Source organism: uncultured Pseudacidovorax sp., assembly GCF_913773995.1.
Lineage (GTDB): Bacteria > Pseudomonadota > Gammaproteobacteria > Burkholderiales > Burkholderiaceae_C > Xenophilus.
Genome location: NZ_CAJYES010000120.1, coordinates 1 through 47,170 on the forward strand (window position 1 = coordinate 1; position 47,170 = coordinate 47,170).

General features: G+C 70.3%; 44 protein-coding genes and 1 pseudogene. 35 read left to right on the forward strand and 10 right to left on the reverse strand.

Translation table 11 applies throughout. The features are described 5' to 3' along the window. The 4 genes from QZ772_RS11075 to QZ772_RS11090 form a co-directional block, all read left to right on the forward strand. A partial coding sequence (locus QZ772_RS11075) for a phosphotransferase (RefSeq protein WP_295525909.1) occupies positions 1–437 on the forward strand: 437 nt, incomplete at its 5' end. Next, entirely contained in the window at positions 434–817 is a 384-nt protein-coding gene (locus tag QZ772_RS11080) for a DUF6285 domain-containing protein (protein WP_295525911.1), read from the forward strand. The genes QZ772_RS11075 and QZ772_RS11080, both read left to right, overlap by 4 nt. Positions 818–965: 148 nt before the next feature. After that, positions 966–1,736, forward strand: a complete 771-nt coding sequence (locus tag QZ772_RS11085) for an NAD(P)H-dependent oxidoreductase (RefSeq protein ID WP_295525913.1) — start codon at positions 966–968, stop codon at positions 1,734–1,736. Further along, positions 1,733–2,611, forward strand: coding sequence for an acyl-CoA thioesterase II (locus QZ772_RS11090; RefSeq protein ID WP_295525915.1), 879 nt, complete (start codon positions 1,733–1,735; stop codon positions 2,609–2,611). Before QZ772_RS11085 ends, QZ772_RS11090 begins: the two co-directional genes overlap by 4 nt. A gap of 9 nt (positions 2,612–2,620) precedes the next feature. On the opposite strand, the gene QZ772_RS11095 is transcribed toward QZ772_RS11090, so the two are convergent. Beyond that, positions 2,621–2,941, reverse strand: a complete 321-nt coding sequence (locus QZ772_RS11095; protein ID WP_295525917.1) for a 2Fe-2S iron-sulfur cluster-binding protein — start codon at positions 2,939–2,941, stop codon at positions 2,621–2,623. A gap of 123 nt (positions 2,942–3,064) precedes the next feature. On the opposite strand from QZ772_RS11095, the gene QZ772_RS11100 reads away from it, so the two are divergent. From QZ772_RS11100 to QZ772_RS11160, 13 genes are all read left to right on the forward strand, one after another. Continuing rightward, on the forward strand, positions 3,065–4,357 hold the full coding sequence (locus QZ772_RS11100; RefSeq protein WP_295525919.1) for an aromatic ring-hydroxylating dioxygenase subunit alpha: 1,293 nt from the start codon (positions 3,065–3,067) through the stop codon (positions 4,355–4,357). Beyond that, on the forward strand, positions 4,357–4,848 hold the full coding sequence (locus tag QZ772_RS11105; protein ID WP_058641037.1) for an aromatic-ring-hydroxylating dioxygenase subunit beta: 492 nt from the start codon (positions 4,357–4,359) through the stop codon (positions 4,846–4,848). Before QZ772_RS11100 ends, QZ772_RS11105 begins: the two co-directional genes overlap by 1 nt. A gap of 171 nt (positions 4,849–5,019) precedes the next feature. Continuing rightward, positions 5,020–5,850, forward strand: coding sequence for an enoyl-CoA hydratase-related protein (locus tag QZ772_RS11110; RefSeq protein ID WP_295525922.1), 831 nt, complete (start codon positions 5,020–5,022; stop codon positions 5,848–5,850). After that, positions 5,851–6,591 carry an SDR family oxidoreductase gene (locus QZ772_RS11115; protein WP_295525924.1) on the forward strand — a complete coding sequence of 247 codons (741 nt, stop codon included), beginning with the start codon at positions 5,851–5,853 and terminating at the stop codon, positions 6,589–6,591. Further along, positions 6,588–7,538, forward strand: a complete 951-nt coding sequence (locus tag QZ772_RS11120) for an alpha/beta hydrolase fold domain-containing protein (protein WP_295525927.1) — start codon at positions 6,588–6,590, stop codon at positions 7,536–7,538. The genes QZ772_RS11115 and QZ772_RS11120 overlap by 4 nt, the downstream gene beginning before the upstream one ends. Then, on the forward strand, positions 7,535–8,998 hold the full coding sequence (locus QZ772_RS11125; RefSeq protein WP_295525929.1) for a 3-oxoacyl-[acyl-carrier-protein] synthase III C-terminal domain-containing protein: 1,464 nt from the start codon (positions 7,535–7,537) through the stop codon (positions 8,996–8,998). The genes QZ772_RS11120 and QZ772_RS11125 overlap by 4 nt, the downstream gene beginning before the upstream one ends. Before the next feature lie 14 nt (positions 8,999–9,012). Next, on the forward strand, positions 9,013–10,215 hold the full coding sequence (locus QZ772_RS11130) for an acetyl-CoA acetyltransferase (RefSeq protein WP_295525932.1): 1,203 nt from the start codon (positions 9,013–9,015) through the stop codon (positions 10,213–10,215). Beyond that, complete coding sequence (locus tag QZ772_RS11135) at positions 10,212–11,024, forward strand: enoyl-CoA hydratase-related protein (protein WP_295525934.1); 813 nt, start codon at positions 10,212–10,214, stop codon at positions 11,022–11,024. The genes QZ772_RS11130 and QZ772_RS11135 overlap by 4 nt, the downstream gene beginning before the upstream one ends. Beyond that, entirely contained in the window at positions 11,021–11,821 is an 801-nt protein-coding gene (locus tag QZ772_RS11140) for an enoyl-CoA hydratase-related protein (RefSeq protein ID WP_295525937.1), read from the forward strand. Before QZ772_RS11135 ends, QZ772_RS11140 begins: the two co-directional genes overlap by 4 nt. 36 nt (positions 11,822–11,857) lie before the next feature. After that, complete coding sequence (locus tag QZ772_RS11145; RefSeq protein WP_295525940.1) at positions 11,858–13,378, forward strand: 3-hydroxyacyl-CoA dehydrogenase; 1,521 nt, start codon at positions 11,858–11,860, stop codon at positions 13,376–13,378. 58 nt (positions 13,379–13,436) lie between these two features. Continuing rightward, the gene (locus QZ772_RS11150; RefSeq protein ID WP_295525943.1) at positions 13,437–14,753 is read left to right on the forward strand and encodes an FAD-dependent oxidoreductase; all 1,317 of its coding nucleotides are present in this window, start codon (positions 13,437–13,439) and stop codon (positions 14,751–14,753) included. Further along, positions 14,750–16,438: an acyl-CoA dehydrogenase family protein gene (locus QZ772_RS11155; protein WP_295525946.1), complete on the forward strand. Its 1,689-nt coding sequence runs from the start codon at positions 14,750–14,752 to the stop codon at positions 16,436–16,438. Before QZ772_RS11150 ends, QZ772_RS11155 begins: the two co-directional genes overlap by 4 nt. Before the next feature lies 1 nt (position 16,439). Further along, on the forward strand, positions 16,440–17,657 hold the full coding sequence (locus QZ772_RS11160; RefSeq protein ID WP_295525949.1) for a CoA transferase: 1,218 nt from the start codon (positions 16,440–16,442) through the stop codon (positions 17,655–17,657). A 157-nt stretch (positions 17,658–17,814) separates the two neighbouring features. Here the strand turns inward: QZ772_RS11160 and QZ772_RS11165 are convergent, their stop codons facing one another. Beyond that, positions 17,815–18,435, reverse strand: a complete 621-nt coding sequence (locus tag QZ772_RS11165; RefSeq protein WP_295525952.1) for a TetR/AcrR family transcriptional regulator — start codon at positions 18,433–18,435, stop codon at positions 17,815–17,817. A 108-nt stretch (positions 18,436–18,543) separates the two neighbouring features. On the opposite strand from QZ772_RS11165, the gene QZ772_RS11170 reads away from it, so the two are divergent. From QZ772_RS11170 to QZ772_RS11200, 7 genes are all read left to right on the forward strand, one after another. Continuing rightward, complete coding sequence (locus QZ772_RS11170) at positions 18,544–19,800, forward strand: FAD-dependent oxidoreductase (RefSeq protein ID WP_295525955.1); 1,257 nt, start codon at positions 18,544–18,546, stop codon at positions 19,798–19,800. Positions 19,801–19,885: 85 nt separating this feature from the next. After that, on the forward strand, positions 19,886–20,725 hold the full coding sequence (locus QZ772_RS11175) for an ABC transporter ATP-binding protein (RefSeq protein ID WP_295525958.1): 840 nt from the start codon (positions 19,886–19,888) through the stop codon (positions 20,723–20,725). After that, positions 20,722–21,567, forward strand: coding sequence for an ABC transporter ATP-binding protein (locus tag QZ772_RS11180; protein WP_295525961.1), 846 nt, complete (start codon positions 20,722–20,724; stop codon positions 21,565–21,567). The genes QZ772_RS11175 and QZ772_RS11180 overlap by 4 nt, the downstream gene beginning before the upstream one ends. Beyond that, a complete protein-coding gene (locus QZ772_RS11185; RefSeq protein ID WP_295525963.1) occupies positions 21,560–23,419 on the forward strand; it encodes an AMP-binding protein in 1,860 nt (619 codons plus the stop codon). The genes QZ772_RS11180 and QZ772_RS11185 overlap by 8 nt, the downstream gene beginning before the upstream one ends. Positions 23,420–23,430: 11 nt before the next feature. Next, positions 23,431–24,303 carry a branched-chain amino acid ABC transporter permease gene (locus tag QZ772_RS11190; protein ID WP_295525965.1) on the forward strand — a complete coding sequence of 291 codons (873 nt, stop codon included), beginning with the start codon at positions 23,431–23,433 and terminating at the stop codon, positions 24,301–24,303. Next, a complete protein-coding gene (locus QZ772_RS11195) occupies positions 24,303–25,349 on the forward strand; it encodes a branched-chain amino acid ABC transporter permease (protein ID WP_295525967.1) in 1,047 nt (348 codons plus the stop codon). The genes QZ772_RS11190 and QZ772_RS11195 overlap by 1 nt, the downstream gene beginning before the upstream one ends. A gap of 38 nt (positions 25,350–25,387) precedes the next feature. Further along, positions 25,388–26,545 (forward strand): ABC transporter substrate-binding protein, encoded by a 1,158-nt coding sequence (locus QZ772_RS11200; protein ID WP_295525969.1) that lies wholly within the window; start codon positions 25,388–25,390, stop codon positions 26,543–26,545. A gap of 64 nt (positions 26,546–26,609) precedes the next feature. Here the strand turns inward: QZ772_RS11200 and QZ772_RS11205 are convergent, their stop codons facing one another. Next, positions 26,610–27,206: a TetR/AcrR family transcriptional regulator gene (locus QZ772_RS11205; protein ID WP_295525971.1), complete on the reverse strand. Its 597-nt coding sequence runs from the start codon at positions 27,204–27,206 to the stop codon at positions 26,610–26,612. Between the two features lie 217 nt (positions 27,207–27,423). Here QZ772_RS11205 and QZ772_RS11210 point away from each other — a divergent pair, with 217 nt between their 5' ends. Genes QZ772_RS11210 through QZ772_RS11225 form a run of 4 tightly spaced genes read left to right on the forward strand, consistent with a single transcriptional unit; the run spans position 27,424 to position 31,167 of the window. Next, on the forward strand, positions 27,424–28,584 hold the full coding sequence (locus QZ772_RS11210) for an acyl-CoA dehydrogenase family protein (protein WP_295525973.1): 1,161 nt from the start codon (positions 27,424–27,426) through the stop codon (positions 28,582–28,584). Between the two features lie 8 nt (positions 28,585–28,592). Further along, positions 28,593–29,756, forward strand: coding sequence for a CaiB/BaiF CoA-transferase family protein (locus QZ772_RS11215; RefSeq protein WP_295525976.1), 1,164 nt, complete (start codon positions 28,593–28,595; stop codon positions 29,754–29,756). Continuing rightward, entirely contained in the window at positions 29,753–30,304 is a 552-nt protein-coding gene (locus tag QZ772_RS11220; RefSeq protein WP_295525978.1) for a DUF2889 domain-containing protein, read from the forward strand. Before QZ772_RS11215 ends, QZ772_RS11220 begins: the two co-directional genes overlap by 4 nt. Continuing rightward, a complete protein-coding gene (locus QZ772_RS11225) occupies positions 30,301–31,167 on the forward strand; it encodes an enoyl-CoA hydratase-related protein (protein ID WP_295525981.1) in 867 nt (288 codons plus the stop codon). Before QZ772_RS11220 ends, QZ772_RS11225 begins: the two co-directional genes overlap by 4 nt. Positions 31,168–31,246: 79 nt before the next feature. Here QZ772_RS11225 and aroQ read toward each other — a convergent pair whose 3' ends face one another. The 6 genes from aroQ to QZ772_RS11255 are packed head-to-tail and all read right to left on the reverse strand — an operon-like array spanning position 31,247 to position 35,661. Continuing rightward, positions 31,247–31,696: a type II 3-dehydroquinate dehydratase gene (gene aroQ, locus QZ772_RS11230; RefSeq protein WP_295525983.1), complete on the reverse strand. Its 450-nt coding sequence runs from the start codon at positions 31,694–31,696 to the stop codon at positions 31,247–31,249. 19 nt (positions 31,697–31,715) lie between these two features. Continuing rightward, positions 31,716–32,537, reverse strand: a complete 822-nt coding sequence (gene aroE, locus QZ772_RS11235; protein WP_295525985.1) for a shikimate dehydrogenase — start codon at positions 32,535–32,537, stop codon at positions 31,716–31,718. Further along, positions 32,534–33,790, reverse strand: coding sequence for a CoA transferase (locus QZ772_RS11240; RefSeq protein ID WP_295525988.1), 1,257 nt, complete (start codon positions 33,788–33,790; stop codon positions 32,534–32,536). Before QZ772_RS11240 ends, aroE begins: the two co-directional genes overlap by 4 nt. Further along, positions 33,787–34,266, reverse strand: coding sequence for a MaoC family dehydratase (locus tag QZ772_RS11245; protein WP_295525990.1), 480 nt, complete (start codon positions 34,264–34,266; stop codon positions 33,787–33,789). Before QZ772_RS11245 ends, QZ772_RS11240 begins: the two co-directional genes overlap by 4 nt. Before the next feature lie 25 nt (positions 34,267–34,291). Further along, positions 34,292–34,705 carry a VOC family protein gene (locus QZ772_RS11250; protein WP_295525993.1) on the reverse strand — a complete coding sequence of 138 codons (414 nt, stop codon included), beginning with the start codon at positions 34,703–34,705 and terminating at the stop codon, positions 34,292–34,294. Between the two features lie 26 nt (positions 34,706–34,731). Continuing rightward, positions 34,732–35,661 carry a ketopantoate reductase family protein gene (locus QZ772_RS11255; RefSeq protein ID WP_295525995.1) on the reverse strand — a complete coding sequence of 310 codons (930 nt, stop codon included), beginning with the start codon at positions 35,659–35,661 and terminating at the stop codon, positions 34,732–34,734. Between the two features lie 102 nt (positions 35,662–35,763). Here QZ772_RS11255 and QZ772_RS11260 point away from each other — a divergent pair, with 102 nt between their 5' ends. The 5 genes from QZ772_RS11260 to QZ772_RS11280 all read left to right on the forward strand — a co-directional run bounded on the left by QZ772_RS11260 (position 35,764) and on the right by QZ772_RS11280 (position 42,897). After that, complete coding sequence (locus tag QZ772_RS11260) at positions 35,764–36,672, forward strand: LysR family transcriptional regulator (RefSeq protein ID WP_295525997.1); 909 nt, start codon at positions 35,764–35,766, stop codon at positions 36,670–36,672. A gap of 153 nt (positions 36,673–36,825) precedes the next feature. Beyond that, positions 36,826–37,356, forward strand: a complete 531-nt coding sequence (locus tag QZ772_RS11265; RefSeq protein WP_295525999.1) for a FecR family protein — start codon at positions 36,826–36,828, stop codon at positions 37,354–37,356. Beyond that, positions 37,353–37,976: an OmpA family protein gene (locus QZ772_RS11270; protein ID WP_295526002.1), complete on the forward strand. Its 624-nt coding sequence runs from the start codon at positions 37,353–37,355 to the stop codon at positions 37,974–37,976. The genes QZ772_RS11265 and QZ772_RS11270 overlap by 4 nt, the downstream gene beginning before the upstream one ends. Positions 37,977–37,984: 8 nt before the next feature. Further along, a complete protein-coding gene (locus QZ772_RS11275) occupies positions 37,985–40,006 on the forward strand; it encodes a CHASE2 domain-containing protein (RefSeq protein WP_295526004.1) in 2,022 nt (673 codons plus the stop codon). Positions 40,007–40,089: 83 nt separating this feature from the next. After that, positions 40,090–42,897, forward strand: coding sequence for an ATP-binding protein (locus QZ772_RS11280; protein ID WP_295526006.1), 2,808 nt, complete (start codon positions 40,090–40,092; stop codon positions 42,895–42,897). Positions 42,898–42,925: 28 nt separating this feature from the next. On the opposite strand, the gene QZ772_RS11285 is transcribed toward QZ772_RS11280, so the two are convergent. Beyond that, on the reverse strand, positions 42,926–44,455 hold the full coding sequence (locus QZ772_RS11285) for an iron-containing redox enzyme family protein (protein ID WP_295526009.1): 1,530 nt from the start codon (positions 44,453–44,455) through the stop codon (positions 42,926–42,928). Between the two features lie 306 nt (positions 44,456–44,761). On the opposite strand from QZ772_RS11285, the gene QZ772_RS11290 reads away from it, so the two are divergent. Together QZ772_RS11290 and QZ772_RS11295 are read left to right on the forward strand one after the other, a co-directional pair. After that, positions 44,762–45,988, forward strand: coding sequence for an MFS transporter (locus QZ772_RS11290; RefSeq protein WP_295526011.1), 1,227 nt, complete (start codon positions 44,762–44,764; stop codon positions 45,986–45,988). A 31-nt stretch (positions 45,989–46,019) separates the two neighbouring features. After that, positions 46,020–47,170 (forward strand): annotated as a pseudogene (locus QZ772_RS11295) (ATP-dependent DNA helicase); the annotation flags it as partial.

The window sequence follows — 47,170 nt, forward strand, 5'->3', positions numbered from 1 at the left end:
GGCCGCCCGCGGTGGCACCGATGCTGGTGCATGGCGACCTGCGCAACGGCAATCTGGTCGTGGGGCCCGAGGGCCTGCGCGCCGTGCTCGACTGGGAATTGGCCCACCGCGGCGACCCCATGGAAGACCTGGGCTGGTTCTGCGTGAACGCCTGGCGCTTCGGCGGCACCGGCCGGCCCGCTGGCGGCATCGGCACGCGCGAGCAACTGTTCGCCGCCTACGAGGCGGCCGGCGGCGCGCGGGTGGACCCGCAGCGCGTGCGCTTCTGGGAAGTGCTGGGCAACCTCAAGTGGGGCGTCACCTGCGATGCCATGGGCCTGGCCTGGCGCAGCGGGCAGGACCGCCGCATCGAACGCCTGGCCATCGGCCGCCGTGCCACCGAGGTCGAGGCCGATCTGCTTCAACTCATCGCGCCCCGCGGCGCGGCTTCATCATGAACCTGCCTGCCCAGCCCGAGGAGATCCTGGCCGCGGCGCAGTCCGCCATCGAGGCGGCGGTGCGCCGGGAGGAGGGCGCGGGCCGATCCGACTTCGACCTGCGCGTGGCCGCGCGGCTGCTGGGCGTGCTCCAGCGCGAGCAGCGGCAGGGCAAGGCCGCGGAAGCGGACGAGCGCGCGGGCCTCCTGCGACTGCTGTGCGCACATGGCATGGCCAATGACGACATGGCGGGCGGGGCGTCGCTGGACGCGCTGCGGCAGCGCCTGTGCGACGGCATGGCCGATGACCGGCTGGCGGTCGACGACCCGTCGCTGCTCGTCCATCTGTGGCGAACCACCCTGGCCCGGCTGGCCATCGACAACCCGGCCTACCGGTGGTGAAGCCGTTGGCCGCGCCGTTCTTTTGATAAACCGACGCGTCGGGTTATAAACGAGGGCGTCGTGCGATTCGCAGCCTGACGCCGCAGCGTGCAGCGCGGCGCGTCGCCTCTCCCTGTCCCCACGCCGAATCCCGTCCAGGAGCCCTTCCGTGAACGTGCTGATCGTCCATGCCCACCCGGAGCCGCGCTCCTTCAACCGTGCATTGCTGGACACGGCCGTGCGCACGCTGGGCGGGCAGGGCCATCAGGTGGTGGTGTCCGACTTATATGCCATGGGCTTCAACCCGGTGGCGGGCCCCGGCGACTTCAGCGAGCGCCGCTTTCCCGATGCCCTGCAGTACGACCGCGAGCAGAAGCAGGCGTCGCAGCGCGGCAGCTTCGTGCCCGACATCCAGCAGGAGATCGACAAGCTGCTGGCCTGCGACCTGCTGATCCTGCAGTTCCCGCTGTGGTGGTTCTCGGTGCCCGCGATCCTCAAGGGCTGGATCGACCGGGTCTTCGTCAACGGGCTGGTCTATGGCGCAGGCGGCAAGCGCTTCGACCAGGGCGGGCTGCGGGGACGCCGGGCCATGCTGTCCTTCACCACCGGCTGCTTCCCCGCCATGATGGACAGCGACGGCCTGCTGGGCGAGCGCGACGTGATCCTGTGGCATCTGCAGCATGGCGTCTTCGGCTACAGCGGCCTGCAGGTGCTGCCGCCCTTCGTGGGCTGGGCCATCCAGTACAGCGACGAGGCCCAGCGTGCGGCCTATCTCGATGCCTATGCGCAGCGGCTGCGCGGGATCGAGGGCGACAGCCCCATGCCCACGCATCCTCTTGCGGATTTCGGCCCCGACTGGCGGCTCAAGCCGGAAGTCGCGCCGCGCACGGCCGGCCACCGCCGCGCCGCCGCCGCGCCCACGACGAGGCCGGACCTGTGAGCGCCACTGTCCCCGTTCCCGATCTGGCCGACCGACTGCAGCTGCGCGCCGCCGGACCCGGCCGCTGGCGCAACCTTCATGGCGACGCCAACCAGAACGGCCGCGCCTATGGCGGCCAGCTGCTCGGCCAGGCGATGCATGCCCTGCTCATGGAGATGCCGGCCGGCCGTGCGCCCACCATGATGCAGTTCCTCTTCCTGCAGGGCGCCATGCCCGCGCAGCCCATCGTCTTCGAGGTGGCGCGGCTGCAGGAAGGCAAGCGCTTCAGCGCCTGCCATGTGCGCGGCACGCAGGGCGAACGCACAGTGCTCGATGCCCATGCGACCTGCGCCGCCGCCATGGAAGGGCCCTCGCACCGGCTGGACAGTGCCGCGCCGCCTGGCGAGCAGCCGGCGATCCTGCCCACGCTCGAGGACATCCCGGCTGCCACGCGCGAGGCCCTTGCCCGCATGGGCGGCTACGGCCGAGGCTGCGATGCCGCGATCGATTCCCGCATTCCAGAGATGGAGCGCCAGCTCGATCCGCAGCGCGCCGGCCCGCAACTGCGCTACTGGCTCAAGGCGCCGCAGCCGCTGGGCGACGATCCGGCCGTGCAGATCGCCGCCTTCGCCTATCTGTCGGACTGGTGGCTCAACGCCTGCATGCTGTTGCCGCACCTGGGGGAGGCGGGCGAGCGGGCCATGTACATCTCAAGCCTCAACCATGCGCTGTGGCTGCACGCCCCGCTGCGCGCCGACGACTGGCTGCATGTGCAGACCGCCTGCGTGCATTCGGCCGGCGGCCGCGGCCTGGCGGTGGCGCAGTACCACGATGCCGACGGCCGGCATGTGGCCACCGCCACGCAGGACTGCCTGATGGCCTTCGCGGGGCGTTGAGCCGGCCTTTCAGACCTGCTCGTCGGGCAGTTGCACCCGCAGGCCTTCCAGCTCTGCCTGCATGCGGATCTGGCAGCACAGCCGGCTGGTGTCGCGCAGATCGGGCACACCCTCCAGCATGAAGGTCTCGGTCTCGGTGCGCGCGGGCAGCAGGGGCAGGAAGGCCGGGTCCACGTAGCCATGGCAGGTGGCACAGCTGCAGGCCCCGCCGCAGTCGCCCAGGATGCCCGGCACGCCGTGGTCCACGGCCACCTGCATCAGGCTGCGGCCCACCGGCGCCTCGACGGCATGTTCGGCACCTTGGGGGTCGATGAAAACAACGGTGGGCATGGGGCTTCGTCCTTGGTGAAAGTCGCTGAAACGGGGTTTGACATAGTCCGTCTCGTCGGACTATTATTCCATCAACGCAGTCGCCGGACAACACACATCCACATCGAACGGAGGAACCCTGGCATGGACCCTTGCGCCCACGTGATTCCCATCACCCCTGCGACCGCCGCCCCCGTGCCGCGGTGGGACCAGCTCGTGCGCGAAGGCCACGTGCACGGCTCGCTCTACACCGACCCGGCCATCTACCAGGCCGAACTGGAGAAGATCTGGTTCCGCACCTGGGTGTACGTCGGCCACGAGAGCGAGATCCCCAACGCCAACGACTACGTCATGAAGTCCATCGGGCCCGAGCCGGTGCTCATGACGCGCGACCGCACGGGCCAGATCCACCTGCTGCACAACCGCTGCCCCCACCGCGGCAACCGCGTGTGCATGACGGAGCAGGGCAACGCGCGCTCCTTCACCTGCCCCTATCACGGCTGGACCTTCGCCAACGACGGCGCACTCAAAGGCTGGCCCTTTCCCTCGGGCTACGAGGGTGTGGACCGCAAGGACCATGGCCTGGGCAAGGTGGCCCGCGTCGCCAGCTACCGCGGCTTCGTCTTCGGCTCCATGGCAGCCGAAGGCCCCAGCCTCGAAGAGCACCTGGGTGCGGCCATGAAGTCCATCGACGCGCTGTGCGAAACCTCGCCCGAGGGCGAGGTGCAGGTGACGGCCGGCTTCCTCAAGCACAAGGTCAAGGCCAACTGGAAGTTCCTGGTCGAGAACGAGACGGATGGCTACCACCCGTCCTTCGTGCATGCCTCCATCTTCGAGGTGGCGCAGAGTGGCATCGGCTCGCTCTACAGCGCGGAGTCGACGGCGGTGTCGCGCGACTTCGGCAACGGCCACACCGAGAACGACCTGCGGCCCGAGTTCCGCAAGCGCGACGAGCCCATGTCCTGGTTCGGCACCACGGCCGACCGGCTGCCCGACTACGCCGCGCGCATGAACGCGGCCTATGGTGAGGAGAAGGCGCGCCGCATCATGATCGACGGCACGCCGCACATCATGATCTTCCCGAACCTGTTCATCGCGGAGATACAGATCTTCGTGCTGCAGCCACTGTCGGTGAACGAGACCGTGCAGCACGTGACCGCGCTGCAGTTCAAGGGCGCGCCCGACCTCAACCGCCGCATGCGCCAGCAGACCATGGGTTCGGTGGGGCCGGCGGGATTCCTGCTGGCCGACGATGCCGAGATGTACGAGCGCACGCAGATGGGCGTGCAGATGCGCAATCCCGAGTGGCTGTTCCTGGGCCGCGGCATGCACCGCGAGCGCCGCGACGCGGACGGCTTCCTGATCGGCGACAACACCGACGAGGTGCCCAGCCGCGGCATCTGGCGCCACTACCGGCAGATGATGGAGGCCGCGTGATGCCGATGAGCCCCGAAGCGCGCGCCGCGCTGGAAGACGTCACGCAGTTCATCTACCGCGAAGCCCGTCTGCAGGACGAGCACCGCTACGACGACTGGGAAGCGCTGTGGACCGACGACGGCGTGTACTGGGTGCCGGCCAACGGCGACGGCGGTGACCCGGAGCAGGTCATGTCGATCATCTACGACAACCGCTCGCGCATCGCACTGCGCATCCGCCAGTACCACACCGGCAAGCGCTTCAGCCAGACGCCGCAGTCGCGCCTGCGCCGGCTGGTGTCGAACATCGAGGTGGAGCAGGACGATGGCCAGGAGCTGTCGGTGGGCTGCAACATGCTCATCTTCGAGAACCAGACCCGCGGCGACGTGCTCTGGGCCGCGCGCACCGAGTACCGGCTGCGCCGCGTGGACGGCACGCTGCGCATGGTGCGCAAGAAGGTGAATCTGGTGAACAACCAGGACGCCCTGTACTCGATGGCCTTTCTCGTCTGACATGAACCCACCCCGTTTGGACTTCCTCACTGCGTGTGGAAGTCCCATCCCCCTCAAGGGGCGCACCCGGCGGCCGGGCAAAGCCCGTTCCGCGGGTGCACTGACATGGCCTGCTCCGCGGCCATTCGACGGATAACTGACGCGCCATCCATGGCGGACACGGAGACAAGCATGAACACCCCGACCCAACCCGGCCCCGAGCGGCTGGTGGCCGACGGCCCGGTGCTGCTGAGCCTGCATGCGGATGGCGTGGCCCATTTGCACCTGAACCGGCCCGACGCAGCCAACGGCCTCAACGTGGAGCTGCTGCGCGCGCTGCACGATGCGGTGCTTCGCATCCACGGCGACGGCCGCGTGCGTGCCGTGCTGCTGACCGGCGAGGGCAGGCACTTCTGCGCGGGCGGCGACGTCCACACCTTCCTTGCGAAGGGTGAGGCGCTGCCGGACTACATCCGCGTGGCGACCGCGCTGCTGCAGCTGGCCACGGCCGCGTTGATCCGGCTCAATCCGCCGGTCGTCGCCGCTGTGCATGGCTTCGCGGCGGGCGGGGGCGGCATGGGCCTGGTCTGCGCCAGCGACTTGGTGCTCGCGGCCGAGTCGGCCAGGTTCCTGGCCGGTGCCACCCGCGTGGCCATGGTGCCCGACGCCGGCGTGTCGGCGACGCTCACGCAGCTGGTGGGCTTCCGGCGTGCGATGGAGATCCTCATGCTCAATCCGACGCTCACCGCAGCCGAGGCGAAGGAGATCGGCCTCGTCACGCGCGTGGTGCCCGATGCCGAACTGCAGGACGCCGCCTGGGCCCTGGCCCGCGAGCTGGCGGCGGGCGCGCCGGCTGCGCTGGCCAACACAAAGCGCCTGCTGTGGAACGGCATCGGCCAGGGCGTGGAAGCGGCCATGCCTGAAGAGAACCATGCGCAGGCCTTCCTCTCGGGCATGGCCGATGCGCGAGAAGGCCTGGCGGCCGTGATCGAGAAGCGCGCGCCGCGCTTCACTGGGCGCTGAATGTCGGGCACCACCGCAGCGCGGCGACGCGCACTGGTGACCGGCGGTGCCCGCGGCATCGGCGCGGCCATCGTCCGGCGTCTGGCGGCCGACGGGCTGGAGGTCTGGTGCGCCGACCTTGACGCCGATGCAGCCCGGGCGCTGGCGGCCGAGACAGACGCCAAGGCCTGCACGCTCGACGTCTGCGACTTCGACCGCGTGCATGCGGCACTGGCCGACATCGGCCCGCTCGACGTGCTGGTCAACAACGCGGGCGTGGACCAGCATGCCTTCTTCACGCAGACCGCGCCCGCCGACTGGCGCCGGCTGCTGGCCGTGAACCTGGAGGCCGTGCTCAACACCACCCATGCCGTGCTGCCTGGCATGCAGGCCCGCGGCCACGGCCGCATCGTCAATGTGGCTTCCGAGGCGGGCCGACTGGGCTCGCGCGGCGGCTCGGTCTATGCGGCCGCCAAGGGCGGGGTGATCGCCTTCACCCGCTCCATCGCACGCGAGAACGGCCGCAAGGGCATCACCGCCAACGTGGTGGCGCCGGGCCCCATCGACACACCGCTGCTGCGGCAGGCCGTGGCGGCGGGCGGCGATCGGCTGATGGATGCCATGACGCAGGCCACGCTGCTGGGGCGCCTCGGCAGCGCGGAAGAAGTGGCGGCGGCCGTGGCCTTCCTGGCATCGGAGCAGGCCAGCTATGTGACGGGCGAGGTGCTGGGCGTCTCGGGCGGCATGGGGTGCGGGGCATGAGCGGCGAACTGCCTCAGGCCACCGACGACGGCGCCGTCGAGGCCGTCATCGCCAAGGTGCGCGCTGTCTATGGCCGCTGGCGCCGCGACACGCCCGTGGCGCAGATGCGCGCCGATTGGGACCAGCTCTTCAGCGCCACCGGCGACGCGCGTTTCACGCCCGTGCAGGCCGACGGCGTGCCCTGCGCCTGGATCGCCGCGCCGGGCGTGCGCGAGGACCGCGTCATCGTCTACTTCCACGGCGGCGGCTTCCAGGTCGGCTCGCTGCAGTCGCATCGCGAGCTGATGGGCCGGCTCTCCGCCGCGGCGGGCGTGCAGGTGCTCGGCGTGGACTACCGGCTGGCGCCGGAGCAGCACCATCCCGCGCCCCTGGAGGACGCCCTCACCGTGATGCGCTGGCTGGGCACGCAGGGCCTGCCGCTGCCGCACATCGCTCTGGCCGGCGACTCCGCGGGCGGCGGGCTGGCGCTGGCCACGCTTCTGGCGTTGCAAGGTCTGGGCGACGAGCGCCCGGTCGCCGCCTTCGTCATGTCTGCCTGGACCGACCTGGCCGCCACCGGCGAGAGCTACGAGACGCGCAAGCAGGCAGACCCCATCCACCAGCGGCCCATGATCCAGGCCATGGCCCGCAACTTCCTGGGCCCGCAGGCCGATGCGCGCGACCCGCTGGCCTCGCCGCTGTATGCCGATGCGGCGGCGCTGGGCCGGCTGCCGCCCCTGCTGCTGCAGGTCGGCGACCGCGAGACGGTGCTGAGCGACTCCGTCGAATTCGCGCAGCGCGTCAATGCCGCGGGCGGCCGAGCCGTGTGCCAGGCCTGGCCAGGGATGGTCCACGTGTTCCAGCAATTCCCGAACGAGCTGCCCCAGGCGCGCGCTGCGCTGGCGGAGGGCGGCCTCTTCCTTGCCGCCCACCTGGGCGGCGCTTCCACCGGAGACATCGCCTCATGATCGGAATCACCGCCTACGGCGGCTACATCCCGCGCCTGCGCCTGTCGCGCCAGGCCGCGGCCCAGGCCAATGCCTGGTACGCGCCGCAGTTCGCCGGCCGCAAGGGCATGCGCGCCTTCGCCAATTGGGACGAGGACAGCATCACGCTGGCCGTGGCCGCCGCGCGCGATGCGCTGGGCCCCGCCACCCAGCGCGACCGCGGTCGCGTGCGCGCACTGCTGCTGGCCTCGGACACGCTGCCCTTCGCCGAGCGCCTCAACGCCGGCGTGGTGGCCGGTGCGCTGGCGCTCGACGAGGACATCGAGGCGCTGGACCTCGGCGGCACGCAGCGCGCCGCGCTCTCGGCCTTCACCCAGGCCGCGGCCCGGGTGCGTGCCGGCGGCGGCGACACGCTGGTGCTGGCCGCCGACAACCGGCGCACCCGCGCGGCCAGCGCGCAGGAGCTGGACTATGGCGATGCCGCCGCCGCGGTACTGGTGGGAACCGAGGACGTGCTGGCCGAGTACCTGGGCGCCGGCACCGTCACGGCCGACTTCGTGGACCACTTCCGCGCCACCGGCGAGGAGGTGGACTACCACTGGGAAGAGCGCTGGGTGCGCGACGAAGGCATCGCCAGGCTGGTGCCGGCCGCCGTGAAGGCGGCGCTGGCGCAGGCCGGCGTGACTGCGGCCGAGGTGGACCATTTCCTCTTTCCCAGTACCTTCGCCAAGATGGACCAGCAGCTGGCCAAGGCCTGCGGTATCCGCGCCGAAGCGGTGGCCGACAACCTGGCCGACAGCGTGGGCGACAGTGGCGTGCCGCACGGCCTGTTGTTGCTGGCGCGGGTGCTGGAGAAGGCCACGCCCGGCCAGTGCATCGTGCTGGCCCAGTTCGGCAGCGGCGCGCAGGCGCTGGTCTTCCGCGTGACCGAGGCCATCCGCAGTTTTGCGCCTGCCCGTGGCGTCTCGCGCTGGCTGGCGCGTGGCGTGGAGGAGCGCAACTACACCCGCTTCCTGTCCTTCAAGGGCCAGCTCCAGCTGGAGCGCGGCATGCGCGGCGAGGCCGACCGCAAGACGGCACTCTCCACCGCCTGGCGCCACCACCAGGCATTGCAGGCGCTGGTGGCCGGCCGCTGCGAGGTGACGGGCAGTGTGCACTTTCCGCCTTCCCGCCTGAGCTACGACGCCACGCCGCTTCAGGACACGCAGAAGCCCCATCCGCTGGCGGACCGGCCGGCGCGCATCCTGAGCTGGTCGGCCGAGTACCTGTCCTGGCATCCGGCGCCGCCACACCACTACGGCCAGATCGACTTCGAGGGCGGCGGCCGCATCCTGATGGACTTCACCGACCTGGAGGTGGGCGAGGTCGATGCCGGCACCGCCATGGAGATGGTCTTTCGCATCAAGGACATCGACGAGCGCCGCGGCTTCACGCGGTATTTCTGGAAGGCCACGCCGGTGCGTGGCGAGACGCAGGCTTGAGGAGCACGGACACCATGGCACAAGGCATCAAGGACAAGGTCGCCATCCTCGGCATGGGCTGCAGCAAGTTCGGTGAGCGCTGGGACGCCAGCCCCGAGGACCTCATGCTGGAGGCCTACAACGAGGCCATTGCCGACGCCGGCATCGCGCCCGAGCAGCTGGGCGCGGCCTGGTTCTCGACCCACATGGACGACGTGGGCACCGGCCGCGGCGGCACGCCCATGGGCATCGCGCTGCGGCTGCCCAACATCGGTGTCACGCGGGTGGAGAACTTCTGCGCCGGCGGCTCCGAGGCGGTGCGCGCGGCCGTCTACGCGGTGGCGGCTGGGGCCTGCGACATCGCACTGGCGCTGGGCGTGGAGAAGCTCAAGGACACCGGCTACGGCGGCCTGCCGATGGCCACCGTCGGCACCTACATCCCGCAGTGGTATCCCAATGCGGTGGCGCCGGCCAACTTCGCGCAGCTGGCCACGGCGTACCGCGCCAAGCATGGCGTGGATGCCGCGCTGCTCAAGCGGGCCATCTCGCATGTGTCGATCAAGAGCCATGCCAACGGTGCCAAGAACCCCAAGGCCCATCTGCAGAAGCCGATCACCGAGGAGCAGTGCCTGAAGGCACCGACCATCGCGGCACCGCTGGGGCTGTTCGACTGCTGCGGCGTCTCGGACGGAGCGGCGGCCGTGATCGTCACCACGCCGGAGATCGCGCGCAGCCTGGGCAAGACCGACCTCGTCACCTTCAAGGCCCTGCAGATCGCCACCTCCAACGGCTGGGAGCTGCAGTCCAGCGAATGGGACGGCAGCTATGTGCACACGGCCCGCGTCGCTGCTCGCCGCGCCTATGCGGAGGCCGGCATCGCCGATCCGCGCACCGGCATCAGCATGACCGAGGTGCACGACTGCTTCTCCATCACCGAGCTGGTGACCATGGAGGACCTGGGCCTGTCGGACGAAGGCCGCGCGGTCTATGACGTGCTCGACGGCGCCTTCGATGCCGACGGCCGCGTTCCCTGCCAGATCGATGGCGGGCTCAAGTGCTTCGGCCATCCGGTGGGCGCGAGCGGCATCCGCATGCTCTACGAGATCTACCTGCAGCTGCAGGGCCGGGCGGGCGCGCGCCAGTTGTCCAACCCGAAGACAGGGCTGATCCACAACCTGGGCGGGCAGCCGTCGCAGAACGTCTGCGCGGTGTCCATCGTGGGTCTGGAGGGCGTGTGACCGGGGAGGCAACGGCGGGCACGCCGGTCGTGCTGCTCGACCATCCGGCGCCCCACGTGGCGCGGCTGCGCATCAACCGCCCCGACAAGCGCAACGCCATCGACCACGCGGTGCGCCAGGGCTTCATCGACCACCTCACGGTGCTGCTGGCCGACCCGCAGGAGCGGGCGCTGGTGCTGGGCGGCGTCGAAGGTGTCTTCTCCGCGGGCGGCGACATCCCCAGCATGGTGGGCCTGTCCGAAGGCCAGGCGCGCGAGCGCATGCAGCACATCCATGGCCTGTGCCGGCTGGTGGCCCACGCGCGCATTCCCGTGGTCAGCGCGATGGAAGGCGTGACGGCCGGTGCCGCCGTCGGCCTGGCGCTGCTGGGCGACCGCATCGTCATCGGCCGCGGGGCGCGGGTGCTCTTTCCCTTCCTCAAGCTGGGCCTGGCACCCGACTGGGGCCAGCTGCTGACGCTGCCGCGCCGCGTCGGCCTGCCCGTGGCCCGGCGCCTGCTCAGCGACGGCCATGCCGTCGGTGGCGAAGAGGCAGTGCGCCTGGGCCTGGCGGATGCGGTTCACGACGATGACCGGGTGATGGCCGAGGCCGTGGCCCTGGCCGCCTCGCTGGCCCGCCTGCCCGGTGAGGCCTTCGCCCGGATGAAGCAGCGGCTGCACCATCCTTCCGCGTCGCTCGACGAGGAGCTGCATCGCGAAGAGGCCGACCAGGCCGTGTGCCTGACCGGCGAGGACTTCCGCGAGGGCTACGACGCGTTCGTGAACAAGCGCAGCGCCGACTTCATCGGCCGCACCGGAGCCGCACGATGAGCACCGATGCCAATGCCGTGAATGCCGGCGCCGAACTCGTCCTGCGCAGTCGTGAAGGCGCCGTGGGCCTGCTCGTGCTCAACCGGCCCGACAAGCGCAATGCGCTGGACCTGGCCATGCGCGCCGCCATCGCCGACGCCATGCGCGCGCTGGAGGCCGATGCCGAGGTGCGCGCCATCGTCATCACCGGCGGCGACCAGGTGTTCGCCGCCGGTGCCGACCTCAACCTGCTGGTGGACAAGGGCGCGCAGGACGTCGCCGGGCTGGACCTGGGCCAGTACTGGGCACCCGTGGCCCAATCGCGCAAGCCCGTGATCGCGGCCGTCGGTGGCTTCGCGCTCGGCGCGGGCTGCGAGCTGGCGCTGATGTGCGACTTCATCGTGGCCGACGCCACCGCGCGGCTGGGCCAGCCCGAGCTGGCGGTGGGCATCATGCCCGGCGCAGGCGGCACGCAGCGGCTGGTGCGCAGCGTGGGCAAGCAGGTCGCGAGCCTGATGTTGCTGACGGCCGAACCGCTGACCGGTGAGCGCGCCTTCCAGCTGGGGCTGGTGGCCGAGCTGGCGCCCGAGGGCCAGGCGCTGGCGCGGGCGATGGAACTGGCGCGCAAGGCCGCACGCCTGCCGCCCAAGGCCGTCGAAGCCACCCGGCGCGTGCTGCGCCAGGGCGCCGACCTGCCGCTGGACGCCGCGCTGGCGCTGGAGAACCGCGAGTTCCTGCTGCTCTTCGACACCGAGGACAAGACCGAAGGCATGCGCGCCTTCCTCGACAAGCGCAAGCCGCAGTTCAACGGCCGCTGAAGGCTGTCGTCACCCCCCCCTCGCGTTCATCGTTCAATGGCCACGTCATCAAACACCACCACGATCGGCGTCGTCGGCGCCGGCACCATGGGCCGCGGCATCGTGCAGCTCTTCCTGCAGGCCGGCCACACCGTGCGCTGCCACGACGCCCAGCCGGGCGCGGCCGCCAAGGCCGTCGACTACGTCGACGGCATGCTCGCCCGCGCCGTCGAGAAGGGCCGCATGGCGGCGGCCGACCACCAAGCCGCGCGCGGCCGGCTCCATGCCTGCAGCGCGCTCGAAGAACTGGCCGACTGCACGCTGGTCATCGAGGCCATCGTCGAGGACCTGGAGGCCAAGCGCAGCCTGTTCCGGCAACTGGAATCGTTCGTCGCCGACGACGCCATCCTGGCCAGCAACACTTCCTCGCTCACGGTGGCCGAGATCGCCGCCGCCTGTGCCCGGCCCGGGCGCGTGGCCGGGCTGCACTTCTTCAACCCGGTGCCGCTGATGAAGGTGGCCGAGGTCATCGCTGCGGTGCGCACGGCGCCGGCCGTGGTGCAGCGCCTGTGCGCGCTCACCGAGTCGGCCGGCCACCGCGCGGTGGTCACGGCCGACCAGCCGGGCTTTCTCATCAACCATGCGGGCCGCGGCCTCTATACCGAGGGCCTGCGCATCGTGGAAGAGCAGGTCGCCAGCCCCGCCGACGTGGACGACGTGCTGCGCGAGGCGCTGGGCTTTCGCATGGGGCCCTTCGAGCTGCTCGACCTGACGGGCCTGGACGTGTCGGCACGGGTGATGGCCTCGATCTTCGAGCAGTTCCAGCACGAGCCGCGCTTCCGTCCCTCGTCGCTGGTGCCGCCGCGGGTGGCGGCCGGACTCTTCGGCCGCAAGAGCGGGGAGGGCTGGTACCGCTATGAAGAGGGCCAGCAGCAGCGGCCGAAGGTGCGGCCGGTGCCGGACTTGCCGGCCGGCCTGGCGGTGTGGGTGGATCCGCAGGCCAGCGGTGCAGAAGGGTTGCGCGCGCTGGCCGAGGCCGCGGGCGCACGCGTGCTCGCTCACCCGGCCGATGCCGACCTGCTGCTCCTGCAGCCCTGGGGCGAGGACGCCACCACCGCCGCACTGCGCCGGGGCCTGGATGCCGCGCGCTGCGTGGCCGTGGACCCGCTGCCGCCGCTCGCCCTGCGCCGCACGTTGATGCTCACGGCGGTCACCGCACCGGCGGTGCGCGATGCCGCCCATGCCCTGCTCGCGGCCGACGGCACGACCGTCACCGTGATCAACGACAGCCCCGGCTTCATCGCGCAGCGGGTGATGGCGACCATCGTCAACATCGCCGCCAACATCGCGCAGCGCGGCATCGCCAGCGTGCCCGACCTGGAAGACGCCGTCCGCCTGGGGCTGGGCTATCCCCGCGGCCCCCTGGGCTGGGGCGACCACCTGGGCGCGGGCCGCCTGCTGCAGGTGCTGCAGGCGCAGCTGGCGGCCACGGGCGACCCGCGCTACCGCCCCGCCGCCTGGCTGCAGCGCCGCGTGGCGCTGGGCCTGCCCCTGACCACCGCCGAGGCGCGGCGCTGAGCCGGCCGGCACAGCCAGGCACGCCCATTCACGCAGAACTTCCCGAGGAGACAAGACCATGACCCAACCCCATTACGACGCCATCGTCATCGGCGCCGGCGCAGGCGGCATGAGCGCCGCTGCTTACCTGGTGGCCGCCGGCCGCAAGGTGCTGATCGTGGAGTCGCAGGACCGCCTCGGCGGCCGCGCCTCCAGCGAGGAGATCGACGGCTTCATCGTCAACCGCGGCGCCATCGCCATCGAGCGTGGCAGCGGCTTCGAGCAGACCTTCGACCTGCTGGGTGTGCCACTGGATGTGCGCGAACCGCAGCCGGCCACCGTCTTCCGCATCGACGGCAAGATCATCGACCCGAGCAAGGGTGGCGGCTGGAACCTGATCATCGGCGGGCTGACCAAGGCCGCCGCCAAGATCGGCGCCACCTTCGGCGATGTGCGCAAGGGCAACACCGAGCTGCCCGAAGAGGCGCTCAGCACCGAGGAATGGCTGCGCAAGTTCACCAGGAACCAGACGGTGCACCGGCTGTTCCGCAACCTGTGCGCCGCCATCTGGGCGGCCAATGCCGACGAGCTGCCGGCGCGGGCCTTCCTCACCTACTTCTCCTTCAAGGGCGCCTTCAAGCGCTTCGGCTTCTGCCCGCGCGGCACCATCGGCCTGTGGAACGACCTGGGTGACGCCATCCGTGCGCGCGGCGGCGAGATCTGGCTCGACACGCCGGTCACGCGCATCCATGTCGAAGGCGGCCGCGCCATCGGCGTGGACGTGGTACGCAACGGCCAGACCCAGCGCGTCGATGCGCGCGTGATCATCAGCAACATCGGCCCGGCGGCCACGGTGCCGCTGGCGGGCGAGGCCGCCCTGGGTGCGGACTATGTGGCCAAGGTGCGCCGCGTGCTGCGCCCGGCCGCCAACATCGTCGTCAACTTCGCCACCCGCGAGCGGCTGATCGACCTGCCGGGCCTGGTCACCTTCGCCAACACGGAGCGGTTGTGCAACATGGGCGAGCTGACGGCCATGTGCCCGGAGATGGCGCCGCCCGGCTGGCACCTGTACGTGGCCTACGTGGTGCCCAAGCCCGCGCTGGGCGACTTCGACGAGAAGGCCGAGACCGAGCTGGGACTGCAGGACCTGCGCAACGAATTCCCGAGCTTCAAGGACGCGAAGATGCTGTCGATCCGCGTCATGCGCGGCGAGTGGCCGGCCCAGCGCTCCTGCGCCGGCTACGACCTGCCGCAGGAGACGCCGCTGCCCAATCTGTGGAACGTGGGCGACGCCGTGAAGGACTACGGCGGCGGCGGCACCCAGGCCTGCGTCGACACCGGCCGCGAGGCCGCGCACAAGGCCCTCGCGGTGCTGGGCGTGGGCGGGCCCGCATGACCGGCGCGCAGTTCCCGCACCCGCATGCGGCCGAGGCCCGCGACGTGCTCACGCACCTGCGCCGCACCTTCGACCAGTCCGTCCGCAACCTCGCCGAGCAGTGCCTGGAGTCCGGCCGCCTGAGCGCCGGCCGCCTCGATGCCCACCAGATCGCGGCCTTCGAGCTGGCCTGGGCCGGTGCCGAGCTCCTGGCCGCCGAAACCGCCATCGCCTCGCTGGCCGCGCAGGCCGATCCGCTGGAAGCCCAGCTGGCGCTGGTCTTCGCCACCGACGCCATCGTCGCCCTGCTGGACCGCCTGGACGTGATCGCCGCCGAAGCCGGCATGGCGCCCGATGCCGTCGATGCCCTGCGCAGCCTGCCTGCCTGGCGCGCATTGCGCGCCGCAACGGGCAGCGCCGCCGCCCTGCGCGCGGCCGGCCGCGGCGTCGTCGAAGCCCAGGGCCTGGTCGGCGAGGTCGCGCTCGACGAGCCGCATGCCCTGGCGCAGGACGCCTTTCGCCGCTTCGCCGCCGAGGTGGTGGCGCCGCAGGCCGAGGCCATCCACCGGCACGACCTCACGGTGCCCGAATCGCTGCTGCAGCCCATGCGCGAGATGGGCGTCTTCGGCCTGGCCATTCCCGAATCGCACGGCGGCAGTGCGCCGGACGACCGCGAGGACACGTTGCTCATGGTGGTGGTGACCGAGGCGCTGTCTGAAGGCTCGCTGGCTGCGGCCGGCAGCCTGATCACGCGGCCCGAGATCCTGACCCGCGCGCTGATGGCCGGCGGCACCGAGGCGCAGAAGGCGCACTGGCTGCCGCGGCTGGCGGCAGGCGACTCGCTGTGTGCCATCGCCATGACCGAGCCCGACTGCGGCTCGGACCTGGCAGCCTGCCAGCTCAAGGGCACGCGCACCGAAGGCGGCTGGCTGCTCAATGGCGCCAAGACCTGGTGCACCTTCGCCGGCAAGGCCAGCGTGCTGATGGTCGTCACCCGCACCGATCCCGACCGCGCGCTCGGCCACAAGGGCCTGTCGGTGCTGCTGGCCGAAAAGCCCGCCTTCGACGGCCACAGCTTCGAGGCGCAGCAGCCCGGTGGCGGCAGGCTCAGCGGCCGGGCGATCCCGACCATCGGCTACCGCGGCATGCATTCCTTCGACCTCGCCTTCGAGGACTACTTCGTGCCCGATGCCAACGTGGTCGGCGGCGAAGCAGGCCTCGGCAAGGGCTTCTACTACACGCTGTCGGGCATGGTCGGCGGCCGCATGCAGACCTCCGCCCGTGCCTGCGGCGTGATGCGCGCTGCGCTGCGTGCGGCCGTGCGCTACACGCAGGACCGCAAGGTCTTCGGCGCCCCGCTGGCCGACCTGGCCCTCACGCAGGCCAAGCTGGCGCGGATGGCCGCGCGGCTGGCGGCCTGCCGGCGCCTGGCCTATGCGGTGGCCCGCATCGTGGACACGGGCGAGGGCCGGATGGAGGCCAGCCTGGTCAAGCTGCTGGCCTGCCGCTCGGCCGAGCTGGTCACGCGCGAGGCGCTGCAGCTGCACGGCGGCATGGGTTATGCCGAGGAGACGGCGGTCAGCCGCTACTTCGTCGACGCCCGCGTGCTGTCGATCTTCGAGGGCGCCGAGGAGACGCTGGCGCTCAAGGTGGTGGCCCGCAGCCTGATGGAACGCGCGCTCGGCCTCGGATCATCAGGAAACTGACATGAGCAACAGCATCCTCGCCGGTCTGCGCGTCGTGGAGGCCGCGGCCTTCGTGGCCGCGCCGCTCGGCGGCATGACGCTGGCGCAGATGGGCGCCGACGTGATCCGCATCGATCCCTTGCACGGCGGCCTGGACCATCGCCGCTGGCCGGTCACGGCCGACAACACCAGCCTCTTCTGGTGCGGCCTGAACAAGGCCAAGCGCTCGGTGGCGCTGGACCTGGCCTCGGCCGAAGGGCGCGAGATCGCCATGGCCCTGGCCTGCGCGCCGGGCGAGGACGCGGGGCTCTTCCTCACCAACTTCCCGGCGCGCGGCTGGCTGACGCACGAGGCGTTGCGTGCGCGCCGACCGGACCTGATCCAGCTCACGCTCACGGGCGACCGGCATGGCGGCTCGGCGGTCGACTACACCGTCAACGCCCGCCTGGGGCTGCCCCACATGACCGGCCCCGTCGACGCCGAAGGCGTGGTCAACCATGTGCTGCCGGCCTGGGACCTGATCACCGGCCAGATGGTGGCCGTGGGCCTGCTGGCCGCCGAGCGGCACCGCCGGCGCACCGGCGAGGGCCAGCATGTGAAGCTGGCGCTGGAGGACGTGGCCCTGGCCGTGATGCAGCACCTGGGCTTCATCGCCGAGGCGCAGCAGGGCCAGCCGCGCGAACGCCACGGCAATGCGCTGTTCGGCGCCTTCGGTCGCGACTTCGTGACGGCCGATGGCCAGCGCGTGATGGTGGTCGGCCTCACGCTCAAGCAGTGGCGCGCGCTGGTCGAGGCCACCGGCTGTGCCGACGCGGTGGCGGCCCTGGCCAGCCAGCGCGGCGTGGACCTGGACCGCGAGGGCGAGCGCTTCCGCGCCCGTGAAGAACTGGCTGCGCTGATCGGCCCATGGATCGCGGCGCGGCCTTTCGCCCAGGTGGCCGCGGCCTTCCAGCAGCATGGCGTGTGCTGGAGCCGCTACCAGGACGTGGCCGCTCTGGCGCGCGATCCCGAATGCTCGCCGGCCAATCCGCTCTTCACCCGCGCCGCGCAGCCCGGTGTGGGGGAGATGCTGCTGGCGGGTCTGCCGCTGGACTTCGGCGCCGCGCCGCGCCAGCCGGCCCGGCCGGCGCCGCAGCTGGGCGCGGACACCGAAGCGGTGCTGTCCGAGCTGCTGGGCATCGACGCCGCCTGCTTCGGCCGCCTGCACGACCGGGGTGTCGTGCAGCAGGTCAGGGGCTGACACGGCCGTGATTCGAGGCAACTGAGGAATACGGCCTCGAAGGCCTGGCCTTGCTGTGGGACTGCCCGATCCGTCGCCGCGTGCGCAGCATTCACATCTGCATCGTGCGCGACGCCCAGCTGTGCCGCGACGAAGCCTACATGGAGACCTCGGTGCTTCAGGCGTTGATGGGCCTGCCTTCGGCGTCGAGCTGAACGAAGCCCACCGTCCACAGCGCCGACACCCGCGCGGCCAGCTCGCGCGGCGGGATCTGGCCGCTCTTGCGGTACCAGGTGAAGGTCCAGATCATCATGCCGAAGAGCAGCAGCGAGTAGGGCTTGCGCGCCTTGGGGTCGCGCATGACGGTGGGGTTTATCTCGCCGAGCAGCTGCTCCAGCAGGTCGGCCAGTTCCACTTCCATGACGCGGATCTGCTCGCGCTCGGCGCGCGGCAGGAACTTGAGGTCGGCCATCAGGATGAGGTGTTCGCTGCGCGAGCGGGCCGCGCCCTGCACGAAGCTGTCGATGAAGCGAGCGAAGCGTTCCTCTGCCGGCAGCGGCAGGGCCACGATGGCCCGCAGCTCGGCGGTCTGCTGTGCGATGTGCTCGTGCACGACGGCGAAGAGCAGGTCCTCCTTGCTGGGGAAGTAGTGATACAGGTGGGACTTGGAGGCGTTGCAGGCCTTGGCCACATCCATCATCGTGGCCTGGTCGAAGCCTTTGCGGGCAATCAGCGCAGCCGCCTTCTCCAGGATGGCGCGCTTCTTGTCCTCATAGTCGTCTGCACGGGTGCGTGTCACGTTGCGTGTCCTTCGCCGGTTGTCTTGCCACTTGTTGACCCAGTCGATATATTAGACCGACCGGACGGACTATAAGGCGGCCGCATCGACGCGACGCCCAGGATGAACATGGAGACAGCACATCAAGCGCACTGGGATTTGATCGTGATCGGCGCCGGCCATGCCGGCAGCGAACTGGCTGTGGCCACGCGTCAGGCGGGCTGGGCCGGCAGCATCCTGCTGCTCGGCGACGAGCCCGGCCTGCCCTACCACCGGCCGCCGCTCTCCAAGGCCTATCTCGGCGGCGAGATGGATACCGACGCCCTGGCGCTGCGACCCGATGCCGCCTATGAGCGGGCAGGCGTGGTGCGCCGCAGCGGCGTGCGCGTGGTGGCCATCGACCGGGCCCGGCACGAACTGGTGCTGGCCGACACGGGCGAGCGGCTGCATTACGGCAAGCTGGCGCTGTGCACCGGCGGCCGACCCCGGCCCTACCGCTGCGAGGGCATCGATCCCGCGCGTCCGCCGTCCAACCTGCTGTACCTGCGCACGGCCGCCGACGCGGACCGGCTGCGCGCCTACGTCGAGCCGGGCGCCCGGCTGGTGGTGGTGGGCGGCGGCTATGTGGGCCTGGAGGTGGCGGCCTCGGCCACCAAGGCCGGCATGCAGGTGACGGTGCTCGAGTCGCAGCCCCGTGTGCTGGCGCGTGTGGCGGGTCATCGGCTGTCGCAGTTCTACGAGGACGAGCATCGACGGCACGGCGTGGACATCCGGACCGGCATGCAGGTGCGCGCGGTGCAGTGCAGGGACGGCGCCATCACCGCGCTGGAAGGCGCTGATGGCGAGCGCATCGAGGCCGACGTGGTGGTGGCCGGCATCGGCATGGAGCCCGAGGTGCAACTGGCGGTCGAGGCGGGCCTCGCCGCGGCCGACGGCATCCCGGTGGACGCGCACGGCCAGACGGCCGACCCCGACGTGTTCGCCGCGGGCGACTGCACGCGGCATGTGCACCCGGCCTACGAGCGGGATGTGCGCATCGAGTCGGTGCCCAACGCGCTGGAGCAGGCCCGCGCCGTCGCCGGCTGGCTGGGCGGCAAGCCCAAGCCGTACACGGCGATCCCGTGGTTCTGGTCGGACCAGTACGACCTCAAGCTGCAGATGGCCGGCCTGTCGCAGGGCCATGACCAGTGCGTGCTGCGCGGCGATCCGGCGACACGCAGCTTCTGCGCGTTCTACCTGAAGGGCGACCAGCTGCTGGCCATCGACGCGGTGAACCGGCCCGCCGACTTCATGCTCGTGCGGCGCGCCATGGCCCAGCCGCTGACGGTCGATGCGGCACGTCTCGCGGACGAGTCGCAGCCGCTCAAGCCGATGCTGCAGGCTTGACTTAGGTGTAAGCCCCAAGTGGTGCAGCAAGTCCCAATGCGCAAAATCGCGCCCAATTGATAGTCCGACTCGTCGGTCTAATTATATGGATTCAGATCACAACAACTCCACCCCGGCGGCCGCCGCGCCGCCCGCGCTGGCGATCCGCAGCCTGCAGGTCGTCTACGGCGGCGCCATCGAGGCCGTGCGCGACGTGTCGCTCGAAGTGCGCCCGGGTCAGATCGTCGCGCTGCTGGGCTCCAACGGCGCCGGCAAGTCGACGGTGCTCAAGGCCGTGTCGGGCGTGCTCGATGCCGAGGACGGCGAGATCGACAAGGGCAGCATCGAGCTCTTCGGCCGCCCGATCAAGCAGGCCGGTGCGCCCGACATCGTGCGCCAGGGCATGGTGCAGGTGCCCGAAGGCCGCCGGCTGTTCGCCACGCTCACGGTGGAAGAGAACCTGATGGCCGGCGCCCATACGCGCAGCACCGCCGAACTGGCCGAGGCCCGTGAGCGCGTGTTCCGCCTCTTTCCGCGACTGGTGGACAAGCGCAGCACCGTGGCCGGCTACCTCTCGGGCGGCGAGCAGCAGATGGTCGCCATCGGTCGCGCCCTCATGAGCCGGCCGCGCGTGCTGGCGCTGGACGAGCCTTCGCTCGGGCTGGCGCCGCTGGTGGTGGCCGAGATCTTCGACAGCGTGCAGCGGCTGCGTGCCGACGAGGGCGTGACCATCCTGCTGGTGGAGCAGAACGCCAGCCGCGCCCTCGCCCTCTGCGACTACGCCTACATCATGGAAAACGGCCGTGTGGTGCTCGACGGCACCGGCGAGCAGTTGCGCCGCAACGCCGACGTGCGCGAGTTCTACCTCGGCCTGTCCTCCGGATCTGGCCGTACACACATGAAAGACGTCAAACACTACAAGCGCCGCAAGAGGTGGCTGTCATGAGCGCCCACACGGTCGCTCCCGCGGGCACGCGCGCCGCAGGCAGGCCGGGGGTCCCTGCTGGCTTCGATATCCCTGTGCTGGAGGCACGCAACATCTCCAAGCGCTTCGGCGGCGTCAAGGCCGTCAATGACGTGAGCCTGCGCGTGATGCCCGGCGAGATCGTGAGCCTCATCGGCCCCAATGGCGCCGGCAAGACCACCACCTTCAATCTGGTGAGCGGCGTGCTGCCGCCCAGTGCCGGGCAGATCCTGTTCGAGGGTCGCGACACCGCGGGGCTCAAGTCCTCCGACTTCGCGGCCCTGGGCATCGGCCGCACCTTCCAGAACCTGGCACTGTTCCGCAACGGCACGGTGGTCGAGAACCTGCTGGTGGGCCGGCACATCCACTTCCGCTACAGCATCCTGGAGTCGCTGGTCTTCTGGGGCCGGCCGCGGCGCGAGGAGATCGCGGCCCGCGAGCGGGTGGAGCAGATCATCGAGTTCCTGGAGATCGAGGAGCTGCGCGACAAGCCCGTCTCGCAGCTGGCCTACGGCCAGCAGAAGCGGGTGGAGCTGGGCCGCGCGCTGGCCTGCGAGCCCAAGCTGCTGCTGCTCGACGAGATCGTGGCCGGCATGAACCGCGAGGAGAAGGAGGACATTGCCCGCTTCACCCTCGATATCCGCGACGAGTTCGGCATTGCCGTACTCATGATCGAGCATGACATGCAGGTGGTGATGGACCTGTCGGACCGCATCTACGTGCTGGACTTCGGCGCGCTGATCGCCGAGGGCACACCCGAGGAGATCGCCGCCGACCCGCAGGTGCTGAAGGCCTACCTGGGCGAGGAGGGCGGCCATGCTTGACCATGCCACCCTGTTGAACGGCGAGGGCACGCTGCCCGCACTGCTGCGCCACCGCGCGCAGGAGCGGGGCGCACAGGTCGCGCTGCGCGAGAAGGTGCAGGGCGTCTGGCGTGGGCGGACCTGGGCTGACTACTACCGCGACGCGCGCCGCACCGCACTCGGGCTGATGAAGCTGGGCCTGCAGCGCGGCGACCGCATCGTGATCGCGGCCGAGGACGTGCCCGAGTGGTTCTATGCCGACCTGGGGGCGCAGATGCTGGGCGTGCAGGTGGTCGGCATCTACCCCACGAACCCGTGGGCCGAGGTGCTCTATATCGCCGGCCACTGCCAGGCGCGGGTGGCCATCACCGGCGACCAGGAGCAGACCGACAAGGTGCTGGAGGCCATGCAGCAGGGCGATGGCCTGCCGCATCTGCAGCACATCTTCTGCGTCGACATGAAAGGCATGCGCCGCTACGAGCCGGGCCGGCCGCATGCGTTCGACCACCTGATGGCGCTGGGCGACCAGCTGGCGCAGGAGGACCCGCTGGCCGAGCAGCGGCTGGACCGCAGCATCGACAGCCTCGTGCCGGACGACGTGAACATCCTGGTCTACACCTCCGGCACGACGGGCCCGCCCAAGGGCGCGATGCTGACGCACCGCAACTTCATCTTCGCGGCCTATTCGTATGCGAGCGCGCGAGGCATGGTGGGCCAGCGCTTCGAGTCGGTCTGCTATCTGCCCTTGTGCCACGTGGCCGAACGCGGCTACTCGACCGTGCTGCATCTGCTGATGGGCGGCTGCGTGAACTTCGCCGAGTCTGTGGACACCGTGTCCGCCAACATCCGCGAGATCGCGCCGACCTTCTTCCTCGGTGTGCCGCGCATCTGGGAAAAGCTGCAGCAGCACTTCGAGTTCCGCATGAAGGACAGCGGTCGCCTGCAGCGCTGGCTCTACCGCAAGGGCATGCAGCAGGGCCGCGTGCTGTCGGACCGGCGGGCCGAACACGGGCGACTGGTCCGCCTGGGCGACCGGCTCGCCTTCGGCATGTGGTGGCTGCTGCTGTTTCGCAACATGCAGCGGCACATGGGGCTCAACCGGACGCACACGCGCATGTGCGGTGGTGCCTCCGTGTCGCCGGAGACGCTCAAGTTCTTCGACATCATCGGGCTGCCGGTGGGCCAGGGCTACGGTCTTACCGAGGCGGGCGGGCTGGCTTTCGTCCAACAGCCGGGCCGGCCGTTCGTGCCCGGCAGCTGCGGTCCGGCCATGCCCGGTGTGCAGTGGCGGCTGGGCAGCGACGGCGAGATCTTCGTGCGCTCGCCCGGCGTGTTCCGCGGCTACCTGTTCGACGACAAGGGCACCCGCGACATCCTTTCCGAAGACGGCTGGCTCGCCACCGGCGACATCGTGGAACAGCGTGCCGGCGACGAAATCGCGGTGGTCGACCGCAAGAAGGCCATCATCATCACGAGCGGCGGCAAGAACATTGCCCCTTCGGAGATCGAGAACGCGCTCAAGGACAGCCCCTTCGTGCGCGAGGCCATCGTGGTGGGCGACGGCCGGCACTTCCTGGGCGGGCTGATCCAGATCGACTTCGACACGGTCGGCCGCTGGGCCACCGAGCAGGGGCTGCAATACACCACCTTCAAGTCGCTGACCCTCATGCAGGAGGTGGTGGCACTCGTGCAGGGCGTGGTCGACGAGGTCAACACCCGCTTCGCCCGCGTCGAGAACATCCGCAAGTTCGTGCTGCTGGAAAAGGAGCTCGACCACGACGACGGCGAACTCACGGCCACGCAGAAGGTGCGTCGCGGGCTCATCGACAAGAAGTTCGCGCGCGAGCTGCAGCTCATCTACGGCAAGTCCTGAGGAATAAAAGCATGGGCTATTTCATCGAACTCGTGCTGTCGGGCCTGGCCATCGGCGCGATCTACGGACTCATGGCGATGAGCTTCGCCGTGATCTACAAGGCCACCGGCATCGTCAACTTCTCGCAGGGCGAACTGGGCATGCTGACGGCCTACATCTCCTGGTCCATCGCCGTGACGCTGGGTACCAGCGGCATCCTCACCGTGGTGGTGGCGCTGGTCTGCGGCGCGCTGCTGGGCATGCTGTGCGAGCGGCTGATCATGCGGCCCATGCTGGGCGAACCGGTGCTGTCCGTCGTGCTCGTCACCGTGGGCCTGGCCGTGGTGCTGCGCGCCATCGTCACCATGGTGTGGGGCGCGGCGCCGCACAAATTCGAGGTGGCCGGCGCCGACGCCGTGGTCCAGGTGCTGGGCACCGGCATGCGCGTGAGCCAGCTGGGCGTGATCGTCGTGCTGCTGCTGGTGCTCGCGGGCTTCTGGTGGTTCCTGCGCTACAGCCGATTCGGCGTCGCCATGCGCGCGGTCGCCGCGGACGAGAACACGGCCCGGCTCATGGGCATCTCCACCGCAAGGGTGCAGTCGGTGGCCTGGGCCTGTGCCTCGGCCCTGGCGGGGCTGGCCGGCGTGTTCTTCGCGGTGATCTACGGGCTCTCGCCCATGATCTACGAGCTGGGCCTCAAGGCCTTCCCGGCCACGGTGCTGGGCGGCTTCGACGCGGTGCTGGGCTCCGGCTTCAGCGGTCTGATCATCGGCGTGTTCGAGAACCAGGTGGGTGGCTACCTGTCCAGCATCCTCAAGGACGTGGCGGGCTTCGTCCTGATCCTGGTGGTGCTGATGGTCCGGCCCTTCGGGCTGTTCGGTGAAAAGCGGATCGAGAGGGTCTGATGAGAAGCGGTTTCTTCAAGCAGCGCTACGGCGAACTGGTCGTCCTGACCGACTCGAAGGCCGTCAAGGCCTGGACCGCGGCCCTGCTGCTGGCCCTGGTACTCGCACCGCTGGTGCTCAGCCCCTTCCTGATGGCGCACATGACGACGATCTTCTTCGTCGCCATCGGTGCCCTGGGCATCACGGTGCTCACCGGCTTCGCCGGACAGATCTCGCTGGGCCATGTGGGCTTCCTGATGCTGGGCGCCTACACCTATGCCATCGCGATCACCCGGCTGGGCCTGCCGGCCGAGCTGGCGCTGGTGGCGGCGGCGGTGGTCCCGGCGGTGTTCGGCCTCATCGTCGGGCTGCCCTCGCTGCGGCTGCACGGGCTGTACCTGGCGATCACCACGCTGGCCTTCAGCCACATCGTGGGAGCCGCGCTGCTGGCCGGCGGCAGCTTCACCGGGGGCGGGCGCGGCATCATCATCACGCGGCCGGTGCTCCTCGGCATGGACCTGGGCAGCGACCGCGCCTTCTACTGGTTCTGCCTGGCCATGTGCGTGCTGGCGGTGCTGGTCACGCTCAACCTGCGGCGCTCCTATGCCGGGCGCGCCATGGTGGCGATCCGCGACAACGACATCGCGGCGCGCACCATGGGCATCAACCTGATGCGCTTCAAGCTCATGGCCTTCCTGCTGAGTGCGGCCATCACCGGCGTGGCCGGCGCGCTGATGGCCATGTACATCAGCATCGTGAGCGTGGAGAGTTTCCCCTTCCTGCTCTCGATCGAGGCGCTGGCCATCATCATCGTGGGCGGCCTGGGTTCCGTGCTTGGCGCCATCCTGGGCACCGTCTTCATCCTGACGCTGCCCGAGGTGTTCTCTGCGCTGATGTCCTTCCTTGGCGGGCGCTATGCGGACCTGATGACCACCAGCGCGCACGAGGTCAAGACCATCCTTTACGGCCTGGCCATCATCGCCTTCCTGCGCTTCGACCCCCGTGGGTTGCGCGGCATGTGGCACGACGTGCGCCATGCCTGGGTGCACTGGCCGCTGCGCTATTGATTCCCCCCCGAGCAAGACGACTTCCAATGGAGACAACCATGAACCGGAGACTCGCCGCCACCACGCTGGGCCTGCTTGCCGCAGGCGCATTCCTGCCCGCTGCCGCCCAGCAGCAGGGCGTGACCGACACCGAAATCGTGATCGGCGACATCCTGCCGCTGACCGGGCCGCCGGCGCTGCTGGGCGTGGCCCACAACCTCGGCGTCAAGCTCGCCGTTGCCGAGGCCAACGCCGCCGGCGGCATCCAGGGCCGCAAGCTGCGCCTCGTCTCGGAGGACGACGGCTACGTGCCCTCGCGCACCATCCAGGGTGTGCGCAAGCTGGTCAACAGCGACAAGGTCTTCGCGCTGACCTCGATCTCGGGCACCGCGCAGGCGCAGGCCGCGATGCCGCTGATCAAGCAGACCGGCCTGCCGGCCATGGCGCCGATCACGACCTACGAAGGCCTCTACAAGCCCACCATCAAGAACGTGTTCGCGGTGGGCTACGACATGCGCGATGCCGTCTACGAGCTGGTTTCGCGCATGGCCGAGCGCTTTCCGGGCAAGAAGTGGGCCCTGATCTCTCAGGACGACGACTACGGCGAGAACGTGCGCGAAGGCTTCGAGCGCGCCGCCAAGGAGAAGAAGCTGCAGGTGGTGTCGACGCAGGTCTACAAGAAGGGCCAGTCGGACTTCTCCTCGGAGATCCTCAAGGTCAAGCAGTCCGGCGCCGAAGCGCTGATGGCCGGCGGTGTGCTGGGCGAGAACGTGACCATGGCCAAGGAGCTGGAGCGCGTGGGCCACAGCATTCCGATGGGCGTGACCTATGTGTCGCGCGTACCGGCCAGCGCCAAGATGATGGGCAGTGCAGGCGAGAACGTGTACACGGTCGACTATGTCTACCTGGAAAGCGCGCCCGAGGCCAAGGGCTTCATGGACAAGATCGACAAGTACCTCTCGGCCGAGGAACGGGCACGTGTCAACCGCTACACCTTCACCGGCTATGCCTCGGCCCGCGCCCTCTTTACCGCCATGGAGCGCTGCGGCAAGGCCCTGACCTGGGACTGCACGACCGCCGAGCTCGCCAAGGTGAACAACCTGGACACCGGCGCCATGACACCGATCAGCTTCACGGCGACCAACCACCTGGCGGCGCCCAAGCTCTTCCTGTTGAAGGCGGACCCGGCGGGCAGCACCTACAAGCCGGCGCCCTGAGAACGGGGCGCCAGCGAAAAGGGGCACCCGAGGGTGCCCCTTGCGCTGTTCGGGCGGCGGGCCCTTACGACTTCTTGACCCCGACGAATCCGTCCAGGAAGAGCCGCGTCAGCCGCTCGCACAGCTCCTGCGGTTTGACCGCGCCGGTGGGCTTGTACCAGAAGTCGGTCCAGTTCAGCATGCCCACCAGCATCATGGCGTAGGGCTTGTAGAGCTCCTCGGGCAGGCCCTTGTTGACCTCGCGCAGCAGCTTCGCGAACAGCTCGGTCAACTGGCGCTGCAGGTTGATGAGCGGCGTCTGCTTGGGCTTGGGCAGGAACTTCACGTCGTTCATGGCAACCATGTGCCGCCGCCGCGACTGGGCGGACTTCTGCGTGTAGGCCTCCACCACCATCTGCAGCTTGGCGCGGGCGTCGGCCTTGCTGGCCACCGCCTCTTCCAGTGCGCCGATCAGGCGCTGCAGGTGTTCCTGCAGCATGGCGAAGAGCAGGTCGTCCTTGGTCGGGAAGTAGTGGTAGAGCATCGACTTGGTCGCGCCGCAGGCCTTGGCCACGTCCTGCATCTTGGCCGCCGGATAGCCTTCCCTGGCGAAGATGGCGGCTGCCGAATCCATGATGGCCTGGGCCTTGGTTTCGTAGTCGTCCGAGCGGATTCGCGGCATGTCGTTCTCTGAGAAATGGCCTTCGTACTTCCCACGCTGTGCGGTGGGTGTCCCCCGAGGGGTCTTGTTTCATCCGGGGCGGACCGGTGATGAAAAAAAGCGGCGCGAGTTTATCAAGCGCTGTTGCGCGTCCCGGATGCGGTCCATAAAATAAACCGACACGCCGGACTATCAATGACGACCGGCCTCCTGTCTTTGACCTGCATCAGACGCCACCATGATTGAATTCGAATTCCTCGAGCCCGACCTTCTGGACGAAGACCTGCGCATGGTGCGCGAGCAGGTGCGCCGCTTCTCCAGGGAGCGCATCGTGCCCTTTGCCGACGAATGGGAGGCCACGGGCGAGATCCCGCGCTCGGTCTTCCTCGAGCTGGGCGAGATGGGCTTCCTGGGCATGCGTCACCCGGTCGAGTACGGCGGCGGTGGCATGGGCGCGCTGGCTTCCGTCGTGCTGGGCGAGGAGCTCGCCCGCTCGGGCTACGGCGGTGTGGCCTCGGCGCTCACGGTGCACAGCGACATGTCGATCAGCCATATCGCGCACCGCGGCTCGCCCGAGCAGAAGCAGCGCTACCTGCCAGATGCCTGCGCCGGTCGCAAGGTGGGCGCCATCTGCGTGACCGAGCCTGGCGCGGGCTCCGACGTGGCCGGCATGCGCACGCGGGCCGTGCGCACGGCCGAGGGCTGGGTGCTCAATGGCTCCAAGACCTTCATCACCAATGGCGTGCATGGCGACATCTACATCGTGGCTGCGCGCACCGACCCCGAGGCCAAGGGCAGCCGTGGCATCTCGATGTTCATCGTCGAGAAGGACAACCCCGGCCTGAAGGTCACGCGCAAGTTCGACAAGCATGGCTGGCGCTCGTCGGACACGGCCGAGCTCTTCTTCGACGACCTGGCGCTGCCGCCGGAAGCGCTGCTGGGCGAGGAGGGCAAGGGCTTCTACTACATCATGAGCACCTTCCAGAACGAGCGGCTGGTGGTCGGTGCGCTGGTGTCGGGTACCTGCGCCCGCGCCATCGAACTCACGGTGGACTACGTGCGCCAGCGCCAGGCTTTCGGCAAGCCGCTGTGGGATCAGCAGGTGGTGCGCAACAAGCTGGCCTGGGTGGCCTCCAAGGCCGCGGCGGTGCGCGCGCTGACCTACCAGTGCGCGCTGATGATCGACCAGGGCAAGGACACGGTGCGCGAGGTCTCGATGCTCAAGGCCTTCGGTGCCGAGACCCTGCAGGAGGTGGTGCACACCTGCCTGCAACTGCATGGCGGCAGCGGCTACATCATCGGCACGCCAGTCGAGCGCATGGCACGCGATGCCCGCATCCTCACCATCGGCGGCGGCGCCACCGAGGTGATGCTGGAAGAAGTCGCCAAGCGCATGTAAGGCAGGCCATGCCCGGACCGCTGGCCCACCTCACCGTCATCGAACTCGCCGGCATCGGCCCCGGCCCCTTCGCCTGCATGCTTCTGGCGGACATGGGCGCACGCGTCATCCGCATCGACCGGCCGCCGACACCGGCGCGCAGCGATCTGGATGCACTGATGCGCAACGACAGCGTGGTCGACCGCGGCCGACAGTCGCTGGCCCTGGACATGAAGGACCCCCGCGCCGTCGAGGCCGTGCTGCGTCTGGTGGCGCAGGCCGACTTCCTGGTCGAGGGCTACCGGCCCGGTGTTGCGGAGCGGCTCGGCCTGGGGCCAGCCGTCTGCCATGCGCGCAACCCGCGCCTCGTCTACGGTCGCATGACCGGCTGGGGCCAGACCGGCCCGCTGGCGCAGACGGCCGGGCACGACATCAACTATGTGGCGCTCTCCGGCGCGCTCCATGCCATCGGCACCGGGCCGCAGCCGTTGCCGCCCCTCAACCTGGTCGGGGACTATGGTGGCGGCGGCATGCTGCTGGCCCTGGGCCTGCTCGCCGCGCATGCCCAGGTGCAGGCCAGCGGCCAGGGTCAGGTGGTGGATGCCGCGATGACCGATGGCGCCGCACTGCTGATGGCCGCCATCTATGGCATGAAGGCCAAGGGCTTCTGGCAGGACGCGCGGCAGTCGAACTTCCTGGACGGTGCGGCGCATTTCTACGGCACCTACGAATGCAGCGACGGACGGCATGTGGCCATCGGCGCCATCGAACCGGCCTTCTACCGTCAGTTGCTCGAACGCTGCGGCATCGACGATCCTGCCTTCGAGCGCCAGTGGGAGCGCGGCGAGTGGGCGGCCCTGCGCGAGAGGCTGGCGGCAGTATTCCGCACCCGTACCCGCGACGAATGGTGCGCGGTGTTCGACGGCAGCGATGCCTGCGTCGCACCCGTTCTGTCGATGGAGGAGGTGGCCGCCCATCCGCACAACGCGGCGCGGCAGACCTTCGTCGCACCCGATGGCGTGCTGCAACCTGCGCCCGCACCACGCTTCGACCGCACGCCTTCGGTGCTGCCCGGCGTCGCACCGCGCGCGGGCGCCGACACGGAGGCGCTGTTGGCGCAGGCTGGCTACCCCGCTTCGGAGGTCGCTGCCCTGCTGGCCGCCCGGATCGCATTCGCAGCCTCGGCAGCATGAGCCACGCCACGCCAGCCGCACCGCGGCGCGCCTTGCATCTGCGCCGCATTAGCAGCGAAGCCTTCGAGCGCGATGACGGGCTGATCGACATCGAGGCCGTGCTGACCGACACCCGGCCGGTCCGAACCTCGCTGGTGACCGGCCGCGACATCGAGGCCGGCCAGCCGATCCATCGGATGCGCATGCGTCTGACCATCGATCGCGAGCGACAGATCGTCGATGCCCAGGCCTTCAGCGAGGCGCGCCCCTACCGCGAATGCGAAGCCGTGGAGGGCGCCTACGCTCGGCTCATCGGCCTGCGCATCGAGCCGGGCTTCACCCAGGCCGTCAAACGCCTCTTCCGAGGCGAAGCCGGCTGCACCCACCTCACGGAGCTGTTGCCGACCATGGCCACCACGGCCTTCCAGGTGCTGTGGGCCGATCTGGATGCGACCGGCCCCGGCGCCGCAGCCGGTGGCACGCCCGTGGGCGGCTGCCATGGCCTGCGCGCGGATGGCGAGGTCGTCAGGCTGCACCTGCCGCAGTTCGCCAAGGGGGGCCGATCATGAGCGCCACCCCGGCCGCGCCGAAGCGCGTCACTGCCGAAGGCCTTCCGGTGAGCGAAGTGGAGGACGACAGCCTGGTGCTCTATGCCGCGGAAGACGGCGTGGTCACGCTGACGCTCAACGACGCAGCCCGCATGAATCCGCTCGCCGACGGGTTGATCGACGCCCTGGAGTCCGCCTTGCAGAGCGCTCGGCAGGCGCCCGACATGCGCGCGCTCGTGCTCACTGCCCGTGGCCGCGGGTTCAGCGTGGGCGCGGACCTCGCCGACTACCGCGCGTTGCTCGACGCACCGGCCGCCGCCCCACGGCTGGGCGCGCACGTGGGCCGGCTGATGGCACGCATGCAGCCCCTGCTGCTGGACCTCAAGGCCTGGCCTGCGCCGGTGATCTGCGCCATCAACGGCGTGGCCGCGGGCGGCGGGGTGGGCCTGGCGCTGGCGGGCGACATGGCCATCGCCGCCGAGTCGGCGTACTTCTACCTGCCCTTTCTGCCTGTGCTGGGCGCGGTGCCGGACATGGGCACCACCTGGCTGCTGCCGCGTGCGCTGGGCGCGCCCCGCGCCATGGGCCTGGCGCTGACCGGCGACAAGCTACCCGCCACTCGTGCGGCGCAGTGGGGCCTGATCTGGGACTGTGTGCCCGATGAGCGGCTTGCGGCCGAGGCCCGGTCGCTGGCGCTTCGGCTGGCGGCCATGCCTGCGCAGGCCATCGGCGAGGCAAGGGCGGCCTTCGCCGCTTCGGCCCACCAGAATCTGGCGCAGCAACTCGAATGGGAGCGGTCGCGCCAGATGCTCCTGGTGGAAAGCCCCAGCTTTGCGGAAGGCGTGCGCGCCTTCGGCGAGCGCCGGTCGCCGCGGCATCGCTGAGGTGCCGATGGCGCAGTGTGTCGACCGCTGGGGTGTTTCCCTGTAAAGAGTGGGCAGAGTCCGTCGCGCAGGTGAGCGGCTAGGCTGTCGCCTGCGCTCGCGCGTGCGTGACGGCCGTGCGCAGCGCCAGCCGGTAACTGTCCACCCCGAAGCCCGCGATCTGCCCCTGCACGATGTCGGCGAACACCGAGTGGTGCCGGAAGGCCTCGCGCGCATGGATGTTGGACATGTGCAGCTCCACGATGGGGCAGGTCAGGATGGCCAGCGCATCGCGGATGCCGTAGCTGTAGTGCGTCCAGGCGCCGGCGTTGAGCATCACGCCCTCCACGCCGTCGAAGTAGGCCTGGTGGATGCGTTCGACCATCGCCCCTTCGAAGTTGGTCTGGAAGGACTCGACTTCCACCCCCAGTTCGCCCGCCAGCGTCTGCAGTTCGCCGTCGATCTCGGCCAGCGTCGTGGTGCCGTACTGCTTCGGATCGCGCTTGCCGAACATGTTGTGGTTGATGCCATGCAGCATGAGGAACTTCATCGCCGTGTCTCCCGTGTTCTCACATCAGCGGCACGGTCAGCTTGGCGATGACGGCGGCCGTGTCGGGCCGCACGCCACGCCACCAGTCGAAGGCTTCGGCGGCCTGCTCGACCAGCATGCCCACGCCGTCGGCCAGGCGCTTCACACCCGTCTGCTGGGCCATGCGCAGGAAGGGCGTCAGGCCCTTGCCGTAGGCCAGCTCGTAGGCCAGGCCGTCGGCGGTGAACACCGTGGCCGGCACGGGCGGCAGTTCGCCGCGCAGGCTGGCCGAGGTGGCGTTGAAGACGAGGTCGAAGCGCTGGCCGTCCAGGTCCTGGTAGCCGCAGCCGCGCACTGGGCCGTGGCTGCGTAGTTCGGTGGCGAGGGCGGTGGCCTTGTCGACCGTGCGGTTCGCGATCACCAGCTCGGCCGGGCCCTGCTCCAGGAAGGGCAGCAGCGCGCCGCGCGTGGCGCCGCCCGCCCCCAGGATGAGGACGCGCTTGCCGCGCATCGCGCAGCCCAGGTTCTCGACCACGTCGCGGGTCAGGCCCACGCCGTCGAAGTTCTCGGCCAGCACGCGCTCGCCGTCGAACTTCAGCGCGTTGACCGCGCCCGCCAGGCTGGCGCGCGGCGAGCGCTCGGTGGCGAAGGCGAAGGCGTCGAGCTTGAAGGGTGCCGTGACGTTCATGCCGCGGCCACCGGCGGCGCGGAAGGCCTCGGCATCCTCGGCGAACTGGCCGAGGCGGCCTTCGATGGCGGTGTAGACGAGGTCCTGGCCCGTGGCCGCAGCGAACATGCCGTGGATCATCGGCGACTTGGTGTGGCCGATGGGGTTGCCGATGACGGCGTATTGGTCACTCATGCTTTCATCTCCTTCGTGTAGAGCACGCCGTCCGCCTGCATCTGGGCGATCTCGTCGGTGCTGTAGCCCAGTGCCGCGGCGATCTCGGCGTTGTGCTGGCCCAGGTCGGGCGCGACCTGGCGGATGGTGGTGTCGCAGTCCGAGAACTTGAACGGCAGGTTGGGCAGACGGATCTTGCCGAGCACCGGATGCTCCTGCTCCACCACCATGCCACGGGCCTGGATCTGCGGATCGGCCAGCACCTCGTCGATGCGCTGCACCTTGGCGCAGGGCACGTCGATGCCGTCGAGCAGCGCCAGCACCTCGGCCACCTGGCGCGAGGCCACCCAGGGCTTGACCACGGCCAGGATCTCCAGCCGGTTCGCATTGCGGCCGGTCGAGGTATGGAAGCGTGCATCCGCGCCGAAGCCGGCGGGGCCGCCGTGGGCTTCCACCAGCGCGGCGAATCGCTTCCAGGCATCGTCCACCTGCGCGGCGATCACCAGGTCGCCATCGGCCGCGCGGAACACGCCGTAGAGCGTGGAGGTAGGCATGTCGTGGCCCGTCTGCTCCGGCAGCACCTGGCCGCCCGACAGCGTGTAGCACTGCACCGCGTACTCATGCATGGAGACCAGCGTGTCGTACAGCGCCATGTCGATGTGCTGACCACGGCCGGTGCGGGTGCGGCCCAGCAGCGCGGCATTGATGGCCGCCACCGCATGGATGCCGGTGTACATGTCGCCCAGCGAGATGCGCAGCAGCGGCGGCGGCTCGCCCGGCGTGCCCACCATCTGCATGATGCCGCTCTTGGCCTCGGCGATCAGACCGAAGCCGGCACGGTGCGCGTCGGGCCCGGTGTGGCCATAGGCCGAGATGGAGCAGTACACCAGCCTGGGGTTTCGCGCGCTCAGCTCGGCATAGCCCAGACCCAGCTTGTCGAGCGCGCCGGGGCGGTAGTTCTCGATGAACACGTCGGCGCTGTCCACCAGCTTGTGCATCAGCGCCTTGCCGCGCGGGTCCTTGGTGTCGACCGACAGGCCCTGCTTGCCCATGTTGAGCTGCAGGAAGTAGCCGGAGTAGGCGTCGTCCTCACCCACGAACCAGGCATGGTGGCGTCCGGCGTCGCCGCTGCCCGGGCGCTCCACCTTGATGACCTCGGCGCCCAGGCCCGCCAGGCAGCGGCCCACGTACGGACCGGCCAGGAAGTGCGAGTAGTCGATGACGCGGATGCCGGCCAGCGGCAGCGGCTGGGTGTTTTCGGGCGCCGCGCTCATGCGGGCCTCCGCGGAATCATCAGGCGGTGTTCGCCCTTCTGCACCACCTCACCATGCTGGTTGACCAGCTCCGAGGGCAGGATGACGATGCCCCAGCCCGGCCGGCTGTTGGAGGCGCGCAGGCCGGTGACGGTGAAGCGCACATGCAGCCGGTCGTCGATCTTGATGGGCAGCAGGAAGTCCCAGGTCCAGCCCAGCGACATGCCCGGCAGGAAGCGGTATTCGCTGCGCGTCTTCAGGCCGTCGGCGATCGAGAGGCCGAACAGGCCATGCGCCACACGGGTGCCGAAGAGCGTGGTCTTGGCATAGTCCTCGTCGATGTGCACCGGTGTGTAGTCGCCAGTCAGCTCGGCATAGGCATTGATGCGCGCCTCGGTGACTTCGTATTCGGGGCTGGTGCAGGTGTCGCCTTCGTGGGCGTCGTCCCAGTACTTCTCGGGGGTCTCGAAGTGCTGCGGGGGCGGGGTCAGTTTCATGCGTCGTCTCCGGAATCGAAAGAGGTCAGCCGCGCGGCTTCACGGCCAGGGCCTGCGCCACGCTGCCGGGCGCGGCCTGGATCAGCTCGACGGCCAGGCCGTCGGGCAGCTGCAGCCAGTTGCGGCCCTGCGGGAGCGCCTTGACGCCCCAGGGCTCGGCGGCGGCCAGGGCGGCTTCCAGGTCGTCCACCATCACGCCCAGGTGGGCCAGCCAGCCGGCGTCGTTGCTGGGTGGGGCCTCGAAGCCGGGCGTGGCCATCAGCTGCAGGCCGCCGAGCGTCCAGTACTGGCGGGGGTCGTCGGTGGGGCCGTCGATCTCGCGCACGTCCATGCCCAGCACTTCATAGAAGAAGCGGATGTGCCAGTGGATGTCGCGCACACGGATGGCCACATGCTCGACATAGGCCGTGGTGGGTGGGGTGAAGGGCTTGTGGCTCATGTCTTCGTCTCCTGGTCGTTCGGTGCTCAGCGGGCCTGGCGTGCGCGCTCGACACCCTTGATGCAGGCCACCAGCGTGGCATTGACGGGTGTGGCCACGCCACAGCGCTGGCCCCAGCGGACCACGGCGCCGTTGATGAAGTCGATCTCGGTGATGGAGCCCTTCTCCAGGCTCTGCAGCATCGAGGTCTTGAAGTCGTCGGGCAGGCCTGCGGCGGCCTTGGTCCAGGGCGCCTTCGGGTCGGTGTAGGAAATCTGCACGCCGCTGGCGCGGGCGACCGCCATCGCCTCCTGCACGGCGGCGACGGCGGTCTCCTCGATCTCGGGGATGGCATAGAGCGGGCCATAGGTCAGGCCCGTGATGCCGCTCACGGCGCCGGTGGCGACGTTGATGAGCAGCTTGTCCCAGATCGTGCCCATGATGTTGGTGCTGACCGTCGTGCGCAGGCCGGCCGCCTCGAAGGTGTCGGCGATGCGCTGCACGCGAGGGCTGGCGCTGCCGTCCAGCTCGCCGATCAGGGTTTCCTTGCCGACGGTGCCGCTGATGATGTGGCCGGGCGCGAGCATCACGCCGCCCACGTAGGTCTTGCCGGCGATCACACGCTCGCGGCCCACGGCTTCGGCCAGGATGTCCTCATGGCCGAGTCCGTTCTGCAGCGACAGCACGACGGTGTCGGGGCCGACCAGCGACGCAGCCCCGGCGATGGCCTGCTGCGTGTGGAAGGACTTCACCAGCACGATGAGCAGCTCGACGGGATCCAGGGCGCTGCAATCCACCTCGGCACGCACCGCGACGCGGCGCTCGCCGTCTGGCCCCCGCATGCGCAGTCCGCCGGCGCGGATGGCGTCCACATGCGCCCGGCTGCGGTTGATGAGCACCACGTCGTTGCCGGCCTCGGCCAGCGTGCCGCCGATGGCGCAGCCGAGTGCGCCAGCGCCGAGAACTGCGATCTTCAAATGCGTCTCCTGTGATGAGGCTGCATTCTTGGATCCGGGCTTCATCGTGTGAAGCGCATGGGAAACATACACTGCATGTCGATTTCACATGATGCCCCGACCATGTCCGACCTCTCCCTGCTGGACGGCCGGCAGCTGCAGCTGATCGACCTGCTGTACGCCACCGGCAGCGTGACGCGCACCGCCGAGAAGCTGGGCCAGACCCAGCCCACCGTCAGCATCTGGCTGGCGCGGCTGCGCGAGCAGGTGGGCGATCCGCTGTTCGTGCGCACGGCACAGGGCATGCTGCCCACGCCCCGCACCGAAGCCATGATCGACACCGTGCGCACCGTGCTGGCCGGCCTGCGCGCCATCGCCGAGCCGCCGGCGGTTTTCGATGCGGCCACGATGCAGCGGCGCTTCCGCATCTTCATGACCGACGCCAGCCACATCACGCTGCTGCCGCGGCTCTTCTCGCATGTGCGGGCGCTGGCGCCGGGCATCGCGCTGGAGGCGGCGGCCATCCACGCGGACATGGCCGCCGAGCTGGAGTCGGGCGCGGCGGACCTGGCGCTGGGCTTCATTCCGTCGCTGGACGCCGGCTTCTACCAGCAGACCCTCTACGACCAGGACTGGGTCTGCCTCGTCCATCCCGACCATCCCCGGATCCGCCCCCGATCCTTCGGCATCGAGGACTACCGCCGCGAGGCGCATGCCGGCATCGTGCAGGGCACCGGCGCCGCGCTGCTCGACGCCACGGTCCGGCGTCTGCAGATCGAGCGGCGGGTGGTGCTGAGCATCCCCGGCTTCCTGGGGCTGCCGGCCATCCTGTCCACCACCGACCTGATCGCCACCCTGCCGCGGCACATCGGCGAGACGCTGGCCCGGCTGGGCGGTCTGCGTGTGCTGCGCTGTCCGGTGCCCATCCCCAGCTTTCCGGTGCGGCAGCACTGGCATTCGCGCTTCCATCAGGACGCCGGCAACCGCTGGCTGCGTGGGGTCTGCGCCGAGCTGTTTCTGAAGGCCCCATAGGGCCCGGCTGCGTCGTCCGACCGTTCGTCGGACGGCGCTCAAGTCGCCGGCCGCCATGCCGAAGAGACAAGGACCGGCTTCGCGCCAGGTGCGCCGGCTTTCGTCCGACGGCCTGCACTTGCCGCGTCGTCCCTCATGAACGCATCCCACCCGATGGGCGGCACCGCTGTGTGCACGCCCCACCCCCCTGTCGTCGCAGTCGATCGTGCGAAGCGTCTCCCGGCGCTGCCCACCTGGCTGCTCGTGGCGCTCCTTGCCTTTGCCCCACCTCTGCGTCCGGCCGCCGCCCAGATGGTCACCGCGCCCGTTGCGGAAGCGGTGGCGGTGGTCAAGCGGGTGAGCGGCGCGGTGCAGTTGCATCGCGGCGGCGGGCAGCAGGCCCTCAAGGAGGGCGATTCCCTGCTCGCGTCGGATCGCCTGGTTTCCGGCGCCGACGGCATGGCCGCCGTCGTCTTCCGCGACGGGACGCGGCTGACGGTGGGCGCCTCGACCGATCTGCAATTGCGGCGCTATGCCTTCGAGCCCAAGGCCGAGGACTATGCCTTTGATCTTTACCTGGCCAAGGGCCGCACCGTGTATGCCAGCGGAAAGATCGGCAAGCTGGCGCCGCAGTCGGTGCGGCTGGAGACGCCCACCGCCACGGTCGGCGTGCGCGGCACGCGCCTGATCCTGGAGGCGGAATGACGGCTGGCTTCCGCTGGATTCCCGCCACCGTGGTCGTGCTCGGCCTGCTGGCCGGCTGCGCCTCGCCCCCGGCGCCGCGGGCGCGCACGACGCTGGTGCTGCTGCCCGACGACGATGGCCATGTGGGCAGCGCCTCGCTGTCCACGGCCCAGGGGAAGCAGGTGCTGAGCGATGCGTTCAGTGCCACCTCGACCACCGGCGCCGCCGTGCTGCCTGTGCCCGCCGTCGGCCTTGGCCGCGAGGCCGTCGACCGGCGCTATGCGCCCCTGCTCGCGGCCCAGCCCTCGCCGCCGCGCACCATCGTGCTGCATTTCCTGCTCGACCGGGCCGTGTTGACCGAGGCGTCGAAGGCACTGGTGCCCGAGCTGCTGCGCATCGCCCGCGAGCGCAAGCCGACCGTCATCAGCATCTTCGGGCATGCGGATGCGAGCGGGACCCGCGACTACAACCTGCGGCTGTCGCAGGAACGAGCGCAGGCCGTGGCGCGCCTGCTGCGCCAGAGCGATCCCTCGCTGGATGCATTGGACGTGCGTGCCTTCGGCAGCGCCGAGCCCATCGACGAGCCCGGCGTGCGGCCCACCGACCCCCGCAACCGCCGGGTCGAGGTGCAGATCCTCTGACGCCCGCCATGCGGGCGCTGCGCTTCGCCCACGGGCTCACCCGCAGCCAGCGACTCGGCTTCTTCGCCGGGGGGCTGCTGCTGGCCGCGGCCGTCGCCCTGACGCTGGCATGGCAGCCGCTCGCCTTCGCGCGCCTCGACCACCTGTGGCTGGACACGCTGTTGCGCGCCACGGCGCGCTCCGAGCCTGCGCGCGACACCGTGGTCGTGGACATCGACGAGACCAGCCTGGCCGCCGTGGGCCAATGGCCCTGGCCGCGCTACCAGGTCGCCACGCTGGTCAACCGCATCGCCGAGGCGGCGCCCGCCGCGGTGGCGCTGGACATCGTGTTCCCCGAACCGGACCGCAGTTCGCTGGCCACGCTGCGCGAAAGCTTCCGGCGCGACTTCGGCCTGACGCTGAAGATCGGCGGGGTGCCGACGGGCCTGCAGGACAACGACGGCTACCTGGGCCGCACGCTGGCCCGTGCGGATGCGGTGGGCGCGCATTACCTTTACTTCGACCATCTCACGCCAGGATCCGCGCCGCTGCCCGATTCGGCCACGCTGCCTGCAGACCCGTCGTTCGCCCAGCTGCGGCTGCCGCAGGCCACCGGGCTGCTCGCCAACACGCCCGCCGTGGCGCGCGGCGTGGCCTACAGCGGCTTCGTCAACAACCAGGTCGACGACGACGGCATGCTGCGCCGCGTGCCGCTGCTGATCGCGCACGAAGGCCGGGTGCATCCGGCATTGGCGCTGGCGGCGGTCATGAAGGCGCGCGGCGTGCAGAGCGCGTCGGTCGAGTCCACGGCCGATGGCCCCGTTCTGCGCGCCGGGCCGCTGCGTGTGCCCATCGACGCCCGCGGCCAGGCCCTGCTGCGCACCACGCGGGAGGTCTCGGACTATCCCGCGGTGTCGGCCGTGGACGTGCTCAACGGCCAGACGCCGGCGGCGGCCTTCACCGGGCGCCACGTGTTCATCGGCAGCTCGGCGGTGGGTCTCAACGATTTCCACCACACGGCGGTTCACCCGCGGTTTCCCGGCTTGCGCATCCAGGCCGCGGTGGCAGAAAACCTGCTGCACGGCGGCTTCGCGCGCGAACCGGGCTGGGCGGTCCAGGCCGCATCGGTCATGACGCTGCTCGTGGCCCTGTCGATGGCCATCGTCTTCTCCTGGGGACGCAGCGGCGCCGCACTGCTCATTGGCGGCGTGGCGGTGGCGCTGCTGCCGGCACTGGGCAGTGCGGGGCTGTTCATGCGCGACGGCCTGTTCGTCTCGGCGGCGGCACCCTGCGCGCTGGCCGCGCTGCTGCTGCTGGGCGGACTGCTGGGCCGGTACGGCATCGAGCGACGACGCGCCCGCACCTGGCTGCGCCAGCTCGAGAACGCCCGCGAGATCACGATCGAGTCCATGGCCTCCGTCGCCGAAACCCGCGACCCCGAGACCGGCGCGCACATCAAGCGCACGCAGCACTACGTGCGTGCCATCGCCGAACAACTGCGCCGCAGCAGGCAGCACCTGAGCGTCCTCACGCCCGAGTACATCGACCTGCTCTTCCTGTCCGCGCCGCTGCACGACATCGGCAAGGTCGGTGTCCCTGATCACATCCTGCTCAAGCCCGGCCGGCTCACGCCCGAGGAGATGACGCAGATGAAGCGCCATGCGGAGTACGGCCGGCAGATCCTGCTGGGCACGGCGCGGCGCATCGACGGCGAGAACTTCCTCACCATCGCCGCGGAGATCGCTGGCGGACACCACGAGAAGTGGGACGGCTCCGGCTATCCGCAGGGTCTTGCGGGGCAGGCCATCCCGCTGTCCGCGCGCATCATGGCGGTGGCCGACGTGTACGACGCGCTGATCAGCCGCCGCTGCTACAAGCCCGCCTTCCCGCATGCGCAGGCCACCGAGTTGATGCGGGCGCAGAGCGGAACGGCCTTCGATCCCGATGTGCTCACCGCCTTCTTCGCCATCGAGGCGCGGATTCTGGACATCGCGGCGCGCTACCGCGACGAGGACGATGTCAGGATGGTGCCCATGGTGCTGGCCACCTGAAGCGCCGGCGATCGCGACCGCTGCCGTACTGCACAATCCGCCGGCCCTGCCCGCCGGCGGCGCGGCCCAACACGAGGAGACGCATGCGCATCATCACGATGCAAGGCCGGCTGATGTTGATCGCATCGATGGCCATCCTGCCGCTGGCCATCGTCTGCGGCCTGGCGCTGTATGCACTGGCCGACAGCCAGCAGGCCCAGCACCGGGCGGCCACCCTGGGCGTCGCCCGCGCCGTGGCCACCGCCGTGGACAGCGAACTGCGATTGACCATCGCCGCCCTCGACGCCCTGGCCCTGACCGAGCCCATGGGCGATCAGGCCGGCGCCGGCCTGGCCCAGGCAGCGCGCCTGGCCACCGCCGTCCGGCGCTCGCATCCCGAATGGCGGGCGCTGGTGCTGGCGGCGCCGGACGGGCGTCTGCTCTTCAACACCGAAGGTGGCGCCGCGGGCGCGTTGGCGCGCGTGGTCGATGGCGACAGCCTGCAGCAGGTGCTGCGCACCGGACAGCCTGCCGTGGGCGCGATGATGCCGGGGCCGGCTGGCCGGCTCGCCTTCGCCGTGCGCGTGCCCGTGATCCGCGACGGCCAGACCCTCCAGGTGCTGACCGCGATCGTGCAGCCGGAGGCCATCACCGCCGTGCTGGGCCGCCAGCGCGTGCCCGAGGGCTGGTCGGTGTCGGTCTTCGACGCGCGCGAGCGCCGCGTGGCGCGCAACATCGACGATGCCCGGCTGCGCGGCAGCGGACCCAGCGACACCCTGCAGCGCCTGCTGGCGGAGATGGGCACCGCGCGCGACGGGGTCGGCACCTCCACCAACCTGGATGGCGTGCGTTCGCTGACGGCGGTGGCACGGCTGGAGTCCGCGCCGTGGTTCGTGGTGCTGGGCGCGCGGGCCGACCTGGCCGAGACGCCCTGGCGCCGCACCTACATGGCCTACCTGGGCGGGCTGCTCGTCTCGCTGGCCTACGGGGCGCTCGCGGCGTGGTGGATCTCGCGCGGGGTCACCCGCCCCATGGCCCGGTTGCGCCAGCAGGCCGACGCGCTGGGTCGGGGCGAGCCGGTGGTGGTCGAGCCCTCCCGCGTGCCCGAGGTGGACGCGGTGGCCGATGCGCTGGCCGCGGCCTCGTTGCAGCGGCGACGCAGCGAGGCGGAGCGCCAGCAGCTGCTGGAGGCCGAGCGCGCCGCCAGCGGCGCCGCGCGGGCGGCCCAACAGCGGCTGACGCAGCTCGTCAGCGCTGGCGCGGTGCTGTCCCAGTCGCTGGAGGAGGACGCCACGCTGCGGGCCATCGCCGATCAGATCGTGCCGGCCGTCGGCGACCTGTGCCGCATCGACCTGCTGGACGAGCATGGCGTGCTGCAGCGCAAGCTGACGCACCACTTCGACCCTGCGCGTACGGCCGCCATCGCGGCCCTGGTGGAGACGCGCGCCGCGCCCGCGGACGCGCCCGGAGCATTCCCCTGGGCGGTGGCCACCGGCCGGACCTTCCTGCACAACATCGATGACGAGGGCATGCCCGAGGCGCTGGATCCGCAACTGCGGGAGTTCGTGCAGGCCTTCGGCATCACGGCCGGCTGCATCGTGCCGCTGATCGCGCGTGGCCGCACCATCGGCGCGATGGCCGTGCTGCAGGCCGAGTCGGGCCGCCGCATCACCGTCGAAGACGGGGCGCTGATCAACGATCTGGCCCAGCGCGCGGCGCTGGCGCTGGACAACGTGCGTCTCTTTTCCCAGGCGCGCGCGGCGCAGAAGCAGGCGGAGGACGCCAACCAGGCCAAGGACGAATTCCTGGCCATGCTGGGCCATGAGCTGCGCAACCCGCTCGCGCCCATCGCGCTCGCCCTGCAACTGGTGCAGCGCCGCGATCCGCAGGCCTTCGTGCGGGAGCGGCAGATCATCGAGCGGCAGGTGCGGCACCTGTCACGCATGGTCGACGACCTGCTGGATGTCTCGCGCATCGTGGCGGGCAAGATCGCGCTGCAATCCGAGGCGCTGGACCTGCGCGACGTGGTCGCACGGGCGCTGGAGCTGACGCTGCCTGCGCTGCAGCAGCGCGGCGACATGCCGCAGGTGAAGCTGCCTGCGCAGCCGGTGCCCGTGCAGGGTGATCCGTTGCGCTTGGCCCAGGTGGTCGGCAACCTGCTGAACAACGCCGCCAAGTTCACCCCGCCGGGCAAGGCCATCCGCGTGGTGCTGAGTGTCGATGCGGCGCAGCCGGAACCGCACGCCGTTCTGGCCATCATCGACGAAGGCATCGGCATCGCCCCCGAGCTGCTGCCGCGGGTCTTCGAGCGTTTCGTGCAGGGCGAGCAGCCCCTGCAGCGTGCTGCGGGTGGCCTGGGCCTGGGATTGGCGATCGCCCAAAGCCTGGCCCGCCTGCATGGCGGGACCATCACCGTGCGCAGCGAGGGCGTAGGGCACGGCGCCACCTTCGAGCTGCGTCTTCCGCTGCAGGCAGTGTCCTCTGTGGCGGCCGATGCATTGCCGGTCGCGACACAGCTGCGCCGTGTGCTCAGCCTCCTGGTGGTGGACGACAACCAGGATGCCGCCGACTCGCTCGCGAGCTGGCTCGAACTGGAAGGGCACCGCGTCCGCGTCGTCTACTCCGCGGAAGCGGCTCTGGCGGCGCTGGGCGAGCAGTCGGCGGATGGCGCCATCGTGGACATCGGGCTGCCCGGGCTGAACGGCTACGAGCTTGCAAGCCGCCTGCGGCAACAGCCCCCACATGCGCACATGGCGCTCATCGCATTGACGGGCTATGGACAGGAGGCGGACCGGCGCAAGACGTTGGCGGCCGGCTTCGATGATCACTTCGCCAAGCCGGCGCAGGTGGAGATCCTGCTCGCGCGCCTGAAGGCACTGGACGCCGAGCGACGAGGCACCTCGACCGCCTGAAACGCGTGTCAGTGCTTCAACGTCTGCCTCAGGCCGCGCGAAGAAGCTGGGCCACGTGCCGCGTGGCTTCCAGTCCAGCCGGGCCCCAGTGCATCGCAGGGCCGAGCAGACGACGCAAGGCTTCGCCGCGGCCAACGGTGCTCTCGCCCGCCAACACCTGGCGCAGTTCAGCCAGATCCGGGTCGAGTGTGCTGCCGTCCTCGGCCAGCGTGGCGAGCGAGAGCGGTGCCGGCCCGCGACCCGCACGCCGCGCATGACGGAAGGCACGCGGTGGTGAAGGCGCCCGCGCGCACGGCCCCGACCGCAAGAAGGGCGCCCCGTCCGCCGCGGCGTCGCCCCGGATCCAGTCGTAGATCACCTGCAGCTCGTAGTCCCCAAAGACACCGAACATGCTGGCGTGCTCTCCCTGCAGCAGCGCCCAGAAGCGGCTCTGTGCAGGGTCGCTGTCCTGTATCAGCCAGCCCTTGCGCTCCAGCGCCGCGACAAAGCCCCCGATCGCGTCCGGATCGGCCAGCCACTGGTTCACCGTGCGCCCCTCGATGCGGCAATAGTCGGAATGGGCCAGGCTGCCTTCGCTGGCGCGGCCGCCGAGCACCTGCAGCAGGGCCTGGTGGCGGTCGAAGGACGCAATGGCATCCGTCGTTCCCTGGCCGGCGTTGCTCAACATATAGCCATCGGCCACGCGGGCCCAGAACGCCTCGCGGTCCGCGAGGGCAGGCAGGTTTTCCGCGGCAGCGCGCAGCGCCCGCTGGGCATGGCCGCCCGCCGCGTTGTCCACGGTGACATGCAGGGTGAAATAGGTCGGATCGATGCCGAGCTCGTCCAGCTCGTAGGCGGTGATGAGCAGGTGTAGCGGCAACTGCTCGTAGCCGAGATTGAAGCCGATCACCTCGGGCAGCAGGGCCTCGGTGCAGGCAGCCAGCGAGAGCTGTAGCGCGCCCTGCACGTAGGCCTCGTCGGGCTGCTCGGCCCAGTCCACGATGCCCATCGAATCGAGCAGGCGGCGATAGAGCAGCACATGGTTCTTGTCGGGGTCGCCGTCGCCCAGTTCCTCGATGTAAGTGAGCACGAGGTCATTGAGGTGCGGGTTGGCGGCGTCCGGCAGCAGACCATAGAGCCATGCGCCGTCGACCAGCTTGGTGGGCGCCACCGCCCGCAGAAAGAACAAGGCGTGGGAGCGCGAACGGAAGTAGCGGCGGGGCGCCCGTTTCTTGCGCTCGGCCAAGTAGCGCTGGTAAGCCGCGCCGGTCGAGGCAAGGCTCTGCTGCTGCCAAGCGGCCAGCCCTTCGGGCGAGTCGGGCAGATCGCAGGGCTGCTGGCGCATTTCGCTGCGCCAGCGCTCGATGAAGGCGCGGGCCTGTGTCCGCAAGGCGTCGTCGGGGCGGTCGTTCGCGTGCAGCAGCGCTTCGTAGAGCGTGCGGGCACCGTCGGCAGGCTGCCGTTGCGCCTCGTTGGCGGCATCCCCCACAGGTGACGGCGGGACGAGCGGATGCGACGTGAATGATCGAGGTGCCACGACGGCTTCGGGGACCGCTTGGACAAGGCGTTGGTTCTGCATGGTTGCACCTTCGCCGGGCCTGGCGGCGCGCCGGGCAAGGGGGTCGCCCGGATGGCTGTCGGCGCGGACCGACCCCCCGCCGCCGGACGACGCCCGGGCGGCCGGCTGACTGCCCCGAGGCGCGGCGTGGTCCTACCCGTGGGCGCTCGACATACCGTGGCATGGGCTTTGGACGGGAGCGCGGCCGGCCGGTAGGCCGCTGTGGCAGCATCCACCCTCCTGCGGCCCCCCGGCCTCTTCCTCGCTGGCCGGTGCGGCGGGCGGCCCTGGTGCCTGCCGCGCCGCTCCCGGCGCCATCTCCCTCGCATGCCCGCCTCCTCCGTCGCTTCCACGCATTCGCGCCACCGTGCCGCCCAACGCCAACGCCTGGGGCTGCTCGCCCTGTCGATCGTGCTCATCGCCTTCAACCTGCGGCCGGTGTTCTCCAGCCTGTCGGTGGTGCTGCCCGACATCGTGGCGGACATCGGCATGTCGGCGGCGGCGGCCAGTGCGCTGACCACGCTGCCGGTGATCTGCCTGGGCGCCTTCGCCATGGTGGCGCCCTGGCTCGGTCGGCGGCTGGGCATCGAGCGCACGCTGCTGGCCTGCATGGTGCTGATCACCGCGGGCACGCTGCTGCGCGGGGCGCCGCAGCTGCCACTGCTGTTCGTCGCTTCGGCCATGGCGGGCGTGGGCATCGCGGTGGCCAATGTGCTGCTCTCGGCGCTGGTCAAGCGCGACTTCGACAGCCGCGCGGCGTTGATGATGGGGCTCTACACGATGGCGGTCTGTGCCGGAGCGGCCAGTGGCGCGGGCGTGACTGTGCCGCTGCAGCACGCGCTGGGCTTTGGTTGGCAGGGCGCGCTGGCGATGTGGACCCTGCCGGCCGCCGTGGCCCTGCTGCTGTGGGTCCCGCGTGCGCTGGCTTCACGGCGCGAGTCGGGCGGGGCCGCCTGGCAGGTGCGCGGACTCTGGGGCGACAAGCTGGCTTGGCAGGTCACGCTCTTCATGGGCCTGCAATCGGCGCTGGCCTATTCGGTGATGGGCTGGCTCGCGCCCATGCTGCGCGAGCGCGGACTGCCCGCGGCCCTGGCCGGACTCGTGGTTTCGCTCTCGGTGCTGGTTCAGGTGCCCACCTGCCTCGTGCTGCCCACCCTGGCCCAGCGCCAGCGCAACCAGGTCGCCCTGGCCGTGGGACTGGCGGTGCTCGGGGTCGCGGCCCTGTGGGCCTGCATGTTCGCGCCGCTGGCGGGCATCTGGGGCTGGGCGGTGCTGCTGGGCATTGCGCAGGGCGGCACCTTCTCCCTGGCGCTCACGCTGATCGTCATGCGCTCGCCCGATTCGCGCGTGGCGGCCCAGCTCTCGGGCATGGCGCAGGGCGTGGGCTATCTGGTGGCCGCGGCGGGGCCGATGCTAGTGGGCCTGCTGCGGGCCTGGACAGGCAGCTTCCGCGCTTCGGCCCTGCTGTTCGGCGTCCTGGGGGTGGCGCTGGCGCTTGCCGGGGCGGGCGCCGGGCGCGCGCGCCTCGTGCGGGCCACCGCGCTGCCGCGCTGACGCTGCGCGCGATCCCGCCGCGCTCTTCGACATGCCCCGCGTCTCCGTCAAATCGCTGTGTGCCTTCGCGGCCAAGGCCGGCGATCTGGACATCCGCTTCGTGCCGGCGCCCACGGCGCACGAGGGCCAGGCCGGCCACGCACTGGTGCAGTCGCGGCGCGGGCCGGGCTACGAGCGCGAGGTGGCGCTGGTGACCGTCGTCGACGGACTGCAGGTGCGCGGCCGTGCCGACGGCTACGACGCCGGCCAGCAGCGGGTGGAGGAGATCAAGACCTTCCGCGGCGAGTTCGAGCGCATCAAGGGCAACCATCGCGCGCTGCACTGGGCGCAGGCCCGGACCTATGCGGCCATGCTCTGCGAGCGCGATGCGCTGGCCTCGATCACGGTCGCCCTGGTCTACCTCGACCTGGCCAGCGGCGAGGAGACGGTGCTGCAGGAACACTGCCAGGCCGAAGCCTTGCAGGCCGGGCTGCGGGCCATGTGCGAGGCCTACGCGCGTTGGGCCCAGCAGGAAGAGGCCCACCGCGCGCAGCGCGACGCGCAGATGGCGGACCTCGTCTTTCCGCATGGCGACTTCCGCGCCGGCCAGCACAAGCTTTCGCGCGACGTCTACCGCGCCGCAGCGCGCCGGCGCTGCCTGATCGCCCCGGCGCCCACCGGAATCGGCAAGACGCGGGCCACCACCTACCCGCTGCTGCGCGGCATGGCCGCGCACGGCACGGACAAGGTGTTCTTTCTCACGGCCAAGACGCCGGGGCGGCAGGTCGCCCTCGATGCGCTGCGCCAGCTGGGCGGAGGCAGGGCGTTGCGCGTGCTGGAACTGGTGGCGCGCGAGTCGGCCTGCGAGCGCCCGGGCGCGGCCTGCCATGGCGACAGCTGTCCGCTGGCCAAGGGCTTCTACGACCGCCTGCCGCCGGCCCGGGCCGAGGCGGCCGAGGTCCGCTGGCTCGACCGCGAGGCCCTGCGCCGCATCGGCGTCGGCCATGGCGTGTGTCCCTACTTCCTCGCGCAGGAGATGGTGCGTTGGAGCGATGTGGTGGTCGGCGACTACAACTACTACTTCGACGGCAGCGCCATGCTCCACGCCCTGGCCCGCGAGGAGGAGTGGCAGGTGGCCGTGCTGGTGGACGAGGCCCACAACCTGGTGGACCGGGCCCGCGCCATGTACTCGGCCACGCTGGG

Excerpts from the sequence above, each read along its gene's own strand:
- QZ772_RS11200 (WP_295525969.1), top strand. The coding sequence starts at position 25,388 with ATGAACCGGAGACTCGCCGCCACCACGCTGGGCCTGCTTGCCGCAGGC.
- QZ772_RS11150 (WP_295525943.1), top strand. The coding sequence starts at position 13,437 with ATGACCCAACCCCATTACGACGCCATCGTCATCGGCGCCGGCGCAGGC.
- aroQ (WP_295525983.1), bottom strand. The coding sequence starts at position 31,696 with ATGAAGTTCCTCATGCTGCATGGCATCAACCACAACATGTTCGGCAAG.
- QZ772_RS11265 (WP_295525999.1), top strand. The coding sequence starts at position 36,826 with ATGGGCGGCACCGCTGTGTGCACGCCCCACCCCCCTGTCGTCGCAGTC.
- QZ772_RS11250 (WP_295525993.1), bottom strand. The coding sequence starts at position 34,705 with ATGAGCCACAAGCCCTTCACCCCACCCACCACGGCCTATGTCGAGCAT.
- QZ772_RS11205 (WP_295525971.1), bottom strand. The coding sequence starts at position 27,206 with ATGCCGCGAATCCGCTCGGACGACTACGAAACCAAGGCCCAGGCCATC.
- QZ772_RS11260 (WP_295525997.1), top strand. The coding sequence starts at position 35,764 with ATGTCCGACCTCTCCCTGCTGGACGGCCGGCAGCTGCAGCTGATCGAC.
- QZ772_RS11270 (WP_295526002.1), top strand. The coding sequence starts at position 37,353 with ATGACGGCTGGCTTCCGCTGGATTCCCGCCACCGTGGTCGTGCTCGGC.
- QZ772_RS11185 (WP_295525963.1), top strand. The coding sequence starts at position 21,560 with ATGCTTGACCATGCCACCCTGTTGAACGGCGAGGGCACGCTGCCCGCA.
- QZ772_RS11120 (WP_295525927.1), top strand. The coding sequence starts at position 6,588 with ATGAGCGGCGAACTGCCTCAGGCCACCGACGACGGCGCCGTCGAGGCC.
- QZ772_RS11275 (WP_295526004.1), top strand. The coding sequence starts at position 37,985 with ATGCGGGCGCTGCGCTTCGCCCACGGGCTCACCCGCAGCCAGCGACTC.
- QZ772_RS11145 (WP_295525940.1), top strand. The coding sequence starts at position 11,858 with ATGGCCACGTCATCAAACACCACCACGATCGGCGTCGTCGGCGCCGGC.
- QZ772_RS11190 (WP_295525965.1), top strand. The coding sequence starts at position 23,431 with ATGGGCTATTTCATCGAACTCGTGCTGTCGGGCCTGGCCATCGGCGCG.
- QZ772_RS11210 (WP_295525973.1), top strand. The coding sequence starts at position 27,424 with ATGATTGAATTCGAATTCCTCGAGCCCGACCTTCTGGACGAAGACCTG.
- QZ772_RS11125 (WP_295525929.1), top strand. The coding sequence starts at position 7,535 with ATGATCGGAATCACCGCCTACGGCGGCTACATCCCGCGCCTGCGCCTG.
- QZ772_RS11100 (WP_295525919.1), top strand. The coding sequence starts at position 3,065 with ATGGACCCTTGCGCCCACGTGATTCCCATCACCCCTGCGACCGCCGCC.
- QZ772_RS11095 (WP_295525917.1), bottom strand. The coding sequence starts at position 2,941 with ATGCCCACCGTTGTTTTCATCGACCCCCAAGGTGCCGAACATGCCGTC.
- QZ772_RS11180 (WP_295525961.1), top strand. The coding sequence starts at position 20,722 with ATGAGCGCCCACACGGTCGCTCCCGCGGGCACGCGCGCCGCAGGCAGG.
- QZ772_RS11285 (WP_295526009.1), bottom strand. The coding sequence starts at position 44,455 with ATGCAGAACCAACGCCTTGTCCAAGCGGTCCCCGAAGCCGTCGTGGCA.
- QZ772_RS11280 (WP_295526006.1), top strand. The coding sequence starts at position 40,090 with ATGCGCATCATCACGATGCAAGGCCGGCTGATGTTGATCGCATCGATG.
- QZ772_RS11240 (WP_295525988.1), bottom strand. The coding sequence starts at position 33,790 with ATGAGCGCGGCGCCCGAAAACACCCAGCCGCTGCCGCTGGCCGGCATC.
- QZ772_RS11225 (WP_295525981.1), top strand. The coding sequence starts at position 30,301 with ATGAGCGCCACCCCGGCCGCGCCGAAGCGCGTCACTGCCGAAGGCCTT.
- QZ772_RS11175 (WP_295525958.1), top strand. The coding sequence starts at position 19,886 with ATGGATTCAGATCACAACAACTCCACCCCGGCGGCCGCCGCGCCGCCC.
- QZ772_RS11140 (WP_295525937.1), top strand. The coding sequence starts at position 11,021 with ATGAGCACCGATGCCAATGCCGTGAATGCCGGCGCCGAACTCGTCCTG.
- QZ772_RS11215 (WP_295525976.1), top strand. The coding sequence starts at position 28,593 with ATGCCCGGACCGCTGGCCCACCTCACCGTCATCGAACTCGCCGGCATC.
- QZ772_RS11110 (WP_295525922.1), top strand. The coding sequence starts at position 5,020 with ATGAACACCCCGACCCAACCCGGCCCCGAGCGGCTGGTGGCCGACGGC.
- QZ772_RS11170 (WP_295525955.1), top strand. The coding sequence starts at position 18,544 with ATGGAGACAGCACATCAAGCGCACTGGGATTTGATCGTGATCGGCGCC.
- QZ772_RS11290 (WP_295526011.1), top strand. The coding sequence starts at position 44,762 with ATGCCCGCCTCCTCCGTCGCTTCCACGCATTCGCGCCACCGTGCCGCC.
- QZ772_RS11160 (WP_295525949.1), top strand. The coding sequence starts at position 16,440 with ATGAGCAACAGCATCCTCGCCGGTCTGCGCGTCGTGGAGGCCGCGGCC.
- QZ772_RS11130 (WP_295525932.1), top strand. The coding sequence starts at position 9,013 with ATGGCACAAGGCATCAAGGACAAGGTCGCCATCCTCGGCATGGGCTGC.
- QZ772_RS11195 (WP_295525967.1), top strand. The coding sequence starts at position 24,303 with ATGAGAAGCGGTTTCTTCAAGCAGCGCTACGGCGAACTGGTCGTCCTG.
- QZ772_RS11105 (WP_058641037.1), top strand. The coding sequence starts at position 4,357 with ATGCCGATGAGCCCCGAAGCGCGCGCCGCGCTGGAAGACGTCACGCAG.
- QZ772_RS11245 (WP_295525990.1), bottom strand. The coding sequence starts at position 34,266 with ATGAAACTGACCCCGCCCCCGCAGCACTTCGAGACCCCCGAGAAGTAC.
- QZ772_RS11115 (WP_295525924.1), top strand. The coding sequence starts at position 5,851 with ATGTCGGGCACCACCGCAGCGCGGCGACGCGCACTGGTGACCGGCGGT.
- QZ772_RS11080 (WP_295525911.1), top strand. The coding sequence starts at position 434 with ATGAACCTGCCTGCCCAGCCCGAGGAGATCCTGGCCGCGGCGCAGTCC.
- QZ772_RS11155 (WP_295525946.1), top strand. The coding sequence starts at position 14,750 with ATGACCGGCGCGCAGTTCCCGCACCCGCATGCGGCCGAGGCCCGCGAC.
- QZ772_RS11220 (WP_295525978.1), top strand. The coding sequence starts at position 29,753 with ATGAGCCACGCCACGCCAGCCGCACCGCGGCGCGCCTTGCATCTGCGC.
- aroE (WP_295525985.1), bottom strand. The coding sequence starts at position 32,537 with ATGAGTGACCAATACGCCGTCATCGGCAACCCCATCGGCCACACCAAG.